The organism is Aminivibrio sp. (genome assembly GCF_016756745.1).
GTDB lineage: Bacteria > Synergistota > Synergistia > Synergistales > Aminobacteriaceae > Aminivibrio.
On the sequence record NZ_JAESIH010000037.1, the window covers coordinates 1 to 56,695 of the forward strand.

At 54.4% G+C, this 56,695-nt stretch carries 58 protein-coding genes, 1 tRNA gene and 1 other RNA gene (1 of these 60 cut by a window edge); 45 read left to right on the forward strand and 15 right to left on the reverse strand.

Features of this window, described 5'->3' with window-relative positions; translation table 11 throughout:
- The 18 genes from JMJ95_RS04260 to JMJ95_RS04345 form a co-directional block, all read left to right on the forward strand.
- A partial coding sequence (locus JMJ95_RS04260; protein WP_290682982.1) for a hypothetical protein occupies positions 1-192 on the forward strand: 192 nt, incomplete at its 5' end.
- A gap of 18 nt (positions 193-210) precedes the next feature.
- Positions 211-717, forward strand: coding sequence for a tRNA (adenosine(37)-N6)-threonylcarbamoyltransferase complex ATPase subunit type 1 TsaE (gene tsaE, locus JMJ95_RS04265; RefSeq protein WP_290682984.1), 507 nt, complete (start codon positions 211-213; stop codon positions 715-717).
- Positions 714-1,400 (forward strand): tRNA (adenosine(37)-N6)-threonylcarbamoyltransferase complex dimerization subunit type 1 TsaB, encoded by a 687-nt coding sequence (gene tsaB, locus JMJ95_RS04270; protein WP_290682986.1) that lies wholly within the window; start codon positions 714-716, stop codon positions 1,398-1,400. The genes tsaE and tsaB overlap by 4 nt, the downstream gene beginning before the upstream one ends.
- 179 nt (positions 1,401-1,579) lie before the next feature.
- Positions 1,580-1,798 carry a ferredoxin family protein gene (locus JMJ95_RS04275; RefSeq protein ID WP_290682988.1) on the forward strand — a complete coding sequence of 73 codons (219 nt, stop codon included), beginning with the start codon at positions 1,580-1,582 and terminating at the stop codon, positions 1,796-1,798.
- Positions 1,791-2,924, forward strand: coding sequence for a 2-oxoacid:acceptor oxidoreductase subunit alpha (locus tag JMJ95_RS04280; RefSeq protein ID WP_290682990.1), 1,134 nt, complete (start codon positions 1,791-1,793; stop codon positions 2,922-2,924). Before JMJ95_RS04275 ends, JMJ95_RS04280 begins: the two co-directional genes overlap by 8 nt.
- A 2-nt stretch (positions 2,925-2,926) precedes the next feature.
- A complete protein-coding gene (locus JMJ95_RS04285; protein ID WP_290682992.1) occupies positions 2,927-3,745 on the forward strand; it encodes a 2-oxoacid:ferredoxin oxidoreductase subunit beta in 819 nt (272 codons plus the stop codon).
- A gap of 1 nt (position 3,746) precedes the next feature.
- Positions 3,747-4,310, forward strand: a complete 564-nt coding sequence (locus JMJ95_RS04290; protein WP_290682994.1) for a 2-oxoacid:acceptor oxidoreductase family protein — start codon at positions 3,747-3,749, stop codon at positions 4,308-4,310.
- A 92-nt stretch (positions 4,311-4,402) separates the two neighbouring features.
- Complete coding sequence (rlmD, locus tag JMJ95_RS04295) at positions 4,403-5,776, forward strand: 23S rRNA (uracil(1939)-C(5))-methyltransferase RlmD (RefSeq protein ID WP_290682996.1); 1,374 nt, start codon at positions 4,403-4,405, stop codon at positions 5,774-5,776.
- Between the two features lie 339 nt (positions 5,777-6,115).
- Positions 6,116-6,191: transfer RNA gene (locus JMJ95_RS04300), tRNA-Gly, on the forward strand.
- 177 nt (positions 6,192-6,368) lie between these two features.
- Positions 6,369-6,704, forward strand: a complete 336-nt coding sequence (locus JMJ95_RS04305) for a cell envelope biogenesis protein TolA (protein ID WP_290682998.1) — start codon at positions 6,369-6,371, stop codon at positions 6,702-6,704.
- Positions 6,691-8,703 carry a V-type ATP synthase subunit I gene (locus JMJ95_RS04310; protein WP_290683000.1) on the forward strand — a complete coding sequence of 671 codons (2,013 nt, stop codon included), beginning with the start codon at positions 6,691-6,693 and terminating at the stop codon, positions 8,701-8,703. The genes JMJ95_RS04305 and JMJ95_RS04310 overlap by 14 nt, the downstream gene beginning before the upstream one ends.
- A 32-nt stretch (positions 8,704-8,735) precedes the next feature.
- Positions 8,736-9,215, forward strand: coding sequence for a V-type ATP synthase subunit K (locus tag JMJ95_RS04315; protein ID WP_290683002.1), 480 nt, complete (start codon positions 8,736-8,738; stop codon positions 9,213-9,215).
- A gap of 22 nt (positions 9,216-9,237) precedes the next feature.
- The gene (locus JMJ95_RS04320) at positions 9,238-9,819 is read left to right on the forward strand and encodes a V-type ATP synthase subunit E (protein WP_290683004.1); all 582 of its coding nucleotides are present in this window, start codon (positions 9,238-9,240) and stop codon (positions 9,817-9,819) included.
- A 16-nt stretch (positions 9,820-9,835) separates the two neighbouring features.
- Entirely contained in the window at positions 9,836-10,849 is a 1,014-nt protein-coding gene (locus JMJ95_RS04325; RefSeq protein WP_290683006.1) for a V-type ATPase subunit, read from the forward strand.
- Positions 10,839-11,180 (forward strand): V-type ATP synthase subunit F, encoded by a 342-nt coding sequence (locus JMJ95_RS04330; protein ID WP_290683008.1) that lies wholly within the window; start codon positions 10,839-10,841, stop codon positions 11,178-11,180. The genes JMJ95_RS04325 and JMJ95_RS04330 overlap by 11 nt, the downstream gene beginning before the upstream one ends.
- A 33-nt stretch (positions 11,181-11,213) precedes the next feature.
- The gene (locus JMJ95_RS04335) at positions 11,214-13,007 is read left to right on the forward strand and encodes a V-type ATP synthase subunit A (RefSeq protein WP_290683010.1); all 1,794 of its coding nucleotides are present in this window, start codon (positions 11,214-11,216) and stop codon (positions 13,005-13,007) included.
- Positions 12,997-14,415, forward strand: coding sequence for a V-type ATP synthase subunit B (locus JMJ95_RS04340; RefSeq protein WP_290683012.1), 1,419 nt, complete (start codon positions 12,997-12,999; stop codon positions 14,413-14,415). The genes JMJ95_RS04335 and JMJ95_RS04340 overlap by 11 nt, the downstream gene beginning before the upstream one ends.
- A gap of 12 nt (positions 14,416-14,427) precedes the next feature.
- Complete coding sequence (locus JMJ95_RS04345; RefSeq protein WP_290683014.1) at positions 14,428-15,051, forward strand: V-type ATP synthase subunit D; 624 nt, start codon at positions 14,428-14,430, stop codon at positions 15,049-15,051.
- Positions 15,052-15,101: 50 nt separating this feature from the next.
- On the opposite strand, the gene JMJ95_RS04350 is transcribed toward JMJ95_RS04345, so the two are convergent.
- A complete protein-coding gene (locus tag JMJ95_RS04350; protein ID WP_290683016.1) occupies positions 15,102-15,908 on the reverse strand; it encodes a protein-glutamate O-methyltransferase CheR in 807 nt (268 codons plus the stop codon).
- Between the two features lie 110 nt (positions 15,909-16,018).
- Here JMJ95_RS04350 and rnpB point away from each other — a divergent pair.
- The 26 genes from rnpB to tpiA all read left to right on the forward strand — a co-directional run bounded on the left by rnpB (position 16,019) and on the right by tpiA (position 43,595).
- Positions 16,019-16,347: RNase P RNA component class A (gene rnpB / locus JMJ95_RS04355), an RNA gene on the forward strand.
- A 132-nt stretch (positions 16,348-16,479) separates the two neighbouring features.
- A complete protein-coding gene (gene mraZ, locus JMJ95_RS04360; RefSeq protein ID WP_290683018.1) occupies positions 16,480-16,905 on the forward strand; it encodes a division/cell wall cluster transcriptional repressor MraZ in 426 nt (141 codons plus the stop codon).
- Positions 16,902-17,819 carry a 16S rRNA (cytosine(1402)-N(4))-methyltransferase RsmH gene (rsmH, locus tag JMJ95_RS04365; RefSeq protein WP_290683020.1) on the forward strand — a complete coding sequence of 306 codons (918 nt, stop codon included), beginning with the start codon at positions 16,902-16,904 and terminating at the stop codon, positions 17,817-17,819. Before mraZ ends, rsmH begins: the two co-directional genes overlap by 4 nt.
- Complete coding sequence (locus tag JMJ95_RS04370; protein ID WP_290683022.1) at positions 17,813-18,232, forward strand: hypothetical protein; 420 nt, start codon at positions 17,813-17,815, stop codon at positions 18,230-18,232. Before rsmH ends, JMJ95_RS04370 begins: the two co-directional genes overlap by 7 nt.
- A gap of 32 nt (positions 18,233-18,264) precedes the next feature.
- Positions 18,265-19,944 carry a penicillin-binding protein 2 gene (locus JMJ95_RS04375; protein ID WP_290683024.1) on the forward strand — a complete coding sequence of 560 codons (1,680 nt, stop codon included), beginning with the start codon at positions 18,265-18,267 and terminating at the stop codon, positions 19,942-19,944.
- A 4-nt stretch (positions 19,945-19,948) separates the two neighbouring features.
- Positions 19,949-21,457, forward strand: coding sequence for a UDP-N-acetylmuramoyl-L-alanyl-D-glutamate--2,6-diaminopimelate ligase (locus JMJ95_RS04380; protein WP_290683026.1), 1,509 nt, complete (start codon positions 19,949-19,951; stop codon positions 21,455-21,457).
- On the forward strand, positions 21,448-22,833 hold the full coding sequence (gene murF / locus JMJ95_RS04385) for a UDP-N-acetylmuramoyl-tripeptide--D-alanyl-D-alanine ligase (RefSeq protein WP_290683028.1): 1,386 nt from the start codon (positions 21,448-21,450) through the stop codon (positions 22,831-22,833). Before JMJ95_RS04380 ends, murF begins: the two co-directional genes overlap by 10 nt.
- Entirely contained in the window at positions 22,830-23,786 is a 957-nt protein-coding gene (locus JMJ95_RS04390; protein ID WP_290683030.1) for a phospho-N-acetylmuramoyl-pentapeptide-transferase, read from the forward strand. Before murF ends, JMJ95_RS04390 begins: the two co-directional genes overlap by 4 nt.
- 29 nt (positions 23,787-23,815) lie before the next feature.
- Positions 23,816-25,186: a UDP-N-acetylmuramoyl-L-alanine--D-glutamate ligase gene (murD, locus tag JMJ95_RS04395; RefSeq protein ID WP_290683032.1), complete on the forward strand. Its 1,371-nt coding sequence runs from the start codon at positions 23,816-23,818 to the stop codon at positions 25,184-25,186.
- The gene (locus tag JMJ95_RS04400; protein ID WP_290683034.1) at positions 25,183-26,304 is read left to right on the forward strand and encodes an FtsW/RodA/SpoVE family cell cycle protein; all 1,122 of its coding nucleotides are present in this window, start codon (positions 25,183-25,185) and stop codon (positions 26,302-26,304) included. The genes murD and JMJ95_RS04400 overlap by 4 nt, the downstream gene beginning before the upstream one ends.
- On the forward strand, positions 26,301-27,395 hold the full coding sequence (locus JMJ95_RS04405) for a UDP-N-acetylglucosamine--N-acetylmuramyl-(pentapeptide) pyrophosphoryl-undecaprenol N-acetylglucosamine transferase (protein ID WP_290683036.1): 1,095 nt from the start codon (positions 26,301-26,303) through the stop codon (positions 27,393-27,395). The genes JMJ95_RS04400 and JMJ95_RS04405 overlap by 4 nt, the downstream gene beginning before the upstream one ends.
- A gap of 40 nt (positions 27,396-27,435) precedes the next feature.
- Positions 27,436-28,809, forward strand: coding sequence for a UDP-N-acetylmuramate--L-alanine ligase (murC, locus tag JMJ95_RS04410; protein ID WP_290683148.1), 1,374 nt, complete (start codon positions 27,436-27,438; stop codon positions 28,807-28,809).
- 73 nt (positions 28,810-28,882) lie between these two features.
- Positions 28,883-29,686 (forward strand): hypothetical protein, encoded by an 804-nt coding sequence (locus tag JMJ95_RS04415; RefSeq protein ID WP_290683038.1) that lies wholly within the window; start codon positions 28,883-28,885, stop codon positions 29,684-29,686.
- Positions 29,687-31,000 carry a cell division protein FtsA gene (gene ftsA / locus JMJ95_RS04420; RefSeq protein WP_290683040.1) on the forward strand — a complete coding sequence of 438 codons (1,314 nt, stop codon included), beginning with the start codon at positions 29,687-29,689 and terminating at the stop codon, positions 30,998-31,000.
- Between the two features lie 32 nt (positions 31,001-31,032).
- Positions 31,033-32,184: a cell division protein FtsZ gene (gene ftsZ, locus JMJ95_RS04425; RefSeq protein WP_290683042.1), complete on the forward strand. Its 1,152-nt coding sequence runs from the start codon at positions 31,033-31,035 to the stop codon at positions 32,182-32,184.
- Between the two features lie 187 nt (positions 32,185-32,371).
- Positions 32,372-33,055: an SPOR domain-containing protein gene (locus JMJ95_RS04430; protein WP_290683044.1), complete on the forward strand. Its 684-nt coding sequence runs from the start codon at positions 32,372-32,374 to the stop codon at positions 33,053-33,055.
- Positions 33,056-33,084: 29 nt separating this feature from the next.
- A complete protein-coding gene (locus tag JMJ95_RS04435) occupies positions 33,085-34,314 on the forward strand; it encodes a molybdopterin molybdotransferase MoeA (RefSeq protein ID WP_290683046.1) in 1,230 nt (409 codons plus the stop codon).
- A complete protein-coding gene (locus JMJ95_RS04440; protein WP_290683048.1) occupies positions 34,302-36,230 on the forward strand; it encodes a substrate-binding domain-containing protein in 1,929 nt (642 codons plus the stop codon). Before JMJ95_RS04435 ends, JMJ95_RS04440 begins: the two co-directional genes overlap by 13 nt.
- Positions 36,218-37,234 (forward strand): GTP 3',8-cyclase MoaA, encoded by a 1,017-nt coding sequence (gene moaA / locus JMJ95_RS04445; protein WP_290683050.1) that lies wholly within the window; start codon positions 36,218-36,220, stop codon positions 37,232-37,234. The genes JMJ95_RS04440 and moaA overlap by 13 nt, the downstream gene beginning before the upstream one ends.
- Positions 37,235-37,237: 3 nt before the next feature.
- Complete coding sequence (gene moaC, locus JMJ95_RS04450) at positions 37,238-37,771, forward strand: cyclic pyranopterin monophosphate synthase MoaC (protein ID WP_290683052.1); 534 nt, start codon at positions 37,238-37,240, stop codon at positions 37,769-37,771.
- Positions 37,758-38,573, forward strand: coding sequence for a MogA/MoaB family molybdenum cofactor biosynthesis protein (locus JMJ95_RS04455; protein WP_290683054.1), 816 nt, complete (start codon positions 37,758-37,760; stop codon positions 38,571-38,573). Before moaC ends, JMJ95_RS04455 begins: the two co-directional genes overlap by 14 nt.
- Before the next feature lie 48 nt (positions 38,574-38,621).
- Entirely contained in the window at positions 38,622-39,509 is an 888-nt protein-coding gene (gene rapZ / locus JMJ95_RS04460; protein WP_290683056.1) for an RNase adapter RapZ, read from the forward strand.
- Between the two features lie 2 nt (positions 39,510-39,511).
- On the forward strand, positions 39,512-40,633 hold the full coding sequence (yvcK, locus tag JMJ95_RS04465) for a uridine diphosphate-N-acetylglucosamine-binding protein YvcK (protein WP_290683058.1): 1,122 nt from the start codon (positions 39,512-39,514) through the stop codon (positions 40,631-40,633).
- 5 nt (positions 40,634-40,638) lie between these two features.
- Positions 40,639-41,565 (forward strand): DNA-binding protein WhiA, encoded by a 927-nt coding sequence (gene whiA, locus JMJ95_RS04470; RefSeq protein WP_290683060.1) that lies wholly within the window; start codon positions 40,639-40,641, stop codon positions 41,563-41,565.
- A 30-nt stretch (positions 41,566-41,595) separates the two neighbouring features.
- On the forward strand, positions 41,596-42,789 hold the full coding sequence (pgk, locus tag JMJ95_RS04475) for a phosphoglycerate kinase (protein ID WP_290683062.1): 1,194 nt from the start codon (positions 41,596-41,598) through the stop codon (positions 42,787-42,789).
- A 26-nt stretch (positions 42,790-42,815) separates the two neighbouring features.
- Complete coding sequence (gene tpiA, locus JMJ95_RS04480; protein ID WP_290683064.1) at positions 42,816-43,595, forward strand: triose-phosphate isomerase; 780 nt, start codon at positions 42,816-42,818, stop codon at positions 43,593-43,595.
- Positions 43,596-43,946: 351 nt separating this feature from the next.
- Here the strand turns inward: tpiA and rsfS are convergent, their stop codons facing one another.
- The 13 genes from rsfS to xseB all read right to left on the reverse strand — a co-directional run bounded on the left by rsfS (position 43,947) and on the right by xseB (position 55,418).
- Positions 43,947-44,303: a ribosome silencing factor gene (gene rsfS, locus JMJ95_RS04485; protein WP_290683066.1), complete on the reverse strand. Its 357-nt coding sequence runs from the start codon at positions 44,301-44,303 to the stop codon at positions 43,947-43,949.
- 47 nt (positions 44,304-44,350) lie between these two features.
- Positions 44,351-45,631: an LCP family protein gene (locus JMJ95_RS04490; RefSeq protein WP_290683068.1), complete on the reverse strand. Its 1,281-nt coding sequence runs from the start codon at positions 45,629-45,631 to the stop codon at positions 44,351-44,353.
- A gap of 4 nt (positions 45,632-45,635) precedes the next feature.
- The gene (gene nadD, locus JMJ95_RS04495) at positions 45,636-46,280 is read right to left on the reverse strand and encodes a nicotinate-nucleotide adenylyltransferase (RefSeq protein ID WP_290683070.1); all 645 of its coding nucleotides are present in this window, start codon (positions 46,278-46,280) and stop codon (positions 45,636-45,638) included.
- Between the two features lie 18 nt (positions 46,281-46,298).
- Entirely contained in the window at positions 46,299-47,642 is a 1,344-nt protein-coding gene (gene obgE, locus JMJ95_RS04500; RefSeq protein ID WP_290683072.1) for a GTPase ObgE, read from the reverse strand.
- 168 nt (positions 47,643-47,810) lie between these two features.
- Entirely contained in the window at positions 47,811-48,098 is a 288-nt protein-coding gene (rpmA, locus tag JMJ95_RS04505) for a 50S ribosomal protein L27 (RefSeq protein ID WP_290683074.1), read from the reverse strand.
- Positions 48,082-48,423, reverse strand: a complete 342-nt coding sequence (locus JMJ95_RS04510; RefSeq protein ID WP_290683076.1) for a ribosomal-processing cysteine protease Prp — start codon at positions 48,421-48,423, stop codon at positions 48,082-48,084. The genes rpmA and JMJ95_RS04510 overlap by 17 nt, the downstream gene beginning before the upstream one ends.
- 2 nt (positions 48,424-48,425) lie before the next feature.
- Positions 48,426-48,743: a 50S ribosomal protein L21 gene (rplU, locus tag JMJ95_RS04515; RefSeq protein ID WP_290683078.1), complete on the reverse strand. Its 318-nt coding sequence runs from the start codon at positions 48,741-48,743 to the stop codon at positions 48,426-48,428.
- A gap of 305 nt (positions 48,744-49,048) precedes the next feature.
- On the reverse strand, positions 49,049-50,710 hold the full coding sequence (locus tag JMJ95_RS04520; RefSeq protein WP_290683080.1) for an AAA family ATPase: 1,662 nt from the start codon (positions 50,708-50,710) through the stop codon (positions 49,049-49,051).
- Positions 50,711-50,719: 9 nt separating this feature from the next.
- Positions 50,720-51,601 carry an NAD(+)/NADH kinase gene (locus JMJ95_RS04525; RefSeq protein WP_290683082.1) on the reverse strand — a complete coding sequence of 294 codons (882 nt, stop codon included), beginning with the start codon at positions 51,599-51,601 and terminating at the stop codon, positions 50,720-50,722.
- A gap of 3 nt (positions 51,602-51,604) precedes the next feature.
- Positions 51,605-52,423, reverse strand: coding sequence for a TlyA family RNA methyltransferase (locus JMJ95_RS04530; protein ID WP_290683084.1), 819 nt, complete (start codon positions 52,421-52,423; stop codon positions 51,605-51,607).
- Positions 52,377-54,290 (reverse strand): 1-deoxy-D-xylulose-5-phosphate synthase, encoded by a 1,914-nt coding sequence (dxs, locus tag JMJ95_RS04535; RefSeq protein ID WP_290683086.1) that lies wholly within the window; start codon positions 54,288-54,290, stop codon positions 52,377-52,379. The genes JMJ95_RS04530 and dxs overlap by 47 nt, the downstream gene beginning before the upstream one ends.
- Position 54,291: 1 nt before the next feature.
- The gene (locus tag JMJ95_RS04540; protein WP_290683088.1) at positions 54,292-55,194 is read right to left on the reverse strand and encodes a polyprenyl synthetase family protein; all 903 of its coding nucleotides are present in this window, start codon (positions 55,192-55,194) and stop codon (positions 54,292-54,294) included.
- On the reverse strand, positions 55,191-55,418 hold the full coding sequence (gene xseB, locus JMJ95_RS04545; protein WP_290683090.1) for an exodeoxyribonuclease VII small subunit: 228 nt from the start codon (positions 55,416-55,418) through the stop codon (positions 55,191-55,193). Before xseB ends, JMJ95_RS04540 begins: the two co-directional genes overlap by 4 nt.
- A gap of 598 nt (positions 55,419-56,016) precedes the next feature.
- Here xseB and rpmB point away from each other — a divergent pair.
- Entirely contained in the window at positions 56,017-56,211 is a 195-nt protein-coding gene (rpmB, locus tag JMJ95_RS04550; protein WP_290683092.1) for a 50S ribosomal protein L28, read from the forward strand.
- Here the strand turns inward: rpmB and JMJ95_RS04555 are convergent, their stop codons facing one another.
- Positions 56,212-56,695, reverse strand: the 3' portion of a protein-coding gene (locus tag JMJ95_RS04555) for a thiamine diphosphokinase (protein ID WP_290683094.1). The gene runs 248 nt beyond the window's last position; 484 of the gene's 732 nt are visible here — the last part of the coding sequence; the start codon falls outside the window, past its right edge; it ends in the stop codon at positions 56,212-56,214.

Consider the following 56,695-nt stretch of genomic DNA (forward strand, 5'->3'; position numbering starts at 1 on the left):
CTGAAAAAGACAGAGAGAATCCGTGTGAAAGGATTTCGGTATACGGCAGCCGGTTTTGCCCTGGCACTCTTCTGGCTCCTGGGCGCGCGGTACATACAGAGAGAGATCTCCTTTGCCCCCATGCTGCTTTCGGTTTTTCTGGTCATTGTGGGTGTCCTTCTCTTTATTCTCGTTCTTCGAAGAAAAAAATAGAGGAGTGGTGACCAGCCTATGTATTTTTTGCCGTCACGAGCAGCGGTAACGGAATCTGAAGAAGAAACGGAGCGGCTCGGCGCACTGCTCGCCGGATATTTTTCCGGAGGAGTCACAATCCTCCTTTCTGGAGATCTCGGAGCAGGAAAAACGACCCTTGTCCGGGGTTTCTGCGAGGCCCTGGGTTACAGGAAAGTGCGGAGTCCTTCCTTCACGCTCGTGAACCACTATATTGCAGGGAAAAGGAAGATCGTTCATTCAGACCTCTACAGACTGGACTCAGGGGATGTCAGTGATCTTGACCTCCAGGAATACGATTCCGGCGACACGGTTCTTTTCGTAGAATGGGCGGAAAAAGCTCCGTTTTTTTCCGAACGCCCCCTTTGGAAGATGCATATTTCCTCCCCTGACGTTCTCAGTTTTCCGGAACGCCGCCATTTTGATTTTTTTGCCCTCAACCCGGAAGGAGAGGAACTGCTTTCCCGATTCTGGCAGACCATAGGGGAGGAGGTCATTCCCGAATGAAATACCGCATTCTGTCAATCAACTGCTCCAACGCACGATGGACCGCCCTTGGTCTTTCGGAAGGGGGGATTGTCAGAGGGGAGATAAATCTTGATCTCGGCAAAAGACAATCCTCGGTCTTACCGTCCCTTGTCGATTTCTTCCTCGGAAGTTTTCTTCTCAAGGTTACTGATCTCGATTTTGTCGCTGTAGTCAATGGTCCCGGCTCCTTCACAGGAATAAAGGTAGGCGTGGCTTTTTCGCAGTTTCTCGCCTGGGCCTGCGGCGGAAAACCCGTAATCCCCCTTTCCTCCCTCGAAACGCTGTCCTATGCAAGGCCGGGCAGATCACATCAGTATGTCTGTCCTCTTCTCTGGGCCGGCGGCGGCAGGGTGTATTCGGCTCTCTTCGGCCCGGCGGCGGCAGGGGAGTGCCCGAAAGAGGCAATGCCGACAAGGGCATACAGCCGGGGTGAACTTCAGGCGGCCTTGGCTCATTCAGGGGCCCGGGAAAGAGATATTCTCTTTATCTCGGATGCCCCCGAGAAATGCGCCGGGCTTTTTGCGGAGACCATCATCGGACCGTTTGAACCTGCAGCTCCCAGGGGATCGGCAGACGTACTTCTTGCGGAACATTACACACATCGGGCCATCCCGCCCCAGGCTGTCAGAGCGCGATATCTGCGGGATCCCGACATCGGGTGATGGGTTTATATCTTTTTTATCTCTTTTTATTAATGAAGATAAAAAAGATAAATATATTTTCACTGTTGAACTCCGGCAAGCTTAAAGATATTCTTTCACATGCACACAGATGAGATTGCTGGGTATTTTCCCAGTGCAGATTTGAACCCGTTTAGACAATCCCGCAGGAGGTGATTTTTTTGCCCAAAAAGTTCAACGTCCAGGTGAACCATTCGTGGTGTAAGGGCTGTTCCTTGTGTATCTACATTTGCCCGAAAAAAGTGCTCGAGCTCGACGAAGTACGCGGAAAATCCGTCCCGGCCCGTCAAGATGACTGCATAGGCTGCAGGCAGTGCGAAAACATATGCCCGGATTTGGCAATTACAGTGAAAGAGAAGGAGGAAGAGAAGGATGCATGATGTCGCCTTCTGGCAAGGAAACGAAGCAATCGCTTACGGTTCTCTCGCCGCCGGATGCCGTTTTTTCGGAGGGTATCCCATAACCCCTTCATCTGAAATTGCCGAAATCATGGCTGTAGAACTGCCGAAGCTGAACGGAAGATTTATCCAGATGGAGGACGAGATCGCAGGAATAGCCGCCACAATAGGGGGCTCTATCGCAGGCATGAAATCCCTGACCGCAACCTCCGGTCCCGGATTCTCCCTGAAGCAGGAAAATCTCGGCCTCGCCTACATGGCGGAGATTCCCATAGTTGTGGTGGATGTCATGCGCGGCGGTCCCTCCACCGGACTTCCCACGAAAGCGGCCCAGCAGGATGTCATGCAGGCCCGCTGGGGAACCCACGGAGATCACGGTACCATTTGTTATGCTCCTGCTTCTGTCCAGGAATGCTATGAAGTGGCCGTCAAGGCTTTCAACTCCGCTGAAAGGTACCGCCAGCCGGTTCTTATTATGAGCGACGAGATCATCGGCCACATGCGCGAAAAAGTTCTTGTGCCCAAAATTGACTCTTCCAAGCTCGTGGAAAGGAAACGTCCCACCGATATCCCCGAAAAGTTCGTTCCCTACCGGCCTGATCCGAAAGACGACCTCCCATGCATGGCATCCTTCGGCGACGGCTACACATGGCATATTACCGGCCTGACCCACAACGAATGGGGATTCCCCACGAACAACGCAGATGAAATAGAGAAAAAAATGAAACGCCTCATGAGAAAGATCGACCGTTTCCGTGATGACATCGTCGAATACGAAACAGTCTCCGTCGACGATGCGGCAGTGCTCGTTCTTGCCTACGGCAGCGTTGCCCGCTCGAGCCTGAGGGCCGTTCACGAGGCAAGGACCCGGGGCATCAAGGCCGGATTTTTCAGACCCGTCACCCTGTGGCCTTTCCCCGACAAGGAGCTGGAAAAACTCGCCCGCAAGGTAAAAACCATTATCGTTCCCGAGCTGAACTGCGGCCAGATGGTTCTCGAAGTCGAGCGGGCGGTCCACGGAAAGGCGAAGGTTGTGGCTTACAGCCTTGTCAACGGCGAACTTTTCAAGCCTGAAGAAATTCTCGCTGTCATTGAGGAGGTGGCCTGATTATGCCTAATCAGGAAGTTTTCAGTTGGCTGCGCACACGGTTCTTCCCCCATATATGGTGCCCCGGATGCGGGCACGGCATAATCATGCATGCTCTCCTCAGAGCTCTTGTCACCCTCCAGAAAAAGAAAAGCCAGACGGTCATCGCCTCCGGCATAGGCTGCTCGAGCCGCATGGCCGGCTATATCGATGCATGCACGGTCCACACCACCCATGGAAGGTCCCTTGGCTTCGCCACGGGCATCAAGCTCGCCAAACCCGAACTCACCGTCATTGACGTCATGGGCGACGGAGACTGCACCGCCATCGGGGGCAACCACTTCATCCACGCCTGCAGGAGGAACATCGACATTACGGCCATCGTCATGAACAACAATATCTACGGAATGACCGGCGGACAGGCTTCTCCAACCACCCCCGCAGGAAGTATGGCAACCACCACTCCCTATGGCGCCATAGATCCTTCTTTCGACATCTGCAAGCTCGCTGAGGGAGCAGGAGCAGCTTACGTTGCCCGTTCAACCATTGCCAACCCCAAGCAGGCCGAGCAGTTCATCCTGAACGGAATCCAGAAGAAGGGATTCTCCGTGGTTGAAATACTGACCCACTGCCATACCACTTTCGGAAGGAAAAATAACCGGAGGACCCCCATCGACAACGTCAACTACTTCAAGAACAACTCCGTTCCCCTTGCCAAGGCAAAAGACATGTCCCCGGAGGAACTTGCCGGAAAGATCGTCACCGGCGAATTTGTCAACAAGGATGTCCCCGAATATACGGAGCAGTACCTCGCCTTGATCGAAAACGTAAGGGGGAAGTGAAATGGCAGGAAGATATGAAATCCGATTTGCGGGTTCCGGCGGCCAGGGCGTAATCCTTGCCGCAGTCATCGCCGGAGAGGCTGCGTCCATTTTCGAGGACGGGCTCTATGTCGTCCAGTCCCAGTCCTACGGCCCGGAAGCCCGGGGTGGGAAGTCCAAGGCAGAGGTGATCATCTCCACCGAGCCCATCGACTATCCCAAGGCGATCAAGCCGAACCTGCAGGTCATCCTGACCCAGCAGGCTGCGGAAGAATACGCCGGAGAAACCCTTCCTGGCGGCAGAATCATCTACGATGACTTCTTCGTTACCAGTTTCCCCCAGGTGGACGCCAACGTGTATTACCTTCCCATAGTGCGGACCGCCCGTGAAAAAATCGGGAAAGAACTGGTCACAAATATGGTCGCCCTTGGAGCGGTCGCCAGGGTTCTCGAGCTCGAGAAAATCGTCAGGCCGGAATCGATCCGGAAGGCGATTCTCGGCAAAGTGCCTGAAGGCACGAAACAGCTCAACTCCCAGGCCTTCGACGAAGGATACCTCCTTTTCAAAAAAAGCATTCACCTGTAAAATTCACGGAAACATCTTCCATTAACGAGGAAGGCAGAGGTCATCACAATGACCTTTGCCTTCTGTTTTTTCGGCACAGGAGATTGGGGGGCATGGCGGTGAATCAGGGTGACAGGGTAGTGCTGCGCACTGAAAAGATCAGCAGCGACGGAAGCTGTATCGCACGCACTTCCGAAGGGCTTGTGGTGTTCGTTCCCGGGGCTCTCCCCGGAGAAGAAATCAGGGTAAGGATCGTCAGAAAAAAAAGAGAGTACGCCATAGCGGAACCGGAAGAAATACTTCTTGCCCACTCGGGCAGGAGTCTTCCTTTTTGCCCTCTCTATGAACGATGCGGGGGGTGCCAGCTCCAGCACGCCGAGTATACCCTTCAGTGCCGATTGAAGAGAGACATTGTTCGGGATGCCTTTGAAAGAATTTACCGGGCGCCTTTTCCGGACATCGTCTCATGCGGGCCGAGCCCAAGGGATAGAAATTACCGGAACAAAGGGTCCCTTCCCATAGGAAACGCGGGAGGAAGAACACAAGCGGGCTATTATGCGAGAAGAAGCCATGACATTGTCCCTGTCGTTTCGTGCCCTGTTCTCGCGAAGGAAATATGCGATGTGCCGGGAACGGTTTCAGATATTCTTTCAAGCCTCGGATTCCCTTCTTACGACGAAAAGACCGGAAAGGGACTGTTCCGCCATCTCATACTGAGATGCGGCAGCAGCACGGGGAACGTTCTTCTTTCGCTCGTCGCGGCCAGGAGGCTTTCCAAAGCCGAAAAGGAGCGAGCCGAACACAGGCTCGTTCCCCTACTCAGGTCCCATTGCCCGAACCTTCGGACCGTAACGCTGAACTATAATTTTTCAGGGAACAATGTCATCGTGGGCGAAAAGACAGAACCTCTTTTCGGCGACGGACTGATTGAGGAAGAACTTCCTCCCTTCCGGTTCAGGTTTGATTCCACCGCCTTCTTTCAGGTCAACTCAGAACAGGCCGTCAGACTCTACGAAGCCGCGTCTCGAATGGCCTGGGCGGGGGGTACGGAGAAAGTCCTCGAACTCTACAGCGGTATCGGAACTCTTACCTGCTTCCTTGCGGAAGGAGCTTCTTCGGTGACGGCTGTGGAGGAGTGGATGCCTTCAGTGGAAAGAATGAAAAGCAACGTGGAAGCCAACGGCCTGTCCGGAAAGATAAAAATCATCGCCGGCCCCGTTGAAGAGAACATTCGTTCCCTCAAGGGAGATTTCGATACAGTAGTTGTCGACCCACCAAGAACGGGGTGCAGCAGGGAGGCAATCCGCTCCATCCTGACCATCGCGCCAAGGAACATCGTCTATATTTCCTGCAACCCTGCAACTCTGGCCCGAGATGGGGCTCTCCTCCTGGAGGGGGGGTATTTCCCCAGGGAAATCAAGTGTTTTGATATGTTCCCCCACACTGTTCATGTGGAAACGGTGGTTCGCTTTACCCTCGGCGAGTAGTTCTGCCGGGTCTTGAAAGAACGGAAAATACGTTCACAGGCAATAGGGGGATAAAAAAGCTGAACCCGCTAATTTTTCCAGACAGAGGGAGTGTCGCCGGGCATAAGGTGAATTCGCCCTCCCCGGAAGCGAGGAGATACCCCCCTGGGGGACAAGCCCCGGCGAACGCAGGGATGCGCGGTGATCGTTTGTGCAGTTGCCGAGGACGGCAATTTGCACCCCCCGGCCCAAGGGAACACCAGTGACGCTCCCCGCTGGGGTGCGGATTTAGGAAAAAGATTTCTTCAGTATTGCCAAAAGAAAACGGGGCGGATATAATATCCCTCGTCTGACACAAGGGCGGACATAGCTCAGCTGGTAGAGCATTAGCTTCCCAAGCTAAGGGTCGCGGGTTCGAATCCCGTTGTCCGCTCCATATTTTTATTTCCATCGCTTCCCTATATTTGTTCCGCCCAATAGAACAAATATTTTCTACAATTCCCCTATGCTCAGGATATATAGTGAAGTTTGACATGAATTTTATGTAGTAATAAAATACTTTATGTTTTTATGTTGAGACATTAGCCAAGGAACAAACTTTTTTTGGAAGGAGGTGGAACGTATGGCAGTGAATTTGGCTGAGGAAATCAAGGAAGTCGAGGCCCGTTCCAGAGAAGCGATCAAGGAAGCGAAGAGCGGGGCTGCCCGCATGGTCAACGAAGCGAAGACCGAGGCCGAACGCAGGGTGAAAGAAGCCAAGCAGAAGGCTTTCCGCCAGTATAAGGAAAAAATTGCCTCCGTTGAAAAAGAAGCTGAAGAAAAAGCACAAAAAGTTGTTGAAACGGGAAGAAAAAACGCGGAAAACCTCGCTCAGCAGTTCGGAAAAGAAGTTCCGAGCACGGCGAAATGGATTGCGGAAGAGGTGATTTCTCGATATGGCCGTGGCTAAAATTGCAAAAGCCGAATTTTACATCCACAAATCCGACGTGGATGGGGTTTTGTCTGCCCTTCAAAATACCGGATCGTACGAGGTAATCCCCTTCAGTTCGGAAAATGAGTCGGAAAGACCGGTCATTGTCCATCCGGATTTTTCCAGGGTGGATTTTCTGCTTGGAGAGACACGGTTTCTTCTGCGCTTTTTGGAACCCCATTTCCTTGACCCAGTTTCCGGAATGGCCCGCGCTATGGGCGAGAAAGAGGAATTTTCACTCCGGCAGGCCAGGGAACTGGATTCCCGGACTGATCTTCCATCCCTATCCGAAGAGATACGGGGACACGAGCGGAGACTTATGGAAATCCGTTCCGAGTCTACACAGTTGGATTCAACTGAATCACTCCTTCTCTCCCTTAAGGATTTCCCTTACCCGCTTGAACTTCTCACCTCCGGTACGGAATACGTCAAGGGACTCCTCGGGACCATGCCCGCTGAACAGGTTGAACCATGGAAACGGGGAGCGGAATCCCTTCTCGGTTCCCTGGGAGAGATCTATGTCGCTCCGGGCGGAGAAAAGGAAAAAGACCGGATCGTGGCTCTCTTTTTTGACGGAGCCGTTGCACACAAAGTAACAGAAATTAACGCCCGGCACTCGTTCAACCGAATGGAAATTCCACCAGCGCTTCATTCGAGCGTTTCCGAGGAGCTTGCCCACATCGGCGACAGAAGAACTCTCCTTGCAGCGGAGGAAAAGGAAATACTGAAGAAGGTCGCCGATGCGGCAGCCCGATGGGTACCCACAATCCGGGCCCTGAGCGATTATTATTCGGTGCTTCGGGACAGGTATTCGGCCCTTGCCTCAGGAAACGCAACAGACCAGGTCGTCATGCTCCGGGGATGGATACCGGAATCCGAACTTCCCGCTGTGAAGAAGGCGCTTGCCTCCTTTGATTCTTCCATCGAGATCGTTATCACGGAACCCGGCCCCGATGACACCGTACCGTCCCACATTGTCAACCCGTCATGGTGTCTCCCCTTTGAAAACCTCACCCGGCTCTACGGAGCTCCTAAATATGGAGAGATTGATCCCACACCGCTTCTCGCTCCCTTCTTCCTGATTTTCTTCGGGATGTGTCTCGGCGATGCCGGATACGGTCTGATCATGATCGGTTTCTTCACTTGGTTCCTCAGGAAATTCAAGAGAATGCCCACCGGTTTCAGGGAGTTTTTCAAACTCTTTGTTCTTTCGGGAATTTCTGCGGTTGTTGTGGGGGTGCTTACAGGAAGCTGGTTCGGTGATCTTGTGGATGCTTTCGGCATTTTTTCCTTCCTTCGTCCTTTGAAAAATGCCCCGGTCATCCTCAATCCCATGGAAAACCCCATGACCTATCTTGCCATTTCCCTGGCTCTCGGAATCGTTCAGCTCATGTTCGGCCTCGGGATTGCGTTTTACGACGCACTCCGCAAGAAAAACTACATGGGGGCCTTCGCGGACACAGGCGGCTGGATAGTTTTTCTTGTCGGCCTGCTTCTCTGGGGAGGAACCGCCGGGGGCTTTTTGCCCGCTGAGACGGCATCCCTCGCAAAGACTCTCGCCATAGCAGGAGCGGTCGTTCTCATCGCCACGCAGGGCAGGGAAAAGACGGGAATCATCTCAAAAGCGATCTCGGGGGTGTTGAGCCTGTACGGAGTCACCTCGTACCTCGGCGACGTCCTCAGCTACAGCAGGCTTCTCGCACTGGGCCTCGCCACTTCGGCAGTCGGAGTCATCATCAACATGCTTGCCGGCCTTGCCGGGAGCGTTCCGTTTGTCGGCTGGATTCTCGCTCTTCTTCTGATCGTGGGGGGGCATATTTTCAGCATCGCGGTGAACGTGCTCGGGGCCTTCGTCCATTCCCTGAGGCTGCAGTACGTAGAATTTTTCAGCAAGTTCTACACCGGCGGAGGAAGAGTTTTTGCTCCTCTGACGTACAACACCAGTTACGTATTCATAAAGAAAGACACTGTCGAATAATTTCAATAGCTTGAAAGGAGCGTGTCAATACTATGGATCTTCTTGGAATCGCATTGGCAATACTTGGAGCAGCTATGGCCGCAGGGTGGGCAGGAGCAGGATCTGCCATCGGGGTCGGAATCGCCGGAGAATCGGGAGCCGGTGTCATGACTGAAGATCCGGGGAAGTTCGGCCTTGTTCTCCTTCTTCAGGCTCTTCCGGGGACACAGGGAATTTACGGACTCCTTATCGCTTTCTTCGCGATCCTCAAAGTCGGCCTCCTCGGCGGCGGAGACGAAATTTCCGTCAATGTATGGCAGGGCCTCGGCATTTTCTTTGCCTGCCTTCCCATAGCCCTCGGTGGATATTTTTCCGGAATCGCCCAGGGGAAAACCTCGGCCGCCTGCATCCAGATGATCGCAAAACGCCCTGAGGAAACAGGGAAAGCCGTCATTCTCCCTGCAATGGTCGAAACATACGCCGTTCTTTCTCTTCTGATGAGCATCATTCTCCTTAACGGAATCAAGCTCTAAGCCTGTCAAGGAGGTTAAATCCATGTCCTTGGCGGAAATCAAGAAAAAAATAGAAGCGGATGCGCAGGAGGAATCGGGAAAGATTCTCGAAGAAGCCCGTTCCATGGTGGAGTCTATCAACAGTGATGCCGACGGGGAAATCCGGAAAATAGAGGAATCATACAGCGAAAGATTCCGCAAAGAACAGCCGGAAATCCTTAGAAGGCGCGAGATAGTGGCCGGTCTCGACGTAAAGAAGATTGAGCTCGGTGTGAAACAAACGGCCATTTCGGACTCATTTTCACAGGCCCTTTCCCTGCTTTCAGATCTTCCCGGAGAGGAATATCTCTCCCTGGTCGAGAGTCTTCTTCTGAAAGCGACGGAGTCAGGGGACGAAACGGTAGTTATATCGGCCAAAGAGAAGCATATTACCCAAGAATGGCTTGCCGGTTTCAATGAAAAACACGGCAAAAAATTAGTTCTCGATGAGGAGAAACGCCCGATTTCAGGCGGATTCATAATGAAAAAGGGCAAAATCGAGACGAACTGCTCATGGGATATGCTCATCCGCTGGGTTCGGGACGATATTGAGGCAGACGTTGCCAAACGGCTGTTTTCAGCCTAGTCGGAGGTGATGCTCCATGGCTCCGGCAGAGCGGTACGGGTATGCAGTTGCACGGCTCCGGGCAATGTCCGGACGCCTTCTTGAAGAGGCTCTTCTCCAGCGTATTCTGGAAAGCGAAGACCTCGACTCGGCGCTGAAAGTCCTCGGTGAAACGGTCTATTCCAGCTGGCTGATGGAGATGAAGGGGAACGGCGATTTTGACAGGGCTATCGAAGCGGAACTTCTCCATGTTTACGGAGAAGTTGAGAAGTTCGTTCCGGATCCCGCTCTGGTTCAGCTTTGCCGTCTTCCTTATGATTTTCACAACGTTAAAGTTCTTTTAAAGAGCTCTCTCCTTGTCCGTGAAGGAGGAGAAAGGCGGTTCGACCTTCTGACCCCGCTCGGAGACATTCCCACGGATGACATTATCATGGCCATGGAAAGTGAAGACTTCCGTATGCTTCCCTTCGGCCTTCATCTGCTCGTTCCCCACTGTTTCTCGGTTTGGGAGCAGACGAAAGACATTCTTGAAGTGGAGAAGCTTCTTGACGAAGGGCTTTTCACCGCCATGAGAAAAACAGCGTCTGGAACGGGCATTGAAACAGCAATGCTCTGGGTAAGAGGTAAAATCGACGCGGAGAACGTCCGGAACCTTCTCAGAATGAAAAGAATGGATATGGAAACTGGTGCTGCAACCGGTTTTCTTCATGACGGGGGGCTTGTTTCCAGGGAAAAGCTTCTTTCTCTTTATGCCGAACCGGTGGAGAGCTGGGGCAGGATGCTTTCTTTCGCCGATGTGTCGAAGGCTTTTTCCCGCGTTCAGGACGCAAGCGATCTCAATTCTCTTGTCGTAGAGATGGAGAAGGTACTCGACGAGTACATCGCTGCCATAGTCGGAAGCTCCAGGTACAAGGCTTTCGCCCCGGAGAACGTCATTTCCTTTCTGTGGAAGAAGGAAATGGAGGCTAAAAATATACGTATAGCGCTGGTTTCCGTTTCCAATGATACGGACAGGACGCTGGCAAGGGGGCTGTTCCGTCATGTCGGTTAAAAACGCAAGAAATTCCATGGCAGCAGTCGGGGAATACGAAACGGTTCTTCCCTTTCAGGCTGTGGGCGTACGGCCCTTCATCATAAAGGACAACACCCCCTCGGCTGTGGAAGAAACACTCCTCGGGCTTGCTCGCAAAAAGTATGCCGTCGTCTTCGTTCAGGAAAGTTGTTACGTTGCATCTTCCCAGTTTATAGCCGGCCTGAACAATGACTACGAAACAAGCTTCATCCCCATTCCTGGACTCAAGGGGAGCCAGGGGATAGGTCTCGAGTCCATACGGAGCAGCGTGGAACGTGCGGTCGGTATGGACATTTTTGCTGTGAAATAATGCAGAATACGGTTCGTCTGGAGGCGATAGACTGTGGCCACTGAAAAAACCATACGGGGGACCATAGAAAAGATTTCCGGACCGCTTGTGGTGGCGAAGGGTATGTACGGCGCCAGCATGTTTGACGTGGTTCGGATAGGCGACATTGGTCTCGTTGGAGAAATAATCGAACTGAAGGGAGACACGGCCTCCATCCAGGCCTACGAGGAAACATCCGGTCTCATGCCCGGAGAGCCTGTAGTCGGTACGGGCGCACCGCTGAGCGTCGAACTCGCCCCCGGCCTGATGGAACAGTTTTACGACGGAGTCCAGCGTCCGCTGAACATCATCGAGGAAGTGGCAAAAAGCCATTTCATTTCGAGAGGAATTGACGTTCCTGCCGTCGACCGAAACAAAAAGTGGCAGTTCACACCGAAGGTGAAGGAAGGCGACTTCGTGACCGAGGGTGATGTTCTCGGCGTCGTGCAGGAGACCATCCTCGTCGAACATAGGGTAATGGTGCCCGTCGGCGTTTCGGGCAAAGTCACAAAAATAAAGGAAGGCAGCTTCACTGTTGAAGAGACCATAGCTGTACTGGAGAAGGACGGAGAAAAGAATAACATTGCTATGCTCCAGCGCTGGCCGGTTCGGAAAGCCCGTCCCGTGGCGAAGCGGCTTCCTCCAGTCATTCCGCTGACAACAGGACAAAGGGTAGTGGATTCATTCTTCCCCATCGCCATGGGAGGAACCGCTTGCGTACCCGGCCCCTTCGGATCGGGAAAGACTGTTATCCAGCACCAGCTCGCGAAGTGGGCGGAGGCAGAGATAGTTGTCTACGTGGGTTGCGGGGAACGGGGAAACGAAATGACCGACGTGCTTCTCGAGTTTCCCGAGCTTGAAGATCCGAGATCCGGACAGCCTCTCATGAAGCGGACCGTCCTCATCGCCAATACTTCCAACATGCCCGTGGCCGCAAGGGAAGCCAGCATCTACACGGCTATCACCATGGCGGAATACTACAGGGACATGGGATACTCCGTTGCGCTTATGGCTGATTCCACCAGCAGGTGGGCGGAAGCGCTCCGCGAAATGTCAGGCCGTCTCGAAGAAATGCCCGGCGAAGAAGGATACCCCGCTTACCTTGGAACAAGGCTCGCATCCTTTTATGAAAGAGCGGGGCGGGCCGTGGTGCTCGGAAGCGAGGGAAGGGAAGGATCCGTCACGGCCATCGGCGCTGTCTCCCCTCCGGGGGGCGACCTTTCTGAGCCTGTGAGCCAGAATACCCTCCGGGTTACCAAGGTCTTCTGGGGCCTTGATGCGAACCTGGCCTACCAGAGGCACTTCCCGGCGATCAACTGGCTGCTGAGCTATTCTCTCTACACTGATAAACTTGATGAATACTGGGATGCCAAGTTTGACGACGAGTGGAGCAGCCTCCGCATAGAGGGAATGACCCTTCTCGAGGAAGAGGACAATCTTCGGGAAATCGTGCGTCTTGTCGGCATCGATACCCTGTCCAAAGAAGAGCGCATGCTCCTCGAAACCGCGAAATCCCTGAGAGAGGACTTCCTTCACCAGAACGCATTCCATGAGGTCGACACCTATGCCTCCATGGAAAAGCAGTTCAAGATGCTCAAGACGATCATCAACTTCCACCATCAGGGAATGGAAGCCCTGAAAAAGGGAGCATCCATGAACGAGATCTTCAACCTTCCGGTCCGGGAATCCATCGCCAGAATGCGGTATCTTGAGGAGAAGGACATCGGCAAGATAGACGAACTGGAAGAGACAATACGGAAGGAAATAAACGACGTCATCCCCGTGGGAGGTGAAAGCGATGCTGCCTAAGGAATATGGGACCATTAGCGAGCTTTCCGGTCCCCTTCTCGTGGTGGAAAAAACACAGAACGTACGGTACGACGAACTTGTCGAAATTGAGCTGGCCTCCGGAGAACGCAGACGGGGCAGGGTTCTGGAAATCACGACCGACAAGGCGCTCGTCCAGGTCTTCGAAGGAACCAACGGCATAGACATCAAGAACACGAAGCTCCTCTTCCTTGGAAAGGTGCTCACTCTTCCCGTCAGCCTGGACATACTCGGTCGCGTATTCAACGGCCGTGGAGAGCCCATAGACGACGGAGCGCCCATCCTTGCCGAGAAGAAGCTCGACATCAATGGAATGCCCATGAACCCCTTCTCCAGGGATTTTCCCTCCGAGTTCATCCAGACGGGCATTTCCACCATCGACGGAATGAACCCCATGGTCCGGGGCCAGAAACTTCCCATCTTCTCGGGAAGTGGTCTGCCCCACAACAGGATGGCTGCCCAGATTGCCAGGCAGGCGACTGTCATAAGCGGCCACGAAAATTTTGCTGTCGTTTTCGCCGCCATGGGAATCACCTTCGAAGAAGCATTCTTTTTCATGGAAGACTTCCGTAAAACCGGTGCCATCCAGCGAACGGTCATGTTCGTCAATCTTGCAGATGACCCGGCAATCGAACGGATAACGACCCCCCGTATAGCGCTCACCGCTGCAGAATATCTGGCGTTCGAGCATGATATGCACGTCGTGGTTATCCTGACGGACCTCACCAACTACTGCGAAGCCCTTCGGGAAATCTCCGCCGCACGGAAGGAAGTCCCAGGCCGGAGGGGCTACCCGGGATACCTCTACACCGACCTCGCCACCATGTACGAACGGGCGGGTAGGCTCAAGGGAAAGAAAGGCTCGATTACCCAGATTCCCATCCTCACCATGCCTGAGGATGACAAGACGCATCCCATCCCGGACCTTACCGGGTACATCACCGAGGGACAGATCATCCTGAGCCGGACGCTTCACAGGAAAGGCATATATCCTCCCGTAGACGTCATGCCGTCCCTTTCCAGGCTCAAAGACAAGGGAATAGGAAAGGGCAAGACAAGGGAAGATCACGCCGACCTTATGAACCAGCTCTTTGCCGCCTACGCCAGGGGCAATGAAGCGAAAGAACTCGCGGTCATTCTCGGGGAAGGAGCTCTATCCGAAGAGGACAAGGCCTTCGCGAAGTTCGCCGATATGTTTGAAGACCAGTACGTTCGCCAGGGGGAATACCAGAACAGGACCTACGAGGAAACCCTTGAACTCGGCTGGGATCTCCTTACAGCCATCCCGGTGAAGGAACTGAAGCGTATACGGGATGCCTACATCGAGAAATACCTCTCGCCGAGGCTGAAAAACGGGGAAAGGGCCAAAACAGTCCCTGAAAAAGTGTAAAGGAGCCGTGTCATGGCCCGATTGAATGTAAACCCCAACAGGATGGAGCTTTCAAGGCTGAAAAAACGCCTTGTCGTGGCAAAACGGGGTCACAAACTTCTCAAAGACAAGCAGGATGCCCTTATCAAGGCGTTTCTTGAGCGGGCCCGGGAGGGAAAAGTTCTCCGGGAGGAACTTGAAGGCGAGCTTGCAGAGTGCTACAAGAGCTTCCTCCTTGCCCGTGCCCAGACCCTGCCTGCCATGCTGGAACAGGCCTTGATGATCTCCGGAGCCAAATGCAATCTTCAGGTTAGCTGGCAAAATGTCATGAGCGTGCTTGTTCCCGTTTATACTGTGGAGCAGGGAGGAACTCCTGTCAATTACGGTCTCGCTACGTCTCTCGGCAGCCTCGATGTTGCACTGGAGCGGTTCGCCGCTCTTATTCCGCGGCTGATAGCCCTGGCGGCAAAGGAGAAGGCGATCAACCTCATGGCTTTGGAAATTGAAAAGACCCGCCGGAGGGTAAATGCCCTGGAACACGTCCTGATACCGAGTTTCGTGGAAACGATCCGGTACATTGCGATGAAGCTCGACGAACAGGAACGGTCAACTTTGAGCCGGTTGATGAAAATCAAGGAAATCGTTCGCTCTCACTGACCGGAAAAGTTGGAGGAGGACCCGAAAAGGCCCTCCTCCAACTTTTTTTCTCAAGCCGGCTTCTGGTAAAGGAACGCCCCTGCCGATTCGAAACCGATCTTCCTGTACTCGAAAATCTGTTCAGTTGACCCCACGAGAAGAAATCCCCCCGGTCTGAGAGCCCTGAAAAATTTGTGATAAAGAGCAGTCTTTGTCTCAGCGGAAAAATAAATGACCACGTTTCTGCAGAGGATAAGGTCAAAATCGTCGGCAAAACTGTCCTCTATGAGATTCAGCCTCTGGAAGCTGACCCTCCCCTTTACCTCCTGCGTCACCGAATAGGTTTCTCCACCGTCCCGGGTGGTGAAATATCTTGAGATAAGGTCCTGGGGAACGTTGAGTATCTGTCGCTTGAGATAGGTGCCTTTTTTCGCGATGGATAGTGCGCCCTGATCAAAGTCGCTTGCGAGCACCGGTGACTGGGGGGAGAGTCTTGCCTCGAGAGAGAGTATGGCGAGAGAGTAGGGTTCTTCGCCGGTGGCGCACCCGGCACTCCATATTTTCAGCTGCTTTTTGCCACGGGACTGTATCAGCCGGGGGATGATCGTCTCCCGAAGCTCCGTCCACTTCGCAGGATTGCGGAAAAATTCGGAGACGTTGATCGTGAGGTAATCGAGAAATTCTCTCAGTTTTTGGTCATTCTCCCTGATCGTCTTGAAATACAGGTCGTATTCGGCAATGTTCCAGCGCTGCATCAGCATGTGGACTCTTCTATGGATCTGATTTTTATAGGAGTTCAGGTCGAGTCCTGTGAGTTTTTTGACGTTCGCCTTGAAAATATCGTATTCAGGTGAATCATAGCTTGTTTTTTCGATCATTGGGGGAGTCTCTTCTCCTTTTAGAGGGTGAAAAATGGTATAGGGGTATTTTATACGAAACATCCCGGAAGATATACACCTCCGTCATTTGCGGTGGTATAATTTTCTCGGGAGTATTCTAGGTGACCGCTCCTTTTGGGAGAGGAAAGTCCGGGCTCCATAGGGCAGGATGCTGGGTAACCCCCAGTTGGTGCAAACCAAAGGAAAGTGCCACAGAAACAAACCGCCCCCTGAGGGTAAGGGTGAAAAGGTGGAGTAAGAGCCCACCGGGTGAAAAGCGATTTTCACGCCAGGCAAACCCCGTCCGGAGCAAGACTGAATAGGGGGGGAAGACGCTGCCCGCCGACCCCCGGGTACGGTCGCGTAAAGACCGTCGCGAGGCGGTCTTCAGATAAATGGTCACCATGAGACAGAACCCGGCTTATTGAATGCTCCCATTTTCCCGAATTAAATAGGTCTTTTGGCTCATTTTTAATGTTTTTTTGAGAGCCTAAAGGCCTATTTATTTTTTTGCGAGAGTGGTAGGGTGGGGGCAAGTGGGGGAAAATGTCGTAAAGTGGGAGGGATTCCCATGTTGGTGGGGACCTATGAACACAAAATTGACTCCAAGGCGCGGATCGTTCTTCCCTCGAAGTTCAGGGAAGAGCTTGGAGACTGTGTTTTTTCCACCATCGGCATCGACAGGTGCGTTTCTCTCTATTCCCGCTCCCGGTGGGAAAATGTCATGACCAAGCTCCAGGATCTCCCCTTTTCAAAAAGCAAAACCCGAGGGCTCCTCAGGGTGATGCTCGCTAGTGCTCATGAACTGCCCGTTGACTCGGCAGGAAGGATTCTCCTTCCTCCTGTTCTTCGACAGCACGGTGATCTTTCTCAGGATGTTGTTTTTGTCGGAGTAAACGACCATGTTGAGCTTTGGGACCGGGACAGGTGGTATGAATACCGGGAAGAGATGGTCGGGGAACTGTCCGAAATAGCCGAGGGAGTTGAAGGATTTTGACGGAACACATCCCCGTTCTCATAACTGAAATCCTGTCTTTTTTGCAGTCCCGCCCGAAAATCGGTAAGGTACTTGATTGCACTCTCGGCCTCGGAGGATATTCAGAGGCTGTCCTCCAGGCGTTTCCCGGAGTTCGCGTGTGGGGACTCGACCAGGACGAGGAGGCCATACGGATAGCCTCAGACAGGCTCGACGCTTTCGGGAACAGGTTCCATCCGATCCACGGAAACTTTGCTGAAGCGGTTGACCTGGCTGGATATGCCGGTCCTTTTGACGCTATTTTTTTCGATCTCGGAGTGTCCAACCTCCAGATCACGGAGGGGCACCGGGGTTTTTCTTTCCAGGCGGACGGACCGCTCGATATGAGGATGAACAGGCGTTCCGATCTGACGGCCGAATATCTTGTGAACAATTGGACGGAAAAAGAACTCTCCGAGATTTTCTGGAAGTACGGCGAGGAGCGCTATTCCAGGCAAATTGCCCGAGGAATACTTCGTCACAGGGAAACCACCGGGAAGATTGAAACCACCGGGAACCTTGTGGCGGTTATCCGGGAAACCCTTCCGGCTCCCGTCCAGAGAAAAATGGGCGGACATCCCGCACGTAAGGTATTCCAGGCGCTTAGGATTGCAGTCAATAACGAACTTGATGCCTTGGAACGGGGCCTGTCTGGAGCTTTTGAACTGGCCAGTCCCGGCGCTTCCATAGCTGTAGTAAGCTATCATTCTCTTGAAGACCGCATCGTGAAACATTTTTTTAGAGAAATGCAAAAAGACAACAGAGGAACCATCGCGACGAAGCGTCCTGTTATTCCTTCTGACGGGGAAATTGAAAGAAATTACAAGGCCAGAAGCGCGAAACTGCGGCTTTTCGTCATCACCGAGCCGGGGAAGGAGACAAAAACAAAATGCTGAGCCAGAGAGATGGTCAGACAAAGGCGGTTTTTACCCTGAGAAAAATTTGTCCTTATCTTATTTTTTCGGCCCTTGTCGTTTTCGGATCGTTCATGGGACTCGGAGTGCTTCGACTGTACAGTTTTCGTCTGGAATACAGGCTCAACAACATTAATTCCCAGATCGAATCCTTTCAGGCGCAGCAGATATCTCTCAAACAAAGCCTGTCGGCTCTTCTTTCTCCCGGGAGAGTGTACGGCTATTCCAAAAGTGAGCTCGGCATGACCTATGCTTCCAATGTCAGGACTCTGCGCCTGGATGGTCCCCTTCTTGCAGATTCCGGTCCGGGCGGAAACAGCGGAGGAGAGCCCGCACAGAAAGAACCGAAAGGCTGGTTCTATTTCTTTCTGGAAAAAGCGATGGCAGGAGAATGATCACCTTGTGACATCCCTCGGAGGGACTTGGCATGTTAAAACGCTTTGGGGGTTCCCCTTGGTTTCTTGTCTTTCTGTTTTTTGCCGTTCTTTTCTGGAGAGTGGCATCTCTCCAGCTTTTTCCTGATCCCCGCGTGGAGAAGCAGTCACGGCGGCAATACTGGAGCCGTGTTCCGGTAAGCACCAACAGGGGTTTCATATATGATGCCGACGGAAATGCCCTTGCCCTTTCAGTTCCTTCTTCCAGTTTCTTTCTTGACCCCGCTTTCTGGAATCCCTCAGATGGGCCGAAGCTTCAGGGCATTCTTCCTGAAAGTATCATCGCAGCCATTTCAGCCCAAATACCCGGACGATTCTTCTGGCTTGCCCGAAAAGTCGACAGAGGAACGGCGGAGAAAATCCGCAGCCTGAATCTCAAGGGTATTTATGAAATCAGTGAAAAGAAGCGCCTTTACCCCAACAAGTCCCTTCTCTCTCATGTTCTGGGTTTCTGCGATGTGGACGACAAAGGACTTGCAGGAATTGAACTGGTGTGGGATAAAATTCTTTTCTCCCCTCCTGGAATAAAGGTCCTGGCCAAGGGGTCATCGGGGAGGACCCTGGATATCAGCCGCCAATCAAATGAAGGACTCTCTTTCGGACCGGGATCGGTCAGGCTTACGGTTGATTCGAGAATCCAGTTCATCGTAGAAAAGCGGCTGGAAGAAGGCGTTGCCGAACACGGGGCCAAGTGGGGCAGCATTGTGTGCATTGACCCGGAAACCGGGGCCATCGTTTCTATGGCAAGCTGGCCGTCCTTCGACCCGAACGTGAGAGAAAACCTTACATACCTGAAGAGAATTACGAACAATTCTACCGGGCGCACATACGAACCCGGATCAACATTCAAACCCATCGTCCTGGGTATAGCCATGGAAAAAGGATGTGTCGGAGGTTCCGAAACATTTAACTGCCCTTACAGAATAAAGGTTGCGGACGGGCACATTTCCGAAGCAAGCAACAGAAGTTATGGAAGGCTCTCCGTTCCGGAGATTCTCATAAAGTCGTCTAACACGGGCATGGCTCAAATCGGCATGCGGGTCAAGCCGTTCGACATGTACAACGGGGTCCGGGAGTGGGGATTCAGCAAGCCCTTGGGGATCGAACTGAACGGCGTGGAAGACGGGCTTCTCGCCACGCCGGAACAATGGAGGGGGGTCGTTCCTTCGAATATCTCTATCGGCCAGGGACTTGCGGTCACCCCCCTTCACCTGGCCAATGCCATGGCAGCGATAGCCAACGGCGGATTTCTTCTTCGGCCATACATTGTTTCTGAAGTCCGCGATTCGTCAGGCCGGATGATCTATAAAGGCGAACGAACGCTTGTTCGGGAAGTGCTTTCGCCGAAAACCGCGTCATGGCTTTCGTCCGTCATGAAAGAATCAGTGAAAAGCGGGACGGGAAAGACGGCAGGGCTTCCCTATGTCTCCATCGCGGGAAAAACGGGCACAGCCCAGGTGGCAGAAAAAGGAGAGTACAAAAAAGGGAAATGGGTTTCGTCTTTTGCCGGCTTCTGGCCTGCCGAAAAACCTGACTATGTCATGCTCGTGGTCATCGGGGAACCATCGAAGGGGAAATACTACGGCGGCGATGTTGCAGCCCCGGTATTCCGCCGGATAGTGGAGGACATGTTCCAGTCCGGCCTTTTTGCCGACAGCGGATGGGGAGGATAGCCATATGCCGTTCTTGACAGCGGTACTGGATGAATTTGAAAAAAAACACGGTTCCTCACCGGTTGTCCGGAATCTTCCGTCAAATCCGCCTTTTTTGGAACAGGTCACGGGAGACAGCAGGGAAGCCGTTCCCGGATCAGTATTCTGCTGTGTCAGGGGAGAAAAAAAGGACGGGCTGGATTTTGCAGCTGCTGCTGTGGAAAAGGGGGCCTGCGTCCTTCTGACCGACAGGGAAATTCCTCTCTCTGTTCCCCAGCTGCTGACGACCGATGTGCGAAGGGATATGGGCAGACTTGCCTCTATCGTGTACGGCTGCCCCTCCTCAAAGATGAAAATGTTCGCTGTCACCGGAACCAACGGAAAGAGCACCACTACCTGGATGATACGGCATATCCTTCAGTCCCTGGGTATAAGGACCGGTCTTTTCGGAACCATTGTCTACAATGATGGAGCTGCAGAACGAGATGCAGGAAGAACCACACCGGAAAGCTATGAAATTCAGCGATCCCTGGCGTCCATGGTGAAGAACGGATGCGGAGCATGCGTCATGGAAGCGTCATCCCACGGTCTTTCCCTCGGAAGACTCGAAGGCTGCGCCTTCGACGGTGCCGTCTTCACGAATCTCAGCGAGGAACATCTGGATTATCATAAAACGCTTGAAGAGTATTTTCAGGCAAAAATTCGCCTTTTTTTCGATTATATGAAAGAGGGCTGGCACGGAGCTTCCAACATGGATGATCTCCACGGGAGAAGACTGCTTTCCGTTTTTCCAGGAAACCTCATTCCTTTCGGGCTCGGGGGAAACAGCTCGAAAGACGTCAGGGGCACCATTCTTTCCGCAGCGCCTTCAGGAAACGAATTTTCGGTTCGCCTGCCGGGAAAACAGGAAGAACTGAGATTTTTTCTTCCTCTTCCGGGACGGTTCAATGTGTATAATGCTCTGGGTTCGATTGCTCTTCTTCATTCTTTTGTGGATAACCCCGAAAAGTTGGCCGCAGCGCTCAAAACCATGCCCCAGGTCCCGGGAAGACTGGAGCGGTATTATCTTTCCAGCGGGGTTTGCGTGATCATTGACTTCGCCCATACCCCTACAGCCCTGGGAAATGTTCTTTCCGAACTTCGAAACATGTGCGCCGGAAAGCTGTGCGCCGTTTTCGGGCATGGGGGGGAGCGTTTCCAGCCGAACCGTTATTCCCTCGGCATGACCGCCGCCCGGTACTGCGACAGGATCGTCGTCACCATGGACAACCCGAGGAGCGAGGACCCGGGTAAAATCGCGGACCAGATTTACGACGGCATTCGTGCTTCCGAAAAGGAACCGGATACGGAAATAATTCTCGACCGGAAGGCGGCAATCAGACGAGCCCTTGACGGGGCTCGGGCAGGAGACGTCGTTGCAGTAACAGGGAAGGGACCGGAGAAATATCTTGTCATCGGAAATCAGACAATTCCCTATTCAGACAAGGAAACTGTCCTTGACTGGGTGCAGGAAAGAGGCTTGACATGGAAATGAACACTTTTTCTTTTATCGCTGAACTCGCAGGTTCCGAACTACGGGGCCCCGACGGGGTTTTCTCCGGAAGGTTCCTCGCCGACAGCAGGCTGGTCCGGAAAGGAGACGCCTTCGTGGCATTCCGGGGAGAAAACACCGATGGACACGCATTCATACCCGATGCAATTGCCCACGGAGCATCCCTGATCATCTGCGAAGATGACGGGAATATCCCTTTCTCTACCGCTTCGCTGAAGGTCAGCGACACGTACAAAGCCCTTCCCGCCATGGCGAAAAAACGGCTTGCCCTTCATGGGAAAAAGCTGCACATCATAGCAATTACCGGAAGCGTAGGCAAAACAACCACGAGGGACTATCTTGTCAGGTGCCTGAAGACCTCTTTCAGGGTCCATTCAGCGGAACACAGTTATAACACCCTCATCGGGTGTTCCATGACCATTCTTTCTCTTCCGGAAGATGCCGAGGTCCTCGTGCTCGAAATGGGCACCAACCACCCCGGTGAAATAGCGGAAATGGCCCGGTTCTTCCCTCCGACCACTTCCGTGATCACGGAAGTGGCTCCGGCCCACCTTGAGGGTTTCGGTTCTGTGGAGGGAGTGCTCGAGGCAAAGATGGAGATCGCCGGATCCCCGGCTCTCAAGTCCTTTTTCTACAACGGGGACAATCCTCTTCTGGCAGGGGCTGCCTCGCGGCTTCCGGCAGAAATTGCCAGGCTCTCCGCAGGAATGGAGGAGTGTGATTATCGCATTCTCGCCCCGATTTTCACCATCGAAGGAGGGGTTCCCGAACTGTCTTTTTCCCTTGCGATCCCCGGGGATGTCCTTCACGTAAAAGCCAGGGCTTTCGGGAAACATGCGGCCTATCCCCTGGCATTTGCCGCCGGGATAAGCACCCGGCTCGGTGTTCCCGGAGAAAAAGCCGTTGCGGCTCTCAGGGAGGCTCATTCCCTCGAAGGCAGGGGACGCATCAGAATCCTCGGTTCAGGCGCCTGCCTCATCGACGATTCCTACAATGCAAATCCGGCTTCCATGGCGTCGGTCTTGAGGGCAACTGCCGGCATCGAAAAACACCGGAAATTTGCGGTCGTCGGCGAAATGCTTGAGCTCGGGGAGAGAAGCGATGATTTCCACCGGGATCTGCTGCCTCTTCTCCGTTCTTTCGATACCGTCTGGCTTGTAGGGAAAACATGGGAAAGGATAGCCTCTTTTACCGGACCGGATGAAACACACCTTGTCCTTTGGAGCGACAGCCTTCAAAAGCTGGGAGACTGTCTCGGGAACGAACTGGGAGAAGGAGACGCCATCGTAATCAAGGGATCCCATGGCAACCGGCTCGACCGGCTTGTGGAAATCCTCTGCCGGGAGGCTTCATCATGAAGTTTGTTTTTATCTTTTCAGTGGTCATCATTCTCGAAATTTTCCTTCAGTCCAGGTGGATCAGCGGCCTGAACCGCCGGCAGGTTACTCTCGCCCAAAAGGTGTATGGCGTCAAAAGCCACATGGAAACCAAGTCGTCAACCCCTTCCATGGGAGGGCTCGTATTCATCGCTGCGGCTCTTGCGTCCATTCCCCTGGCCGGATGGTTTTCAGATGCTGTTCCGGGAGAACTGGCTTTTTTCTGGTTTTTCCCTTTCCTTTCCGCTGCGGTGGGATTTGCAGATGACTGGATTAAATTCAGCAAAAAGTCCAGTGAAGGGTTTCCGAGCCTGTACAAGCTCGGTGTCCAAATTCTCATCGTCCTTCCCTGGGTAATGTGGATTTCCCTTTCAAGGGGAATAAGCCTCTGGCCAGGGATCGTTCTTTCTCCCCGGCTTGCCGTTCCCATTGCAACCTTTCTTGCAATAGGGATGCTCAATGCGGTCAATGTGACCGACGGCCTTGACGGCCTTGCAGCCGGGACATGCGTCATCTCCATGGCAGGGGCCATTCTCTGGCTCCCTCTGCGGGGGTCCGCATTTTACGGCGCCGTCGCCGGCCTCGCCGTCTGCGCTGCTTTCCTCTGGCACAATGCCTATCCTGCGAAAGTTTTCATGGGTGACGTAGGATCCCACTTCATCGCCGGCCTTATCGTCAGCACGGCGATACACGGCGACTGCCTGATCGCCCTCATTCCCCTCGGATTTGTCTACGGGCTTGAGATTCTCTCGGTTTCCGCGCAGCTGACGGCAATTTACGGATTCAAAAAAAAGATATTTCTCATGAGCCCCATACACCACCATTTCGAACTGCTGGGCTGGAGAGAAAACCATATCGTCACAAGGTTCTGGCTGGTTCACGGAGCCGGGCTGGCCATCACGGCGGTCCTTCTTTCGTCATATTTCGGGAACTGACATTCCCAGGTCTTTAGAGGTGTATTGCCATGGAACCTGCACATGATCTTCAGGGGAAAAAAATCACCATCATAGGATCCGGAGTCAGCGGCAAAGGTCTGGCATCTCTTGCCGCCGGGCTGGGTGCGTCTGTTTTCGTGACGGAGAGGAAACACCTGGATGAAGATGCGCGGAATCTCTTCAGGAAAAAAGGCGTTGCTTGGGAGGAGGACGGTCATTCAGACCGTGCATGCGACGCCGACCTGGTTGTAGCAGGTTCGGGCATATCTCCTTCTGCTCCCGTGATTATCGAAGCCAGGAAAAAGGGGATACCGGTAACGGGGGAACTCGACTTTATTGCCCCGTTCCTTCGGGGGAAAGTGATAGGCGTAACGGGAAGCAACGGGAAAAGCACAACCACGGCCCTTCTTGGCCATATGCTCTCCCGAAAAGGGTTTGCTGTTTCCATCGCAGGAAACATCGGCACCTCCCTTGCTGACTCAGCTTTCAAAGAGTGGGATTATATCGTGGTGGAGCTGAGCAGTTTCCAGCTCTACTGGAATTCCTGCCTGTCCTGCTGTGTGGCTGTCGTGACCAACCTGGCTCCGGATCACATCGACTGGCACGGAAGCTACGAGGAGTATGTACGGGCAAAGGCAAGGATCATCACCACCCAGGGAGGGTCCGGCATGGTGATTGTCCAGGAAAGGGACCGGGCTGCGCTCGGCGTCGCATCCTCCGACGAACGCATCGTATGTTTCTCGTGGAAAGGGGAATTTCCCGACCGGTGCGAAAAGGCGATCCTTGCCGACGAAAACAGCAGGTCCGTGTATTTCCGAACCGGGAAGAACGAAGAGAAGCTTTTCGGGTTTGATGATCTTCCCCTCATCGGAAAGCACAACATCGAAAATGGTTCCATGGCGGCGGGTGTTCTTCATCTCCTCGGAGAGAACGGCATACCTGACCTTTTCTCGGGATTCGGCGGGCTGCCCCACAGGTGCGAAAAGGTCGCCCACATCGGCGGTCTTCTCTTCATTGACGACTCCAAGGGAACAAATGTAGCCTCCACGTGTACCGCTCTGACCTCCATTGAGGGGCCGAAGGCAATCATCCTGGGAGGGCAGGGAAAAGGCGAAGATTATGCCCCCCTGGCAGAAACGGTACGAAAAGAAGCGGCCGCGGCGGTGGTAATGGGGGAGGAGCGGGGGAAAATAGCGGATGCTCTCCGGCAGGCCGGATATGACCGAATTTTTGAAGCGGAAGGAATGGAAGATGCCGTGAAAAAGGCCGTTTCCGCCCTGTCGGGGAAAGGCGTGGTTCTTCTGTCTCCCGCATGCACCAGCTGGGACATGTACCCGAACTACAAGAAAAGGGGAGAACACTTCAAGAGCATCGTCCTCTCCCTGGAGAAACGGCTATGAGGGAAGAGACAGTCCTCCTGAGTGAATCCAGCGCACGGCGCCCCCAGGTGGATCCTTTCCTCTGGATCATCCCTCTGTTACTCGCCATTTTCGGGATCCTGATGATTTTTTCCCTGACATCCCACACGTCCCTGGAGGAGTACGGATCTCCCTTCACCCTCGGGATGAAGCAGGTTGAATGGCTGTTTGTCGGTATCGCTGGCATGATGGTGATGTACATGATTCCCTTGTCTTTTTGGAAAAAATACAGCGGTGCCATCTGGCTTTTTTCTCTTTTCCTTCTCGTTCTCACCCTTATCCCCGGGATAGGCATCAAGGCGGGTGGGGCGAGGCGGTGGATAGGTTTTGCCGGGCTCCGGTTCCAGCCGATCGAATTCCTGAACCTGGCCATTGCCGTGCATCTTTCGAGGCTCCTGAACTCGTCGGGAAAAAGGGGACTGTCGGCGTTCATTTCCATAACGGTTCCGGTTCTCTTCCTTTCGGTGGTCCCCCTTCTTTTCCAGCCGAATATCGGCGGAACCATCCTTATTTTTGCCCTTTCCATGGCAATTCATGTCCAGTGCAGAGGATGGAGCTGGCCATTTATCGCCGGTGCAGCGGGATTTCCTTTTTTCTTCATGTTCATCATCAGGGAGGGATACCGTCTCAGGAGATATATTGCCTTTCTCGATCCCTGGGAACAGCCCATGGACAGCGGTTTCCAGGTTATCCAGGGTCTCGTAGCCTTTTCCAACGGGGGTCTCTTCGGCGTAGGAGTGGGAAAGGGGCTTCAGAAACTGAATTACCTCCCCGCCGCCCACACAGACTACATCTTCGCAACCGTGGGAGAGGAGTTCGGCTTTATCGGCACCTTTTTTATCCTTTTTTTCTTCCTTATGTGGACAATACGCGCCTGTTCAGCCTACAAGAACGCTGAAGGTTTCCGGGCCACCCTTATCTGGGCCCTTACGGTTTCGGTGCTTATTCCCCTGTTCATCAATCTCGGAGGTGTGCTCAAGCTCATGCCTCTTACAGGCATTCCTCTTCCTTTCATAAGCTACGGAGGCAGCTCCCTGCTCTTTATGTGGGTGAAAATAGGCATCCTGATGAGAGTCTGCAGGGAGGTGTCCCTGTCATGACGAAATTATGCCTTGTCGCCGGAGGAACGGGGGGGCACATCTTCCCAGCTCTTGCCTTTGCGGAATGGCTCCTGGCCTCCGGCACAGATGTTACCCTTTCCTTCGTCTGCGGCTCCAGGCCCCTGGAAAAAGAAATTTACGCTTCCAAGGGGATTGTTCCCCTGTGCCTCCCCCTTTCGGGTTCTCCGTTCGGCGCGGCGGGCATTGGTTCCAGGATTCTCAGGTGGAAGGAAACCCTTTCATCATTCTTTGTCTTCAGAGATTTTTTACGAAAGGAGGAATGCGATTGCTGTCTTCTTTTCGGCGGCTACGTCTCCTTTGTACCGCTTCTTTCATGCCATCTTGGAGGTATCCCCCTTATCGTTCATGAACAGAATGCCGTGGCGGGAAAAGTGACCCGCCTCGCTTTCCGGCTGAAGAAAAAAATCGCCTCGGGATGGGGTGAGTGTCTTCCCTTCGCTGAAGGAACATATACTCCTACCGGAGTGCCTGTACGGTCTTTTTCTCCGCGGGATCCCGGAGAAGCCTGGCCCCGACTCGGAACAGGAAGAGCCTTTCCCCAAAAACCAATAATCGGTGTCCTGGGCGGTTCACTTATGAGCGAACGGCTGATACAATTATTGGGTTATGTGATAAGAGATGAGGTTTTGCAAAAATGTACTTTTCTTTTCCTGGGTGCATCGCAGCAAGTTCAAGCCGGTCTTTTTTCCGGGGATCGCCCGGAGAATGTGCTTTTCGTTGAGAAGCAGTGGGATATGACCGACTTTTTTTCCGTTATTGACGGAGCCGTAGCTCGGGGAGGGGCATCGACGCTTTCCGAGCTGATGCTTTGGGGAATTCCCACAGTCGTTGTTCCCTGGAAACAGGCTGCAGATAACCACCAGGAAAAAAATGCCGAATGTTTTGAAAGGATTGCCTCCGGAGAAATCTGGAGAGAAGACGAACCTCTGGAATTCTTGAAAGAGAAGATACTGCGCGTCCTTCGAAAGGCACAAAACGTCAGGAAAGAATTTTCGGAGGGAGATGAGTCTGAACGTTTATGGCGGCTGATCTCGTCCAGTATTGGAAGGGAGATTACGAATTTTGGATAATTACATTGCAAGCTTGAAGGGTATACGCCGGATTCATCTTATGGGCATCGGTGGCGCAGGGATGAGCGGACTTGCTCTTCTTCTCGCCGAACTTGGCTACGAGGTAAGCGGCTGTGACATGAGCCACACCACCTATGTCGACAAGGTTCTTAAAGAAGAAATCGCGGTTGTTCTCGGGCATGGAAAGGCCCACATGGATAAATTCCTTCCCGAGCTTCTCGTCTACAGCAGCGCGATCCCCGAGGAGAACGAGGAAATAACCGCAGCCAGGGAGCGAGGAATCGCCGTCGCCAAAAGGGGAGAGGTCCTCAGCTGGATTTTCGACTCCCGGTTCGGCATAGGGGTTGCAGGAACCCACGGCAAAACGACAACGTCTTCCATGATAGCCCTCATCCTGGAACAAGCCGGGCTTCATCCGACTCTCGCCATTGGCGGCGAGCTCTGCGACATCGGAGTAAACGCGAAACTCGGAGACGGTCCCTACATGGTTGCAGAACTCGACGAGAGCGACGGTTCCTTCGAGAAATTCCATCCCAACATTGCGGTAGTCACAAATGCCGACTGGGATCATGTCAATCATTACCCTACCTTCGAAAGCGTTCTCGAGGCGTTCAGCCGATTTACATCGAACCCCAAGGACGGAGGCCTTCTCGTGCTCTGCGGAGAGGACGCGGGGTTAGGGAAAATCATGGCGGCAGGGCCCCTTCCAAGGGAAGCGGTAACCTATGGATGGGGGATGGGATGGACCTGGGGAGCCTTCGACGTGAAGCACAAACACGGCGGCGGGACCAGTTTCTCCATTGCCCACAATGGTGTCCACATTGACGACATGGAACTCTCAGTCTCGGGAGACCATAATATTCTCAACGCTCTGGCCGCCTGTGCCGTCTCCCACACTCTGGGGATTCCCTTTACCATGATCAGGAAGACCCTGAAAGAATTCAAGGGAGCAAAAAGGCGCCTCCAGCATTTGGGACAGATCAACGGAGTCGAGGTCTATGACGATTACGGACACCACCCCAGAGAGATCGCGGCAACCCTAAGCGCCATCGGCAGGATGTTCCCGGAAAAAAGGCTTCTTGTCGCCTTCCAGCCGCACAGGTTCACCAGAACGCAGGCCCTGTACAGGGATTTCGCCTCAGTTCTCTCCACGGCTGACACGGTGTTCCTGCTGCCCGTCTACCAGGCGGACGAAGAGCCTATCGAGGGTGTTTCTTCTGCCCTTATCAATACCATTTTAAATGAAAAGAAAAACTCGAAGAGCGTCATGTGCCGTTCTCTCGAGGAAGCGGCCTCCGAGCTCGAGAAACAGAGTATGCCCGGGGACATTGTCCTGACCATCGGAGCCGGAGATATTTCAAACGTGGGTGAAATGTTCATGGAAAAGGCAAGAGCGGAGGTAGTCCACGCCTGACCGGTATGAAGAACACCGCCGGAAGGGTGTGCTTACGTCCGCCGTTTTTCTCTGCCGCAGGGATAGCGATTTCATGGGAAAATTCCTTTTTTTTCTTCTCGCATGTTCCATGCTCTTCGGAGCAGCCATATCCTACGAGGAGTATAGTCAGTTTCTGAGCCTTGACAGCATATCAGTTCAGACAGGGGCTCCCGAGGCAGAATCGCTGTTCTGGAAAAACCTGGGGCCTGCGGAATTGCGCTACTGGCCGATTTTTTTCTTCAAATCAGCCGACCTGAAGAAAAAGATGGAATCGGAGGCACCACTCGTTTTTTCTTTGCGCAGGGAAAATGTCTCTGATTTCTTTGTCGAACTCGAACCTTTACAACCCTGGCTCAGACTTCGCTGGAAGGAGAAAGATTTTTTCCTCTCCCGTGACGGGCGCATCTGGGAATCCGATCATCCCCTGAACAGTAAATTCCCGGGAATCAGATCGCCTTCCATACCTCCATTTCTTCTTTCAGAAGCCCTTCCTTCTCCGGCAGTCGTTCCGGGAGAAGGGATCGTGGTGACCTCCACAGTTCTCCCCGTTTCTTTATTTGCCGAATGGGTCAGCGGTCTTGAAACAAGCGGCTGGATGTCTCATACTCGTGAAGTGGAAATTTCCAGAAGAGAAGGAAACTACCTTCTCCGTCTGAATCTGAATAACAGGGACAGGACCGTGCGGATCCTCATCCGGGGTGACCAGGCACGGTGGAAAGAAATATCCTCCGCCGTCTCGCAGATTCTTCACCAGTTACAATTTTCCGGTGGAGACCTTATAATAGATACCACTTACACCGACAGAATCATTGTCCGTAATGTGGCCGGCGGCGGTCAGGAAGGGAGCGGGAGATAAGTGTACAAAGAGCCGGAAATTCTCGTCGGGCTGGACCTCGGCACGAGCAAAATCGCCGTTGTAGTGGCGGAAAGAGATTCCCGTTTCCAGGAAGCTCAGATAATCGGTGTCGGGTTCGCTCCGTCTCAGGGAATACGAAAAGGCCTGATCATTAACCTGGAACAGGCGGTCCGCTCTGTACGCCAAGCGGTAAAGGACGCGGAAAACATGGTGGGTTTCGAAATTTCGGAAGCTACCGTCTCGTTCAGCGGCATAGACGTGGCATCAGTAACGTCCAGGGGAATGATCTCCCTGGGCAGGACTCCCCGCCAGGTATCCATCTCGGATGTGGAAAGAGTTATCGAAGCGGCCCAGAGTGAGCTTTCCATTCCTTCAAACAGGGTTACCCTTCATACCATTCCGGTAAAATATTCCATTGACGGAAATTCGGGAATTGACGACCCTCTCGGCATGACGGGGATCCGGCTTGAAATGGAACTGCAGTCGGTAATAATTCCCACAACGGTGGTCCAGAATATAATAAACTGTGTCGAAACCGCCGGGGTGGAGGTTAACGGACTGGTCATCAAATCCCTTGCCAGTGCCCTCGGGGCACTGACCGACGAAGAAACGAGGGCTGGGGTTATTTCTCTTTGTATAGGCGGCGGAACCACGGGTGTCGCCCTCTATACAGACGGCCGCCCGGTCAAGCTGTCCATCATCCCCATCGGCGGGGATCATATAACCAATGACCTGGCCTACGTGATGAAAATTCCCATAAGCAAGGCGGAGGAGATCAAGAAAATGGTCTCTCTTTCCCCTGATGACGAAGAGCAGGAACTGGACGTCGACGTCAGAGGAAGAACAAAAACCTTCAACGTTCACGAAGCCTCCGAAGTGGTAAACTGCAGGCTGGAGGAGCTTTTCGGGGAACATGTACTCCACCAGCTTTCCGAATACACGATGCATATATTCCCAGCAGGGGTCGTTCTTTCGGGGGGCGTGGCCAAAACGCCGGGAATCGAACTATTCGCTTCCGAGCTTCTTAATCTTCCCGTCCGGATCGCCGAACCCCTTGACATGTACCAGATGCCTCCGGGAAGGAATGACTGTGAATATACTACAGCAGCGGGGATCGTGCGGTATATGACCAGCAAGGAAAGAAATCCGTACCGTTTCATCGAGACCCCCGTGTCCCAGCTTCGCTCAGGCTCTTCCATTATTTCGCCGGGGCTTACAGGGACAAAACAGCCCAGAAAACAGGGCAGTTCCCAGGGTGAAGGACTTCGTGGTCTTATGGAATACCTGAAAAAATCTGTCAAAGAGCTTTTCTAGAGCCGCATTCCGCAATTGGGGAGGACAAGAAAATGGAACACGTATTTCAGGTTAATGATACTCCGAGACCCCACCGGGAGGAAATCAAGGTCATCGGCGTCGGCGGCGGCGGCGGAAACGCCCTGAATCACATCATCAGGAGCGGAGTGTCAGGAGTCCACTTTATCTCCGCCAATACAGACGTGGGAGCTCTTCAGCTTTCCCAGGCCACGACGAAAATAACTCTTGGAGAAAAGCTGACCAAGGGACTGGGAGCGGGCTCCGACCCCGAAGTGGGGTTGAACAGCGCAAAGGAATCTATTGACAAGATACGGGAAGTGGTCACGGGAGCCGACATGGTGTTTCTTACCGCAGGCATGGGAGGCGGCACCGGAACCGGAGCGTCGCCCATCATCGCGGAAGTAGCGAAAGAAGCGGGAGCGCTCGTTGTCGCTGTTGTTACCTTTCCCTTCTCCTTCGAGATGAACCGCCGGAGAAAACAGGCCATGACGGGTATAGCCACCCTCAAGGAAAAAGTGGACGCCCTTCTCGTGGTCGAAAATGACCGCCTTCTTGAACTGACTGACGAAAAAACAAAGCATGCCGATGCCTACCGTCTCGCAGACGAAGTTCTCCGTCAGGCAGTTCAGGGGGTTACCGACCTTATTCTGAAACCCAGCCTTATCAATGTGGACTTTGCCGACGTGAGGACAGTGATGCAGAACGCAGGGTCCGCCATCATGGGGATCGGCTCGGGAGAAGGGGAGAACCGGGCGGAAATCGCCGCGAAGACCGCGATTAAGTCTCCGCTCATGTCCATCCCCATGAAGGGCGCGAAAGGAATTCTCTTTAATATTACAGGAGGGTCGGATCTCGGGATTCATGAAATCCGAAAAGCGGCACAGATCATCACGGAAACGGCGGATGAAGATGCGATCGTCATTTGGGGTCACACGGTCTCCGAGGAAATGTCCGACAAAATACAGATAACGGTCATCGCTACCGGTTTTTCCTCGGAAAAGGAAAGAAAGACGGTCACCAATTTTCCCAAGACAGCCCCGAAGACGAAAACTGCCGGAGTAGTGCTCGAGGAAACTGAAGTGCTCCCGGCCCAGGATGAAGACCTGTTTACCATGAGCGGAGTCCCGAAGAACCCTTACGATATTCCGTCAATCCTCCGCAAAAGCCGGAAGAACGGGAAATAACCCCGTTTTCTGTACAATCCTTTTAATGGATTCCTCTGACCGGAATATCCTGTTCGTTCAAACATGCTGAAGGCAGGAGTCTTGAAAAGGATTCCTGCCTTTTGTTTCGGGATTGTTGTTTCTCAGGAACAGGCGAAGTTCGGACTTTTTCTGTTCCAGCCGCTCTACAGGCAAAGGAGGGATTTGAATGTCCACGAGAGAGAGCAGAAGACTCAAGGAAAAACGCTCCATGATTCCTTTCGGGGATATCATGCTCCCGGTCATCGGCCTGGTGGCTGTCGGGCTTCTGATAGTAGGCGTGAAACTTTTTTTCCTGTCGGGACCCAAAACACCAGGGTATTCACCCGTTGCTCCCACGGTGCCGGCAGCTGCACGACAGGAAACACCACAACAACCTTCTTCGCGCGGCAAGGCGGCGACACCTTCCCGGCCCCCTGCCACCGATAACCAGGCCGTTCTGGCTGCTCCCGTAGGATCCAGCCGGCCTGTCGTCTTCGTTCCGGAAGGAGCCGGAACGAAGAGTTCCCCGGTGGCGGCGCCTCCTTCGGCCCAGCCAGCGCCGAAGGCTCCTCCCGCATCTTCGTCCAAACCTTCCGCAAAGCAGCCTGCAGTCCAGAGCCCGGCACCTTCGGCCGCCAAGAGCAGATGGGGGGTTCAAATCGGCTCATTCACCGCACGGGAGGGGGCAGAAACGGTCAGGCAGCAGGCAGCCAAGGCCGGTTTTTCTTCTGTCATCACAGCGGCCCTGGTCAATGGAAAAACTTACTTCAGAGTCACTGTGCCTGCAGGAAACGACAGAAAGGCAGCGGACAATCTGGCCGATAAACTGACAAAAGCCGGATTTCCGGTATTCGTCGTCGGCATGCGCTGACCCTGATCGCCCAAGGAGCATAATTTATCGTGGCCGGTTTTGTCGAAGCCCTCACCCCAAGAGAAACAGCGCTTGATCATGTTTCAGCCGTCCTTCGCTTTCCCTGGAAGGGGGAGGAGGTTCCCGTGCCTGTGGAATCCTGTTCCGGCCGGATTAGCAGACCTTTGATCGCGGACGAGAACTTTCCGCCCTTCCCGAGAAGCACCAGGGACGGGTATGCCGTCGTAAGCGCCGACTGTCTTGGCGCCGCCCCCGGCAGCCCCGCCTACCTGACCCTTGCAGGTGAAATACCCATGGGCTCTGCTCCTTCCCTTTCAATCCGCAGGGGAGAGTGCGCCCTTATTCATACCGGGGGTATCCTGCCCGACGGAGCGGATGCTGTCGTGATGGTGGAGGATACGGAAAACGCCGGAAACTGGATAGAGGTGAAAAAGGCCGTCCAAAGGGCGGAAAATACCGTCCAGGCGGGCGAAGAGTTTTCTGTTGGGGATACCCTGCTGAAAGCCGGGCAGAAGCTTGACTTCAGAACTGCCGGTCTTCTTGCAATGGCCGGCGTCAGAGAGGCCGCCACGGCAAGGCTGACGGTGGGAATAATCAGCACGGGAGACGAGATAGCGCCTCCCGAAACAGTCACGCTTCCTGCAGGCAAGGTTAGAGACGTGAATGCCTCCATGCTCTCGGCCCTCCTCATCGGAGAAGGCCACTCCGTCAGGAATTACGGAATAGCTGAAGACACGAGAGACGCTCTCGCCGCTTTCGTCAGGGAGGCACTCCGTGAATGCGACGTGGTCGCGATCAGCGGCGGCTCATCGGTCAGCATGAGAGATCATTGCTCGTCCATTCTCGAAGACCTTCCTCCTCCGGGACTTCTGGTCAGGGGGATTCTCATGTCACCCGGCAAACCTACCCTGATTGCGGGTACGGAGGATAACAGAAAACTTGTACTCGGCCTTCCGGGACACCCTTTTTCATGTTTCATTTCGGCGTACACAGTCCTTATCCCCCTTCTGAACGCTCTTCTCCTGGGGAAACCGGCGGGACCGTGGAAGCGGGTTCTCGTTCCGGTACAGGAACCGGTGTTCGGTCATACAGGTATCGAAGAATTTATCCCCTGCGTTCTGAGAAACGGCAGAGCCTTCCCCTTTCCCGTAAAATCCTCTTTTTCGAAAGCTCTGGCCGAGGCGGACGGATTGTTCAGGCTTTCCGCATCCCATGAAACCATCAGACAGGGGGAGGAGGCGGAAATTTGGCTCTGGTAGAAAAGGAAACGATGCATATCAGCCTTTCGAAAGCGTGGGAAATACTCAAGAGAAAATGCCGACAGCTCCCCGGGGAGACTGTCTCGGTTCACGAATCCCTGGGACGAACCCTTGCGGAGGACGTGACCGCAAGCAGAAACGTTCCCCATTACAATGCGTCGGCCATGGACGGCTATGCCCTTTCATCGGTCCTGACGGCCGGCGCCACCCCTTCGTCTCCCGTATTTCTTCCTTCGGGAGAATACGAATGGGTTAATACGGGGAGCGAGGTATCTCCCCGTTTCGACAGTGTTGTGATGATCGAGGACACCACTCTTGACAAAACGACTGGAACCCTTACGGTCGTCTCATCCCTCGTGGCGGGAGAAAACGTCCGCCCCCTCGGAGAGGACGTTTTTCTCGGACAGGTCATCGCCAGGGAAGGCGACAGGGTGACGCCCGCCCTCTGTTCCCTCCTGGCGACCGCGGGAGTGAAAAACCTCAGGACACTGGCCTTGCCGAAAAGTCTCTACATCCCGACCGGTGATGAAATCATTCCGCTGGAAGAATGGCTTGATCTGGAAAACCCTCCCCCGGGAAAGGTGGGGGAGAGCAATTCCATGCTGGTCAAGGGCTATTTCCGAAACTGGGGTTTTTCTGTGGAAATCGCCCCATGTATCCCCGACGACCCGGATATTTTACTGACCTTCCTCGAGGAAAAAAGAAAAACGTATGATCTTATCCTCATCGGGGCAGGTTCTGCAAAGGGTGAGCGGGATCACACCTTTTCCGTACTGCAGAGCCTTGGACAACCTCTCTTCAGGTGGCTTCTCATGAAGCCGGGCCGGCCGGCCTCGGTGGCCGATCTGGGCGGATGCCTCGCCGTCAACCTGCCGGGCTTTCCCATGTCCAACGCAGTCATTCTCTGGTCCGTTGTTTTCCCTGTCCTCCAGCTGCTTCACTGCGGGAAGTTCGACGAAAAGACCATCCTTCCTGCTGCAATTGGGGCGACCGGAACCGAAGAAGTTACCCTGCTTTCATCCTATTCATCATCCTACGGGAAAGAAGAATGGGTGCGTTTCAAGTGCGTGGAAATCGACGGCGAAAAAAAAGCCTACGCCCTTCCGTCAGGTGCCGGTGCCCTGTGGTCTCTTTCCGAAACCGACGGGCTTTCTCTCCTCCCCCTGGAAACAGCGGAAAGATCGAAGGGCTCAACGGTGAACCTCTGGCTCCTCAGAGATATCAGGTGGAAGGAAAGAATTCTGTTTCAGGGTTCCAATGACCCGGCGTTCGAGAGAATTGCTACCTTCGTCAAAAAAAAGGGCGGAGAGGTGATCTTTCGTTCAGTGGGCAGTCTCGGAGGGCTTGCCGCCCTCTCGCGGAGAGAGTGCCACACTGCCGCATGTCATTTGCTCGACACGGAAACAGGTGACTACAACACGTCCTACATTGAAAGAATGTTCGGACCGCAGGCTGATGCTCTCCTTGCCCGCCGTCCCGTGTTCTACCGGCAGCAGGGCATCATGGTGCGGAAGGGAAACCCCAAGGGAATCCGCTCCGTTTCCGATCTCGGGAGAGAAGATGTGGTGATGGTGAACCGTCAGCCCGGTGCAGGCACGAGAGTCCTTCTCGATTTTCTTTTCCGTATGGAGAATATCGACCCCGGGAATGTGCGCGGCTACGAAAACTGCAGCACCACCCATTTCGACGCTGGGAACAAGGTCCTGAGAGGGTTCGCCGACGCAGCGGCGGGAATAAAATCTGTCGCCGACGCTCTCGGCCTTGATTTTCTTCCTCTTGCGGAGGAACCTTACGAACTCGTTTATTTTAGGAGCATGGAGAACCACCCGGGAATAGCCGCTCTTCTGGAGTCGCTGTGTGATGAAGGATGGAGAGCCATGGTGGACCGCATGGGAGGTTACAGATGGCCGGAATAATTCAGGATTCTTTCGGACGGGTGCTTGATTACGTCCGGATTTCGATAACGGACAGGTGCAATTTCCGCTGCATTTACTGCATGCCCGCCGACGGCATTGAATGGATACCCCACGGGAACATTCTCTCCTACGAGGATTTGCTTTTTCTGTGCCGCGCACTGACGGACCTCGGCGTCCGAAAAATACGGTTCACCGGGGGGGAACCCTTCGTGAGAAAAGGTTTCGTACCCTTTCTTGAATCGGTGAAAGAGGCCTATCCCAACCTCAGGATAGCAGTCACGACAAACGGTTCTCTTCTGGAAAAATGGGCTGAAAGAATCGCCCGTCTCGGCCTCGATTCGCTGAACGTAAGCCTTGATACGCTGGATCATGCCAAATTTCTCGAAACCACCAGGACAGGAGATCTGGAGAGAGTCCTCCGGGGGATCGATGCCGTCAGGCAGTCCGGCGGTGTTCCTCTCAAGCTGAATTCGGTTGTCATGCGGAACTTCAACCTCGACGAGATACCGGCCCTGGTAGGGTTCGCAGCGGAAAAGGGGGCAACCATCAGGTTTATTGAATTCATGCCGCTGGACAAGGATGTATGGTCCCAGTCCCAGTTTGTTCCCGCAGAGGAAATTCTTTCCCGGCTTCCGGACCCGGCACTGTGGAGGAGCTGCCCCCCGAGGGACAACAGGTCGGAAATATGCGGTCCCTCACGGTATTTTCAAAACAGCGCCACCGGACGGATGGTGGGCATCATTTCCGCTGTTTCAGACCATTTCTGCCATCTCTGCAACCGCCTCAGAGTGACGTCTACCGGCGTCATGCGCCCTTGTCTTTTCGGCAACTTCGGCTTTTCCCTGTTTGAAGCCCTTCGCGGCAAGGATTCCGAAGCGCTGCGGGAGGGAATTATGAAGGCCGTTTCAAGAAAACCCCAAAGAGGAGAGACAGGCATTCCTTCACCGGAAGAGGGGCGGAATTCTCTTCAGGAAGAACGGCACATGTCCCAGATCGGAGGATAACCCATGACGAATGACGGATCATTCAGGCAGGACCAACCTTCCTTTTCCCATCTTGACGACGAGGGAAGACCTCGGATGGTTGATGTGAGCTGGAAGCCGGAAACTCTTCGTACCGCTTCGGCTGAAGGTTGGATAATCCTTGACCGGGCAGTGTGCGAACAGCTGGCTGCCGACGGATATTCCAAAAAGGGAGATGTCCTCAAAATTGCGGAGACCGCAGGCATCATGGCGGTGAAAAAAACACCGGAACTCATTCCCCTCTGCCACGGCATCCGTATAGAAAGAGCGGAAGTGCAATGTCTCTTCATGGAAGAAAGGGGCCGGATCAGGATCACCTGTACCGTCGCTGCGAGGGACGTCACGGGTGTCGAAATGGAAGCCCTCACGGGCGTGTCCGTTGCCGCTCTCACGGTGTATGATATGTGCAAGGGCGTTTCCAAGAACATGGTCATCGAAGGAATCCGCCTTCTGAAAAAAACAGGCGGAAAGAGCGGCACCTACATCGCGGAGGGGATGGACGGCAATGCGGATTCTTGAAATACTGGAAAAGGAACGGGGAGAACTCTTCGTCCATACTCTCTGCTATGTCGGCATCAATGCGACAGGGAGAACATCATTCAACGGATCGGAGAAAGACCTCTTCCTCCTTCCTCCGGGCGGTTTCCCATCTCTTCCCGACGGCTCGGCCGGCTTCGTCCTGTCCGTCGGCGAATTCCCCGAAGAGTTCTTCTTTTCCGCCGGTGAAGCGCTTTTTCGGGCTGTACCATCCTCCATGCCCTTTCCGATGCTTCGGGGAGAGAGGGGCGGTTTTCTTACCGTTTCATTGCGGGCCATTTTTCTCCAGCCGCTCAGAACGGGCGTTCTGACTGTAAGCGACAAGGGGAGCCGGGGAGAAAGAGAGGACACGTCAGGTCCAGCCCTGGTCGAACGGCTGAGGGGAATCGGCTGCGACACGACCGAAACGGCTGTCGTTCCCGACGAACATGAATCTATTGTGACGGTCTTGAAAGACTGGGCCGACTCCAAAGACCTCCACCTGATACTGTGCACCGGGGGAACCGGTTTTTCCCGAAGAGACGTCACCCCCGAGGCCCTGGAGGCTGTCGCCGGAAGAAAGGTCCCCGGAATAGGAGAGGCGATGCGGCTGGCTTCCCTCAGGATAACGCCGAAAGCCATACTGAGCAGAGGCAACGCCGTCATCCGGGGGGAGACCCTCATAATATCCCTCCCTGGAAGCGCAAAGGCCGCCACGGAATGTTTCGACGCCGTAGCGGCGGCACTGAGACACGGCGTTGAAATTCTCAGGGGCTGGGATGGAGAATGCGGGTCTCCTTCATAAGAAAACGATCCTTCAGGTTTCCTGAAGAAGGGGAACGGAGGCAGTTTCATGGACAGTGAATTCCAGGGCGTGAAAAAATGCGTCATTCTCACAGGAATGTCCGGCGCGGGAAAATCGACAGCCCTGAAGGTACTTGAAGACCAGGGAATGTTCGCCATCGACAATATACCCCCGGCGCTGCTATCCCAGCTGATGGTCATCCTGGGGAAGCACCGTGCGGCAGTGAGAAACGGTGTGGCGGCCGTTGTGGACGTACGGGGCGACACCCTTCTCGACGATTTTCCGGCGGCAGTCACGGCTCTGAAGACCCAGATCCCTGAGGTCAGGATTCTTTTCCTCGACGCTTCGGATAAGGCTTTGCTTGCCCGTTTCGAAGCGACCCGGCGGCGACACCCTCTGCATGATGAAGGCACTTTTCTTGACGGTATTTCCAGGGAACGAATCCGGCTGAAGCCGATTCTTGAACTTTCCGACACGGTTCTGGACACCTCGGGCCTTTCTCTTCCCCACATCAGGAAAAAACTCCTTTCCGAAGTGTGCGGTCCCTCTTCCCAGGACTTTCTCATTTTTACCTCCTTCGGCTTCAAGTACGGACCTCCTGCGGACTGCGACTTCCTCTTCGATGTCCGTTTCCTATCCAACCCTTACTATGTGCCGGAACTCCAGAATCTCTCCGGACAGGACAGGAAAGTCCAGGATCACATCTGGAATTCCGGAGAAGCTGAGGAATTCTGGAAAAGACTTGTTTCTTTTCTCGAGCACGTGATTCCGTTGTATCTCGGTACGGGGAAGTCCCACCTTCACATCGGGGTAGGCTGTACGGGAGGCCGCCACAGGTCGGTAGCCGTTGCCGAAAGACTTGCCGCCCATTTCAGGCATTACGGCAGTACATGCTCCCTACGGCACAGGGATATCTCCAGAGAACAGGGCTGGTGATCATGAACAGCATACTGGCCTACATCCTCGGATTAGTGACGGCCCTGATTATGGCCGTTCTGCTGCGCTTCAGGGAACGGTCGGAATTTCCCTCATTCTACGGCTCATCGAGAAAAAAAAAGGCTGCCATTTCAAGGGCCGTGGAATACAGGCTCTCCATGGGCCCCTATGTGGCAGCCCTCGGCGGCGGAACGGGCCTTTCAACCCTCCTGCGAGGACTCAAGAGCTTTACCAGGAATATCGTTGCGGTCGTCACCGTCACCGATGAGGGAGGAAGCTCGGGAAGGCTGCGGGAGGAATGGGGAGTCCTTCCGCCTGGAGATGTCAGGAACTGCATCGTGGCGCTGGCTGAAAACGACAGCGCCCTGAGGCGTCTTCTCGATTTCCGTTTCGACAGGGGGGCCCTTGCCGGTCACAGCCTTGGAAACCTCATGCTTCTGGCCATATCGGAGCAGTATGGTGACTTCCGCCGGGCGGTCGAAGAGATGAACAATCTTCTCGCCATACGGGGAAGAGTCCTCCCCGTGACAACGGAGGCCGTATCTCTCGTCGCTGAAACCGCAGGTGGGGAGAGAATCAGGGGGGAACTTTCCATTTCCGAGCACGGGAGCGAGATCAGGAAAATCTGGCTCGAGCCCCTCGATGCCCGTCCTGTCGCTGACGTTCTGAGGGCCATTGAGGAAGCGGAAATAATCGCCCTTGGACCGGGAAGCCTTTTCACCAGCGTCATCCCGAACCTCCTCGTTTCAAAGGTAGCGGAACGACTGAGAAACACCGCCGTCCCGAAGGTGTACATCTGCAATCTCATGACCCAGCCGGGGGAGACGGACGGCTTTTCTCTTGCCGATCACGTCGGGTGGATAGCGTCAACCATGGGCATACCCCCTGATTATGTCATCGCCAATACCGGCAAAATTCCTCCCCATATCATGGAAAAGTACGGAAAGGAGGGAGCGGTTCCCCTTGTGGCAACTGACAGGGACAGGGAAAAACTGGAAGACATGGGTTGCCTTCTCCTTGAAGGCAATTTCGTGCAGATCATCGACGGTTCCCTTCTCAGGCATGACGGACAGGCCCTCTCCCATCTCCTGATCCGTCTTTGCCGTGAACTGAAAGAGGATTGATCTCCTTGGCCAACCTCAATATCGGGAAGACGCTGTCTTCTTTCATGTGGGATGAATGGCTGACAGCCCCGCCGAAGAACAGGGCAGAGGCCGTCAGGGAAATCCGCGGCATACTCCAGGGAATGGCCGCTTCCGGAGGCAGTGAAAGCGAGTTACGGCTTTCAAGCGGCAGACTGTGGATTTTCCGCAGACTGATCAGGCTGTGGGGAGAAGGGGAACTTGGCTTCATCCACGATTTCCCATCCCTCCTGAACATTCCCCGATCCCTCAAGGGGAAGGTATTTCTCCGCCTTCCTGAAAGGCTCACATTTCTGCGCCACGACCGGACGGAGGAGATGGCGGGCTTCGACAGGAAGCGGCCTGACTGGCTTCGCGGACTGTGGGGAAGCTGCGGAGCCCTCTACATACCCAGAAGCGGCTATTACCTAAGTTTCAGGATTCCCTCCAGGGAAACGGAACACACTGCGGCCGCCATGCTGAAAAAATGCGGCTTCTCTTTCGGCCGGAGGTATATACAGGGCAAGCATGAAATCACCCTCCGCAACCAGGAGGAAATCGTCACCCTCCTCGCGGGTTTCGGCCTTGTGAAAACGTCGCTCCGCATGGAGGAAAAGGCCATTGTCCGTTCCATGAGAAACAGAGCCAATATGCTGGTAAACTGCGACTCTTCGAATATCCGCAAGTCCCTCGATGCCGCCACGAAGCAGCTTGAAATCGCCCGGGCAGCTGTTTCGGCACCCGGCTTCGAATCCCTGCCGGAAGTGCTCAAAAATCTTGTAAAATCAAGGGTCGCCAATCCAAGCGTGACCCTCGAGGAACTGGGCAAAATGCAGTCTCCTCCCATCAGTAAAAGTACAGTTCTGTACCGCTGGAAAAAACTCGAACAGGTAATGGGTCCAGCTTCAGTGAGCGGCAAAAGGAACACAAAATGAACACCAGATAACGAAGGAGGAAGATATTCCATGAAACTGCGTGTTTTTTCTCACCAAGATGTTGCAGAAAAAAAAGTATTGCTCCGGGTCGATTTCAACGTTCCTCTCAAAAACGGAGAAGTAGGGGACATCACGAGGATTCTGGCTCACAGAGATACCATTTCAGCGCTTCTGAAAGCAAACGCCAGGGTAGCACTCTGCTCTCACCTCGGCAGGCCGAAGGGAAAAAGAGTGGCTGAAATGTCCCTCTCCCACGTTGCGCCCGTAGCGGAAAAGGTGCTGAATCATCCTGTGAGTTTCTGCGGCGAGTGCATCGGACCGGAGGTAGAAACAGCCCTTGCCTCCCTTGCGCCTGGAACCCTTCTGCTGCTGGAAAACCTCCGGTATCATCCGGAAGAACAGGAGAACGACGCCAAGTTCGCCAAATCCCTGTCGGCCCCCTTTGACGTCTTCGTCATGGACGCCTTCAGCGCCTCCCACAGGGCAGACGCCTCCACGAGCGCCATCATGGACATTCTTCCCTCCTTTGCCGGTTTTCTGCTCGAAAGGGAGGTCAACATGCTCACGGCAGTGATCGAGAATCCGAAAAAACCCTTTGTTCTCATCCTCGGGGGTGCGAAAGTCTCCGACAAAATCGGGGTGGTGGAGCATCTCATGGACAAGGCGACGTCGATCCTTATCGGTGGAGGTATGGCCTTTACTTTTCTGAAGGCCGGCGGAGCCAATATCGGGCGGTCCCTTTTCGAGGCCGAGAAGGTCGATTTTGCTCTTGAAATGATGGAAAAAGCCGCCCGGAGGGGTGTCGAAATACTCCTTCCCGTCGACGTGGTCGCCGGCGCTTCCCTCGACATGACCCAGGGAGAGCGGATCGTTCCTGCCGACGAGATTCCTGAGGGACTCATGGGACTCGACATTGGTCCGAAGACGGCGGAGCTCTTCGCTGCAAGGGCGGAGGCAGCCAAAACAGTTCTCTGGAACGGTCCCATGGGGGTATTCGAAAATCCACTCTTTGCCGGGGGAACTCGGATTGTGTCGAAAGGTGTCGCCAAGTGCACAAAAAACGGCGGTCTTACGGTTGTCGGCGGAGGTGATACCGCTTCCGCGGCGAAACAGCTCGGATTCGACCAGGAAGTATCCCATGTGTCCACCGGCGGGGGAGCGAGTCTTGAATTCTGCGAAGGCAGACAGCTTCCAGGAATACTACCGCTGCTGGCGGACAAGTAAAAAATTATTTCACGAGGAGACCGGACATGAAAAAAATCTATCTCTACGGAAACTGGAAGATGAACATGCTCCCCGAAGAGGGGGAGGCATTTTGCCGTTCCCTGGCGGACCGGATAAGCGGAAGCATGCTGTATGGAAGCGATCTCGTGCACATCTGCCTTTTCCCCCCCTACCTGACGATCCCGTCCGTCCTGAAGGCACTCACGGAAGTCCCCGTATCGACAGGGGCCCAGGATGGTTATTTCGAGGACAGAGGAGCGTTCACCGGTGCCGTGTCCATGGATATGGTCCGATCCGCCGGCTGCTCTCACGTCCTCGTGGGTCATAGTGAACGTCGTCACATATTTGGAGAAAGCGATGAAATCGTGGCAAAAAAACTCAGGAAGGCCCTGGACGTAGGCCTGAAGGCTGTCCTTTGTTTTGGGGAAACCCTCGAGGAACGGGAAGACGGGGAAACGATCCAGGTGGTACAAAATCAGCTTCGTTCAGCCTTTCAGTCCGTACCTGGGGAACATGCCCAGGACCTCATCCTTGCCTACGAACCGGTTTGGGCTATCGGAACGGGGAAAAACGCAAGCCCTGATGACGCCCAAGATGTCTGTGCCTTTGCGGCAAAACTGGCCTTTGAGGCTTTCGGCGGCGGGTCACGGATTCCTGTGCTGTACGGAGGAAGCGTCAAGGATTCGAATGCGGGGGATCTTCTTTCAAGGCCTGATATTCACGGTGCGCTGGTGGGCGGTGCGTCCCTGAAAGTGGACTCTTTTTTGGCCATTTACGAAAACTACAGAAAAATCTCTGAAGGATAAAGCATCGGCCCGGAAATCCATACAACGTAACATAAGATATATTATAGGACATTATCTTCTTCGATAAAAACGCACCCCCGGGAAAAATCCGGCGGCCCGGCAATCCGCACCCCAGCGGAAATGTCGCCGGGGACGGGACCGCTTGGGCCGGGGGTGCAGATTGCCGGGGAGTGACAACGGCTCAAACGAGTCCCGCGGATCCCTGCGTTCGCCCGTGTCGGTTTCTCCTCCCCTCAGGGGATAATCTCTTCACCCCTGCTGGGGAGGGCGCCTTCACCTTATGCGCCCGGCAATCCCCTCCCTAGGGGTGAAAAATGTGCGGAGGGAGGGCGACTGCGTTTGGTTGTTATTTCAGTCTTCGTAGGTAAAGTGAAAGGTCGGTGCGTCTCCCCACAGTTTTTCCAGCTTGTAATGGTCTCTTCCGGCCCTGCTGAAGATATGAACCACCACGTCGCCCGCATCTATAAGACGCCACCGGGAACTGTCATATCCTTCCACCGTGGACTGGAGACCTTTTGAATGTAATGCCTCGAGAGCCGCATCCCTGAGGGTGCCCATATGGATTTCAGAATTGGCCGTGACAAGTACGAATGTATCCGAAATGGCGGCCGCTCCCTCCATATCCATGGCCACGATATCGAGCCCCCTTTTGTCAGCAAGGGCGTTGTACAGGTATTCAAATTCCCTGAGACGGTTTCCGTTTTTCAATCTTTCACCTTCTCCTTTTTGTTTATGCAGACGATGTTTGTCCTGCCTTACTGACGGGCAAGGCCGCCAAGCCGCTGCAGCACTTTTTCGCTGTCCTTCCCGATGATGATTGTAACATGGGGCACGGCGGAACTCTTTGAAATAAGGTTCCTGCCCACACCCGCTATTTCTCCGAGTGCCTGGGCTGTCTTCTGGACCGCCTCGGCCCCTTTTTCAGGTACCTGGATACTGGTCGTCCGGTAATCAAAATGTTTTGCGTTCCCTATGTGCACCACGTCGACGCCGATTTTCTGGAGCGCTGTGGCGACTTCCTTTCCGAGTCCTGACACACCTGCCCCGTTGAGCACGGAAATAGGTGTGGTCACCGATGCTATAAGGGATTCGACATCAACGGCCCTGTCCGGAGAGGAAACTTGCTGCCCCATCGGATCCTGGCCGCCGGAAGAGGTTTCCCCGGTCTGTTTTTCGGGAAGCCCGGTGAGCATGGCGGAAGCCTCAGTAGTGTCCCCTATCCAGTAGCTGAGGTTTGAAATATATGCGGCTTTTCCAGGAAGAGTAAAGAAATGAAGATCCTCTCCGGACAGGTCGGCCAGGTAGGAAGCAAGCTGCAGAGCTTGGGCCGGGGTCATGTCCGAGTTCAGCATTTCAACGGCTTTCTGGGCAAGTTCGGGAATCTTTGGTATCATGGCGGGTGTCTGGAGCTTTTTCAGGACCGCCTTTAGGAATTCCTGCTGCCGTTTTACCCTTCCGATATCTCCCAGGGCGTCATGGCGAAAACGAACATAGTGAAGGGCTGTTTTTCCGTCAAGCTTCTGGAGTCCCTTCGGGATGTTAATGAAAAGCTTTCCGGCGTAATCGTTGTAGACCATTCGTCGTTCCACGTCCACTTCCACGCCGCCGATGAGATCAATGATGGAAGGAAAGGTATCATAGTTCACCAGGACATAGTAGTTTACGGGAAGGCCCAAAAAGTTGACCACGGTTTCCCGAAGCTTTTCCACACCGCCGTAGGCGTAAGCGTGATTGATCTTGTCCCAGCCCTTTCCGGGGATCTGGACCCGGGTATCCCTCGGTATCGACATTACCCTGACGATCTTGCGGTCGATATCGATGGCGGCAAAGGCGATGGCATCGGCCCGCCTTCCTCCGTCCACGTCATCGATCCCTATGAGAAGTATGTTTACCGTTCCGGAAGCCTCCGTGAATGATATGGATTCCTTGATGGTCTGCGGTTTCGGATCGACGAAGGTCCTGACACGCATGGCCGCTCCCGCGAATGCGGCTGAAACGGCAAGCAGAAGGATGGCGGCGATTTTCAGTATTTTCATTGAGTCAAACCTCCAACTTTCTCCTGTAGAGCCCCTTTTTGTAGATGTACTGTTCCACCGCCTCGGGAAGAAGATACTTTATACTTCTCCCCTGCTCTATCCTCTGGCGGATTTCCGTGCTGGAGATGGAAAGAAGAGGTATCTCCAGGGGGATAATGGCACTCCGCATTTCCATCGGCAGCGCTTCTAGCTTCTGGGGAACATATCCCGGCCTGTTGACTGCCACAATTCTGCAAAGGCCGGGAAGGGCCTCATGCTCTTTCCACGTGGTGATTCCAAGCACCGCATCCAGCCCCGTTATAAAGTAGAACTCAACCTTCTCAGGGGCGTACCAGTGCCTCATTTCCCTCAGGGTGTCCACCGTATGGCTCGGTTCCTTGCGGTCGATCTCGATTCTCGAAGGGGTAAACTTCGGATTTCCCAGTGTTGTGAGGAGGGTCATCACGTACCTGTCCTCCGGCGAGGCCGTCTTCCGTACCCTTTTATGGGCGGGATCTCCTGCGGGTATAAATATGACTTCGTCCAGGTCCAGGGCTGTTCTGCTTTCCTCGGCAGCGAGAAGATGCCCGAAATGGATCGGGTCGAAGGTTCCGCCCATGATCCCAATTTTTCTCTGTGATTTTCGGGCTCTTTCGTGCAAGGCCGTCATTCCTTCCGTGGTCAGCCGTTACTCCATGACCCTGTCAGGTTCAAAATCGAATTCAAGGTCTCCTATATACACTTTATCACCTTTTTGGGCGCCGTTTTCTTCCAAGAGTTCCTCAATCCTGAATCTCCGGACAAGCCGGGCAAATTTGAGGATGGCGTCCTCATGCTCAAAGTCATATCGCAGCAATATTTTCTCGAGCCCTTCGTGGACCACCCTGAAGCCTGCTCCGTCCTGAAGCCTGATGACGGAAGCCGGTTCCTTTTTCCTTCTCTGCCGCAGCGGTACCGGCGTTTCGGCGACAACCAGCCTGGTTGTTCCCGCAGGACGTGCATTTTCCCGCGCAAGCGAAACGATGGCGGGGATGATTTTGTCGATGCCTTCTCCTGTCATGGCACTGACTGTAAAGTATGGAATGCCTCGCTGTTTCATGAAGTTCCGGACTTCACGGTCCGCATCTCCGGCCTCAGGCAGATCTATCTTGTTTCCCACCACAATGTATGGGCGGGAGAGAAGATCTTCCCTTTTTTCCCCGGGAAGGCGATCACCGGCCATGGCATTATAGGCACGAAACTCTTCCCTGACCACTCTCCACTGCTCAAGAACTTCCCCGGGAGATCCGGAAGCGAGATCAAGGACGTGAACGAGAAACCGGGTTCTTTCGATATGCCGGAGAAAATACACTCCGAGACCCTTGTTCTCGTGGGCTCCCTCGATGAGACCGGGAACGTCGGCAATCACTATTTTCTGGTCGTCCACGGACAGCACGCCGAGGTTCGGTGAAAGAGTTGTGAAGGGATAGCCCGCAATTTTGGGTTTTGCCGTGGATATAGCGGCCAGAAGGCTCGATTTTCCCGCATTTGGAAAACCTACAAGTCCCACGTCAGCAATAAGCTTCAATTCAAGGAGAAGCCGCTTCTCTTCTCCTTCGTCTCCCTTTTCAGCGAAACGGGGGGTTTTTCTCACCGAGTTGGCAAAATGGGCGTTCCCTCTCCCCGGCCTCCCACCTCGTGCTATTATGACTCTCTCTCCGGGGTCAACCAGGTCGGCAATAATTTCTCCGGTATCGTCGTCATAGACAATGGTCCCGCAGGGAACGGAAATGATCCGGTCTTCTCCTGCAGCCCCGGATTTCAACCCTCCCCTGCCAGGCCGGCCGTGACCCGCCTTGAATTTTTTCTCATATTCGAAGTCGGCCAGAGTCAGCGTCCCCGGGGCAGCTTCCAGAATGACGTCTCCGCCTTTCCCTCCGTCTGCACCGTCAGGTCCGCCTTTCGGTATGAATTTTTCTCTTCGGAAACTCAGGCAGCCGTTTCCTCCCCGTCCTCCGGACACCTCTATTTTAACGAAATCAACAAATTTCATATCATCACCGGGTGAACCCCACTATTCCCTTCTGTTTTCCCAAATTGAAAAAAGGGCCCGGTCGACCTTTCCGCATTGCCGGGAAACAGATGACGTTTCCCGGCAATGCGGAAAGAAGCAAAGGCCCTCTGATGCTGTTCTTTTTTTTTCGGTATTCAAAAGACGGGCCTATTCGGCCAAGTCAAGCACTACTGAAACGAACTTCCGGCTTCCCTTCGTCTCGAAGTTGACGACACCCGCGCTCGTAGCGAAAATGGTGTCATCTTTGCCGATTCCGACATTTTTGCCGGGGTGAATCTTCGTTCCCCTCTGCCGGACGATAATGTTTCCCGCCTTTACAAGCTGTCCTGCATATTTCTTGATGCCAAGGCGCTTGCCTTCGCTGTCTCTTCCGTTTGTACTGCTTCCCTGGCCCTTTTTGTGGGCAAAGAACTGCAGGTCAAAAACCCAATTCATTTACGTGCACCTCCAGAATTCGGACATGATCGGGATATACCCGGGCAATTTCTTTCAGCGAGCCTATTACGGTCTCCGCAATGACGTTTCCGGCCGGAGAAAGGCAGGCGCTCCAGTCAAGGGACATTGTTGCCTTTTTCGCATCAATGGCGGACCGCAGGTTTTTTTCCTTCAATACTTCATGAAACCCGTAAAACAAAGCCTGAACAAGGGCTGATACTCCTGCACAGACAACATCGGAACCTCTTTCGGAAAACCCCGTATGCCCTGTCGCCACCAGGGCGACTTTTTTCCCATCCTTAAGGCCGACGGAGATTTCCGTCATACTCAGGCTCCCGGATTGATGGAATCGATTCGAATCTCCGTAAAATGCTGCCTGTGACCTCTCATGCGGCGGTAATTCTTTTTGCTCTTGAACTTGAAGACGAGTATCTTACGGTCTTTCCCGTTGGTAACCACCGAAGCCTTGACGGATGCTCCCGGGACATAAGGAGTACCTACGGAAATTCCATCGTCCCTGCCCACGAAGAGGACTTTGTCAAGTACCAGGGATTCACCCTCTGCAATCCCCAGAGATTCAACCTTCAGCAGGTCGCCCTCCTGGATCCGATACTGTTTGCCGCCTGTTTCAACTATAGCGTACATTCTTTTCCTCCTCTCGCCGGGATTCAGGCACCTGCGAAGGTTTACAGCCTGTCCCGTGCGATATATACACCGAACCGTAGCATTATACGAAGTTCTTCAGTGAATGTCAATTTTCGTTTCCACCCCTAAATCCGCACCTCAGCGGGGAGTGTCACCAGTGCTCGCTTGGGCGGGGGGTGCAGATTGTCGTCCTTGACAACTGCACCTGAAACCGACATCCGTGTCGGTTTCTCTCCCCCGGGCGCTGTGCCCGGCGACACTCCCTCTGCCTGGGAAACTTGCGGATTGAGGCCAAGGGGGATACATCACGACTCAAGCCTTCCGGAAAGCAGTTTTTTCGCGTGTTCGATCGCTTCGGGAAGCCTGGAATCACCGGAGAGCATCCTGGCGATTTCCGCGGCACGTTCCTCATCTCCAAGCCTGACAGCCTCCACCGACTCTCCGTTTTTCCTCACCACGTAATGATGTTCGGCCAGTGCCGCAATCGTCGCCTCGTGGGTCACAAGGATGACCTGGCATCTTCGGGAGAGATCCTGCAACTTGTAGCCGGCGAGTACAGCCGCCCTGCCCCCGAGTCCCGCCTCGACTTCGTCAAAGACCAGGGTTGGAGGAAGGGAGGTCGCGGGAAGAGAAAGCTGGAGGGCCAGAAGAATCCGGCTCAATTCTCCTCCTGATGCAGTTTTGTTCACCGGGATTTCACCTCTCCCCCCTGCTGAAAGGGTGAAGGAAACATCGTCAGCTCCCGTGCTCCTGATTTTTTCCAGCTCTGAAAGGCGAACCGAGAACCGGCAATCCTCCATGGCAAGACCGGAGAGATGCCGGTTGACCTCCGTTTCCAGTTTTGAGGCTGCTTCAGCACGGAGGGCCCGCAATTCGGCGGCAAGACGGACCGCCTCCTTCCGCAGCGCCCTGCCCTTTTCGGTGAGCTCCGAAGAGAGTCGTTCCTGCTCCCTCATCCACTCCGATGCGGTTTTCGCCTCTTCGCACCAAAACAGGAAATCTTCTACTGATGCCGTTCCCGTGGCTCGTTTCAGCTTTCTCAGGATTCCTGTTTTTTTCTCGAGGAGATCCCTTTCTTTCTCCATTTCTTCGATAGACTGTCCCGCAGTCATCCTCGCCGCTTCCCTGGCAAAAACCTGGAGCCGCTCCAGGCCTTCGTTGAACAGCTTTCCGAGCCTGCCTTCATCGTCCTCGATGGTACGGAGCAAATCGAGGCCGCTTGACTCCAGCAGATCGAGCAGACCTTGCCCTGCCGCTCCTCCCGTTATCTTCAGAACGTTTTCCCTTGATTTCTTGAGGGTATCGAGCCGGAGAGAAAGATTTTGAATCTGCGATTCCCATGCCCCCTCGCACCCCGGAGAAAGTTTCAGTCCCTTTGCCGCCGAGAGGATAGCCTCGCCGTCCCGGAAGCGGGTCTTCAGGTCCAGTTCCCGGGACTTTGCAGCCCGCAGAGAGCGATCACATTCCACCGCACCGGTAAATGTTCGGGACAAGGCTTCTTTGAGAGCCGAAATTTCGTCGCCTCCGCAGAAATCGAGTATTTCCATCTGCCGTTTCGGATCGAGCAGCTCGATCTGGGCAAACTGGCTCTGGATACGCATCTCTTCGTTCATCACAGCGGAAAAGGTGGAAAGGGGGACAGCCCTGCCCTGGAAGAACGTCCGATTTTTACCGCTTCTGGAAAAGGTTCTCCTGGCGAAAAGAACGGAACCGTCTCCCTCTTCCATGTAGGCGCCGCCGGCCCTTTCGGCGGAAATCCCTGCAAGCACCGCTTCGACGGACCCTTCTTCCTCGCCGGAACGGAGGAATGCCGACTGGCTCCTTTTGCCTCCGAGAAGCTCCAGGGAACGGACAAGGCTGCTCTTCCCCGCCCCGCTTTCTCCGGTGATCACCGTCAGTCCCCGGTCAAACCTGAGGGTTGCCGAAGCCACTCCGCCGACGTTACGTATGGTGACTTCCTCGATCATCTGTGGGGGTCACTCCTTTTCGTAAGTGACGATACCCCTTCCCCACTGGAGTTTCTCCTGGAGAAGATCGAAGTAGTTCCTCGTGGGCAGGGTGATCACACTGACGGCCTTATCGCCGTTCAGGGAGATGAGTATGCTGTCTCCGGGGAGGATTTCGTAGCCAAGCTGCCCGTCCTGGGTGAGAAGGAGGTCTCTGTGGTTTCCTTTCGGAGTGATGGTAATGACGTCGTTCTCACCGGCGAGCACCGGCCGGGTATAGAGAGTATGGGCGCATATGGGAACGATGATCATGCAGGGAATATGGGGAGGGACGATGGGCCCTCCCGCTGAAAGGGCGTAGGCGGTGGACCCAGTGGGAGTGGAGACGATGATTCCGTCGGCCGGAAGGGTGTTGAGCACCTTGTCGCCGAGACTCACCTCGATATGCATCACCCTGGCCATGGCTCCCTTGGCCAGGACAAGGTCGTTCAGGGCGAAAAGACTGTGGATGTTTTTCCCGTCCCTGCGGATTTTCCCCTCGAGAACGCTGTGGGAGGAAAGGGAATACTCCCCCCGCAAGATAGCCTCAAGGTCCTTTTCAGCTTCCTCGGCCTTGCCTGACGCAAGAAAGCCGAGATGGCCCAGATTGATGCCGTAGAGGGAGATGGAGGCACCTAGAACATATCTCGCCGCCCTGAGAAAGGTTCCATCACCCCCGATAACGACAGCTATGGAAACGGCCCTTCTCCACTCATCGTCATCAACCCCCTGTATCCCCAGGACAGAAGCCTCGTGGGGGGGGAACAGAAAGGAAACTCCCGATGCCTTCCCCCATTCGATGAGGGACCTGGCCATTGCGAGCGCTCCTGGTTTTCGCGTATTGACGAGCATTCCGATGCGGGGATCCGCCATTGCCTATCCTTCCTTCCGGAAAAAATGATGGGCTTCTTCCACTGTTTCCTCCGGCGACGGCGTCCTGCCGGATCCTTTGGTCCTGACCAGGTGGAGAAGATACTCGATATTTCCCATGGGACCGGTAATGGGAGAAAATGTCAGCCCCGCAGGGTGAAAATCGCCGTTCTCCTCGCAGAAGGAGAGAATATCTTTCAGAACTGCTATGTGGTCGTCCTTCGCTCTGACCACTCCCCCTTTTCCGACCCGGCCTTTCCCGACCTCGAACTGGGGTTTCACCAGCAGGATGGCCTGCCCCTCGGAAGCGAGTACCAGCCGGATCGGGGGGATCAGGAGCTTCAGGGAAATAAAGGACGCGTCCGCCACAGCGAGGTCCGGGAGCTCCCGGAAATTTTCCGGGGTGAGCGACCGGGCATTGGTCCTTTCCATGACCACGACTCTTTCGTCATTCCGCAGAGACCATGCAAGCTGACCGTAACCCACGTCCACCGCATACACCTTCCGGGCCCCTCTTTCGAGAAGCACCTGGGTAAACCCTCCGGTGGAGGCCCCGATATCCACGCAGACCAAATCAACAGGAGAAACGGAAAAGGAATCCAGCCCCCGGAGAAGTTTGTGAGCTCCCCTGCTGACCCATTTTTCCCCGTCGTCCCGTACTTCAATCCGGGCATCCGCCGGAACCTGGGTGCCTGTCTTGTCCACCCGGGAACCGCCCACGAAGACCTTCCCCGCCAAAAGGAGAGCCTGGGCTTTCGATCTCGTCTCAACGAGCCCCCTAGATACGAGCAGCCTGTCGATGCGCTCTTTTTTGGAACTCGACAAAACGATTCACCACTTTCCCCGGAGTGAGGCCGCAATATTCCTCCTGCTCCAGGATTGTTCCTTGGGGAACAAAGATATCAGGTACCCCCATCACGGAAACCGCAGCGGCGTTCTCCTCCCATGTGCCCCCGGCCAAAGCCGCTATGGCTTCTCCGGCGCCGCCCGTGGTGTATCCGTCCTCGGCCACGACGGCAAAAGAGTGGGAAGCCAGGAGTTCCCGCAGCTCTTTTTCGGGCAGGGGTTTAAGGCATCTCAGATCCACTACCGTTGGAAGGGGGGAAATCCCCGCGGACCGTGCCGTTTCTCTCGCCCTGAGCATGAGCTCCACTGTCTTTCCGTAACCTATGAGGGCCCACTCGCTTCCCGTCTCGAGTATTTCAGGCTTCAGCATGTCCGTATCGGGAGACGTTATCATGGAGTATATGGAGTATTGTTTTTTCAGGCAGGGAACGGCAGCCCCCCTGGGAAAGCGGATAATCACAGGCCCCTTCTGTTTTCCAGAGAAAAGGAAGAGATTCCGGAGGGATTCCTCGTCTCGAGGAGCAGTCATGACAAGGTTGGGGACAGGCCTGGACCAGGGTATGTCCAAAAGCCCCTGGTGGGTCTCGCCGTCCTCGCCGACCAGACCTGCCCTGTCCACGGCGAAGATGACTGGAAGATTCTGCATGCAGACGTCATGCACCACCTGGTCCATGGCCCGCTGCAGGAAGGTTGAATAGACGAAAACCACAGGCCTCAGTCCTCCCGCAGCCAATCCCGCCGCCATGGTCACCATGTGTCCTTCGGCGATTCCCACATCGAAAAACCTGTCAGGAAACCGGGATGCGAACTCGTCGAGCCGGCTCCCGCATTTCATGGCCGCCGTGAGGCAGACGATCCGGCTGTCCTTTTCCGCCATACCGAGGACGATGTCGGCGGCAGCTTCGCTCCAGGATTTCCCCCCATTTTCGCCCGGTTCTTTCGGACGAGCGGGAGAAACTCCGTGGAAAGCGGTGGGATTCCTCTCTGCCTGTACAAATCCCTTTCCTTTGACAGTCACGACGTGCAGAAGCACCGGCCGATCGTATTTTTTCGCCAGCTCGAAGGCGTTTTCCAGTTCTTCCGTATTGTGTCCGTCGAAGGGACCCCAGTAGTTTATGTCCATCTCGTCAAAAATATTGACGGGCTTGACGATGGTCTTGATATGGTCCTTCATCTTACCCAGGACATTCTCGAGAGCCTGCCCCCGGGGAAGGGTTGCGCAGGAATCCTTTATGGCCTTCTTGAGCCAGTTGTAGGCCGAACTGGAGCTCAGGCGGGCCAGATGGGTGGCCATGCCTCCCACCCTGGGGCTGATGGACATGGTGTTGTCGTTGAGAACATAAATCACTTTCGTCCCGGATTCCTTGGTATAATTCAGCGCTTCGAAGGCGAGTCCATTGAGCAGGGAGGCATCGCCGATGACGGCCACCACGTGGTGCTTCCGCCCCAGGACATCCCTCGCCTTGGCGTATCCCAGGGCAGCCGAGAGAGAGGTGCTGCTGTGGCCGGCGTCAAAATGGTCGAAAGGGCTTTCTCTCCTCCTCGGGAAACCGCTTATCCCTCCCCACTGCCTGAGGGTATGAAACCGATCAAGTCTGCCGGTGAGAAGCTTGTAAGCATAGGCCTGGTGACCCACGTCGAAGAGGATGCGGTCTTCCGCAGGGTCAAAGGAACGCAGAAGAGAGAGAACGATTTCAACCGCACCAAGAGAAGATGCAAGGTGCCCCCCGTTTTTCATCACGACAGACGTGATCAGCCCCCGCAGTTCGCCGGCAAGAGCACTTATCTCCTCCCTCGAAAACCCTTTGAGGTCCCTATAGTCTTTCACCGTTTCCAGAATCGCCATGTCACTTCGTCCGTTCACAAAGATAATCCGAAAGATCGGAGAAAAATGCCGTCTCGCCCCGAACGCCTTCGAGGGCCGCTGAAGCGAGCCTGCTTTCGCCGGCCGCAAGCTCCCGGGCTTTCTGTAGACCGTATACGGCGACAAACGTTTTCTTGTTCTGCGACTCGTCCTTTCCGGGGGTTTTCCCCAGCTCTTCCGCCGTGGACGTAACGTCGAGGATGTCATCCACAATCTGGAAGGCGAAGCCGAGATGGTCTCCGAAGGTTCCCAGAGCCGCCAGGGATTCCTCGTCGCCTCCCGCAAGGATCGCGCCTGAAAGGATCGACGCCCGAAGAAGGGCCGCTGTCTTTTGCCGGGTAACCTTCCAGGGAAAATCCGGGGAATCATCCATGCTCTGCCGGTCAATATCGAGAACCTGCCCTCCGCATATTCCCGCCGGACCGAGGGCATTCGCCAGAACGTGCATGGCCCCGCAGATCCGGTCATAGGGCAGTCCCAGGCCGGGGAGAGCGGCAAGAGGATACTCGAAAGCCCAGGCCAGAAGGGCATCCCCAGCGAGAATCGCGAGAGCGTCGCCGAAAAGGACGTGATTGGTTGGTTTTCCCCTTCTTAGGGTGTCGTTGTCCATGGCCGGGAGGTCGTCGTGAATAAGCGACGCGGTATGGATCATTTCGAGAGCGAGAGCGAGGGGAATCGTTTTTTCCCTTTCGAGCCCGAAAATCTCTCCGGCCTTTATGCAGAGCACGGGCCTCAGTCGCTTCCCTCCCGCCCTGAGAGAATAAGCCATGGATTCCATAAGCCTCGGGGGAACAAGGGAGATCGGACGGGAGCAAAGATCTTCCAGGCTTGTTTCAACAAAATCCCTGGCGAGTTCAAACTGAAGATTGAAACTACATCCGTTCATTCCCCGTCCTCCTCGTTCGCCGCACCCCCGGAAAAAGGGACTTCCTTTCCGTCGGAGGAAAGAAGGGTGACTCTCTGCCTTGCCTCCCTGAGATAGGCCTGGCACTCCCTGATCCGAGCCACTCCCTTTTCGAAAAGCGCCAGAGCTTCTTCAAGGGGAAGGGCTTCCTTTTCAAGCCGTCCGACGATAGTCTCGATCTCGGCCATTTTTTCGCTGAATTTCATATGCTCGCTCCTCCCTGAAGGATAACCAAAAACGGGCTGAAATACCGGTTGAGAATGCACACCAGCATATAACCGCAAAAGGAACGGGTGCCTTTTTATTCCGTCTTTTGCGGAACCTGTCGTATGACTGTTTACAGTATATCGTTCATTGGAGAAAAGAAAAAGGCACCTTCCTAAATCAGCAAATTTTTAAGGCAGAGGGAGTGTCGCCGGGCATAAGGTGAAGGCGCCCTCCCCAGGGGCGAAGAGATCCCACTCGGCGTTTTTTGCGGATGAATCCCCTGGGGGAGGTGAGGGGAGAGACTCCGGCACGGATGTCCGTTTCACAGGCAGGCAACAGGCGAACGCAGGAAGCCGCGGGGACTCGCATGGGCAGTTGTCACGGACGACAATCTGCACCTGAAACCGACATCCGTGTCGGTTTCTCGGCCCGGGCGCTGTGCCCGGCGACATTCCCTCTGCCTGAAAATCCTGCGGATTGAGGTTTGATTTCTTTTTTTCCTGCTGAAAAGTATTTGCTCCCTGCTCCCCTCTGTGCTAGAATTCTTCCGTTTGGTCGAATCCTAATCGAAATATATCGCAACAAGGGGGCGAAATCATGGCCAGAGTATGTGAATGCTGCGGAAGAGGCCCTGTAACCGGGAACGCCGTAAGCCATTCTAACCGCCACACCCGCAGACGGTGGCTCGTCAATCTCCGGAGTGTGAAAGCCGATGTCGGCGGCGGCGAGTCTCTCAGGATGAGGATCTGCACACGATGCCTCAAAGCCGGAAGAGTGAAGCGGGCTGTCTGATCAGCCCGCTTTTTCTCCTGAACCGAGGTAAACGCCCAGAATCCCTTTTCTGACGGAGATTCCGGGCTTTTCTTTTTCCACCAGCCTGTTGCTGACGGCGAAAGGCTGCCACGGAACAAGTTCGGCGTCGTCCAAGGTCCATTTCGTTCCTTCAAGAAACACACCCCCGCATTCCCCTCCAAGAGGCAGAAGAGAAAGGACGGAGTATCTCTCGTCCGTGACGTCCAATTGCCATTTTTCCCCGCCGTGAACCAGAAAGAGAACCTCCAGGTGATCGGCAAAAGCAAGAACCCTGACTCTCCTCTCAGCCGCCCAGAGAGCGGAATGGACTGCTGACCAGAGGTGATCGAATCTTCCCCCCCAGCACCCGGAAACAATGACAGTCCGCTGCCCTTCTCCGGCAGCCCGGAAGAAGGCGAGCTGGAGATCCGTGAAATCCTTGTCGGCGGGAAAAGACTCGACTACTGTTGTGCCTGCCGAGGCG

Excerpts from the sequence above, each read along its gene's own strand:
- tsaE (WP_290682984.1), top strand. The coding sequence starts at position 211 with ATGTATTTTTTGCCGTCACGAGCAGCGGTAACGGAATCTGAAGAAGAA.
- tsaB (WP_290682986.1), top strand. The coding sequence starts at position 714 with ATGAAATACCGCATTCTGTCAATCAACTGCTCCAACGCACGATGGACC.
- JMJ95_RS04280 (WP_290682990.1), top strand. The coding sequence starts at position 1,791 with ATGCATGATGTCGCCTTCTGGCAAGGAAACGAAGCAATCGCTTACGGT.
- JMJ95_RS04285 (WP_290682992.1), top strand. The coding sequence starts at position 2,927 with ATGCCTAATCAGGAAGTTTTCAGTTGGCTGCGCACACGGTTCTTCCCC.
- JMJ95_RS04290 (WP_290682994.1), top strand. The coding sequence starts at position 3,747 with ATGGCAGGAAGATATGAAATCCGATTTGCGGGTTCCGGCGGCCAGGGC.
- rlmD (WP_290682996.1), top strand. The coding sequence starts at position 4,403 with ATGGCGGTGAATCAGGGTGACAGGGTAGTGCTGCGCACTGAAAAGATC.
- JMJ95_RS04310 (WP_290683000.1), top strand. The coding sequence starts at position 6,691 with ATGGCCGTGGCTAAAATTGCAAAAGCCGAATTTTACATCCACAAATCC.
- JMJ95_RS04315 (WP_290683002.1), top strand. The coding sequence starts at position 8,736 with ATGGATCTTCTTGGAATCGCATTGGCAATACTTGGAGCAGCTATGGCC.
- JMJ95_RS04320 (WP_290683004.1), top strand. The coding sequence starts at position 9,238 with ATGTCCTTGGCGGAAATCAAGAAAAAAATAGAAGCGGATGCGCAGGAG.
- JMJ95_RS04325 (WP_290683006.1), top strand. The coding sequence starts at position 9,836 with ATGGCTCCGGCAGAGCGGTACGGGTATGCAGTTGCACGGCTCCGGGCA.
- JMJ95_RS04330 (WP_290683008.1), top strand. The coding sequence starts at position 10,839 with ATGTCGGTTAAAAACGCAAGAAATTCCATGGCAGCAGTCGGGGAATAC.
- JMJ95_RS04340 (WP_290683012.1), top strand. The coding sequence starts at position 12,997 with ATGCTGCCTAAGGAATATGGGACCATTAGCGAGCTTTCCGGTCCCCTT.
- JMJ95_RS04345 (WP_290683014.1), top strand. The coding sequence starts at position 14,428 with ATGGCCCGATTGAATGTAAACCCCAACAGGATGGAGCTTTCAAGGCTG.
- JMJ95_RS04350 (WP_290683016.1), bottom strand. The coding sequence starts at position 15,908 with ATGATCGAAAAAACAAGCTATGATTCACCTGAATACGATATTTTCAAG.
- mraZ (WP_290683018.1), top strand. The coding sequence starts at position 16,480 with ATGTTGGTGGGGACCTATGAACACAAAATTGACTCCAAGGCGCGGATC.
- JMJ95_RS04370 (WP_290683022.1), top strand. The coding sequence starts at position 17,813 with ATGCTGAGCCAGAGAGATGGTCAGACAAAGGCGGTTTTTACCCTGAGA.
- JMJ95_RS04375 (WP_290683024.1), top strand. The coding sequence starts at position 18,265 with ATGTTAAAACGCTTTGGGGGTTCCCCTTGGTTTCTTGTCTTTCTGTTT.
- JMJ95_RS04380 (WP_290683026.1), top strand. The coding sequence starts at position 19,949 with ATGCCGTTCTTGACAGCGGTACTGGATGAATTTGAAAAAAAACACGGT.
- murF (WP_290683028.1), top strand. The coding sequence starts at position 21,448 with ATGGAAATGAACACTTTTTCTTTTATCGCTGAACTCGCAGGTTCCGAA.
- JMJ95_RS04390 (WP_290683030.1), top strand. The coding sequence starts at position 22,830 with ATGAAGTTTGTTTTTATCTTTTCAGTGGTCATCATTCTCGAAATTTTC.
- murD (WP_290683032.1), top strand. The coding sequence starts at position 23,816 with ATGGAACCTGCACATGATCTTCAGGGGAAAAAAATCACCATCATAGGA.
- JMJ95_RS04400 (WP_290683034.1), top strand. The coding sequence starts at position 25,183 with ATGAGGGAAGAGACAGTCCTCCTGAGTGAATCCAGCGCACGGCGCCCC.
- JMJ95_RS04405 (WP_290683036.1), top strand. The coding sequence starts at position 26,301 with ATGACGAAATTATGCCTTGTCGCCGGAGGAACGGGGGGGCACATCTTC.
- murC (WP_290683148.1), top strand. The coding sequence starts at position 27,436 with ATGGGCATCGGTGGCGCAGGGATGAGCGGACTTGCTCTTCTTCTCGCC.
- JMJ95_RS04415 (WP_290683038.1), top strand. The coding sequence starts at position 28,883 with ATGGGAAAATTCCTTTTTTTTCTTCTCGCATGTTCCATGCTCTTCGGA.
- ftsZ (WP_290683042.1), top strand. The coding sequence starts at position 31,033 with ATGGAACACGTATTTCAGGTTAATGATACTCCGAGACCCCACCGGGAG.
- JMJ95_RS04430 (WP_290683044.1), top strand. The coding sequence starts at position 32,372 with ATGTCCACGAGAGAGAGCAGAAGACTCAAGGAAAAACGCTCCATGATT.
- moaA (WP_290683050.1), top strand. The coding sequence starts at position 36,218 with ATGGCCGGAATAATTCAGGATTCTTTCGGACGGGTGCTTGATTACGTC.
- moaC (WP_290683052.1), top strand. The coding sequence starts at position 37,238 with ATGACGAATGACGGATCATTCAGGCAGGACCAACCTTCCTTTTCCCAT.
- JMJ95_RS04455 (WP_290683054.1), top strand. The coding sequence starts at position 37,758 with ATGCGGATTCTTGAAATACTGGAAAAGGAACGGGGAGAACTCTTCGTC.
- rapZ (WP_290683056.1), top strand. The coding sequence starts at position 38,622 with ATGGACAGTGAATTCCAGGGCGTGAAAAAATGCGTCATTCTCACAGGA.
- yvcK (WP_290683058.1), top strand. The coding sequence starts at position 39,512 with ATGAACAGCATACTGGCCTACATCCTCGGATTAGTGACGGCCCTGATT.
- pgk (WP_290683062.1), top strand. The coding sequence starts at position 41,596 with ATGAAACTGCGTGTTTTTTCTCACCAAGATGTTGCAGAAAAAAAAGTA.
- tpiA (WP_290683064.1), top strand. The coding sequence starts at position 42,816 with ATGAAAAAAATCTATCTCTACGGAAACTGGAAGATGAACATGCTCCCC.
- JMJ95_RS04490 (WP_290683068.1), bottom strand. The coding sequence starts at position 45,631 with ATGAAAATACTGAAAATCGCCGCCATCCTTCTGCTTGCCGTTTCAGCC.
- nadD (WP_290683070.1), bottom strand. The coding sequence starts at position 46,280 with ATGACGGCCTTGCACGAAAGAGCCCGAAAATCACAGAGAAAAATTGGG.
- obgE (WP_290683072.1), bottom strand. The coding sequence starts at position 47,642 with ATGAAATTTGTTGATTTCGTTAAAATAGAGGTGTCCGGAGGACGGGGA.
- rpmA (WP_290683074.1), bottom strand. The coding sequence starts at position 48,098 with ATGAATTGGGTTTTTGACCTGCAGTTCTTTGCCCACAAAAAGGGCCAG.
- JMJ95_RS04510 (WP_290683076.1), bottom strand. The coding sequence starts at position 48,423 with ATGACGGAAATCTCCGTCGGCCTTAAGGATGGGAAAAAAGTCGCCCTG.
- rplU (WP_290683078.1), bottom strand. The coding sequence starts at position 48,743 with ATGTACGCTATAGTTGAAACAGGCGGCAAACAGTATCGGATCCAGGAG.
- JMJ95_RS04520 (WP_290683080.1), bottom strand. The coding sequence starts at position 50,710 with ATGATCGAGGAAGTCACCATACGTAACGTCGGCGGAGTGGCTTCGGCA.
- JMJ95_RS04525 (WP_290683082.1), bottom strand. The coding sequence starts at position 51,601 with ATGGCGGATCCCCGCATCGGAATGCTCGTCAATACGCGAAAACCAGGA.
- dxs (WP_290683086.1), bottom strand. The coding sequence starts at position 54,290 with ATGGCGATTCTGGAAACGGTGAAAGACTATAGGGACCTCAAAGGGTTT.
- JMJ95_RS04540 (WP_290683088.1), bottom strand. The coding sequence starts at position 55,194 with ATGAACGGATGTAGTTTCAATCTTCAGTTTGAACTCGCCAGGGATTTT.
- xseB (WP_290683090.1), bottom strand. The coding sequence starts at position 55,418 with ATGAAATTCAGCGAAAAAATGGCCGAGATCGAGACTATCGTCGGACGG.
- rpmB (WP_290683092.1), top strand. The coding sequence starts at position 56,017 with ATGGCCAGAGTATGTGAATGCTGCGGAAGAGGCCCTGTAACCGGGAAC.